The organism is Litchfieldella xinjiangensis (assembly GCF_000759345.1).
In the GTDB taxonomy this organism is placed as follows: domain Bacteria; phylum Pseudomonadota; class Gammaproteobacteria; order Pseudomonadales; family Halomonadaceae; genus Litchfieldella_A; species Litchfieldella_A xinjiangensis.
Genome location: NZ_JPZL01000001.1, coordinates 1,145,879 through 1,202,265, shown reverse-complemented (window position 1 = coordinate 1,202,265; position 56,387 = coordinate 1,145,879). Strand labels below are relative to the sequence as shown.

The 56,387-nt window shown below is 62.1% G+C and carries 51 protein-coding genes (2 of these 51 running past the window's edge); 21 read left to right on the top strand and 30 right to left on the bottom strand.

The window, feature by feature from the left end; genetic code table 11:
* Both JH15_RS05590 and JH15_RS05585 read left to right on the top strand, forming a co-directional pair.
* Positions 1–321: the 3' portion of a DUF1622 domain-containing protein gene (locus JH15_RS05590; RefSeq protein WP_197053276.1), read on the top strand. It extends 30 nt beyond the left edge of the window; only the last 321 of its 351 coding nucleotides appear in the window; its start codon lies off the left edge, out of view; it ends in the stop codon at positions 319–321.
* A gap of 139 nt (positions 322–460) precedes the next feature.
* Positions 461–1,039 carry a hemerythrin domain-containing protein gene (locus tag JH15_RS05585; RefSeq protein ID WP_043527791.1) on the top strand — a complete coding sequence of 193 codons (579 nt, stop codon included), beginning with the start codon at positions 461–463 and terminating at the stop codon, positions 1,037–1,039.
* Positions 1,040–1,045: 6 nt separating this feature from the next.
* Here the strand turns inward: JH15_RS05585 and JH15_RS05580 are convergent, their stop codons facing one another.
* The 13 genes from JH15_RS05580 to JH15_RS05520 all read right to left on the bottom strand — a co-directional run bounded on the left by JH15_RS05580 (position 1,046) and on the right by JH15_RS05520 (position 14,027).
* Positions 1,046–1,780 carry a hypothetical protein gene (locus tag JH15_RS05580; RefSeq protein ID WP_043527788.1) on the bottom strand — a complete coding sequence of 245 codons (735 nt, stop codon included), beginning with the start codon at positions 1,778–1,780 and terminating at the stop codon, positions 1,046–1,048.
* On the bottom strand, positions 1,777–2,256 hold the full coding sequence (locus JH15_RS05575; protein ID WP_043527786.1) for a hypothetical protein: 480 nt from the start codon (positions 2,254–2,256) through the stop codon (positions 1,777–1,779). Before JH15_RS05575 ends, JH15_RS05580 begins: the two co-directional genes overlap by 4 nt.
* Positions 2,253–3,542: a hypothetical protein gene (locus JH15_RS05570; protein ID WP_043527784.1), complete on the bottom strand. Its 1,290-nt coding sequence runs from the start codon at positions 3,540–3,542 to the stop codon at positions 2,253–2,255. The genes JH15_RS05575 and JH15_RS05570 overlap by 4 nt, the downstream gene beginning before the upstream one ends.
* A complete protein-coding gene (gspK, locus tag JH15_RS05565; protein ID WP_231566372.1) occupies positions 3,539–4,564 on the bottom strand; it encodes a type II secretion system minor pseudopilin GspK in 1,026 nt (341 codons plus the stop codon). The genes JH15_RS05570 and gspK overlap by 4 nt, the downstream gene beginning before the upstream one ends.
* Positions 4,561–5,166, bottom strand: coding sequence for a prepilin-type N-terminal cleavage/methylation domain-containing protein (locus JH15_RS05560; protein WP_052383912.1), 606 nt, complete (start codon positions 5,164–5,166; stop codon positions 4,561–4,563). Before JH15_RS05560 ends, gspK begins: the two co-directional genes overlap by 4 nt.
* Before the next feature lie 16 nt (positions 5,167–5,182).
* Positions 5,183–5,563: a type II secretion system protein gene (locus tag JH15_RS05555; protein ID WP_043527781.1), complete on the bottom strand. Its 381-nt coding sequence runs from the start codon at positions 5,561–5,563 to the stop codon at positions 5,183–5,185.
* The gene (locus JH15_RS05550; RefSeq protein WP_043527778.1) at positions 5,560–6,063 is read right to left on the bottom strand and encodes a GspH/FimT family pseudopilin; all 504 of its coding nucleotides are present in this window, start codon (positions 6,061–6,063) and stop codon (positions 5,560–5,562) included. Before JH15_RS05550 ends, JH15_RS05555 begins: the two co-directional genes overlap by 4 nt.
* A complete protein-coding gene (gene gspG, locus JH15_RS05545; RefSeq protein ID WP_043527776.1) occupies positions 6,060–6,509 on the bottom strand; it encodes a type II secretion system major pseudopilin GspG in 450 nt (149 codons plus the stop codon). The genes JH15_RS05550 and gspG overlap by 4 nt, the downstream gene beginning before the upstream one ends.
* A gap of 17 nt (positions 6,510–6,526) precedes the next feature.
* Positions 6,527–7,732: a type II secretion system inner membrane protein GspF gene (gene gspF, locus JH15_RS05540; protein ID WP_043527773.1), complete on the bottom strand. Its 1,206-nt coding sequence runs from the start codon at positions 7,730–7,732 to the stop codon at positions 6,527–6,529.
* A 70-nt stretch (positions 7,733–7,802) separates the two neighbouring features.
* Entirely contained in the window at positions 7,803–9,326 is a 1,524-nt protein-coding gene (gspE, locus tag JH15_RS05535; protein WP_197053275.1) for a type II secretion system ATPase GspE, read from the bottom strand.
* Positions 9,323–11,401 (bottom strand): type II secretion system secretin GspD, encoded by a 2,079-nt coding sequence (gene gspD / locus JH15_RS05530; RefSeq protein WP_043527768.1) that lies wholly within the window; start codon positions 11,399–11,401, stop codon positions 9,323–9,325. Before gspD ends, gspE begins: the two co-directional genes overlap by 4 nt.
* Positions 11,398–12,294, bottom strand: coding sequence for a hypothetical protein (locus JH15_RS05525; RefSeq protein ID WP_043527766.1), 897 nt, complete (start codon positions 12,292–12,294; stop codon positions 11,398–11,400). Before JH15_RS05525 ends, gspD begins: the two co-directional genes overlap by 4 nt.
* Complete coding sequence (locus tag JH15_RS05520; RefSeq protein WP_197053274.1) at positions 12,291–14,027, bottom strand: bifunctional UDP-sugar hydrolase/5'-nucleotidase; 1,737 nt, start codon at positions 14,025–14,027, stop codon at positions 12,291–12,293. The genes JH15_RS05525 and JH15_RS05520 overlap by 4 nt, the downstream gene beginning before the upstream one ends.
* A 266-nt stretch (positions 14,028–14,293) precedes the next feature.
* Here JH15_RS05520 and JH15_RS05515 point away from each other — a divergent pair, with 266 nt between their 5' ends.
* A complete protein-coding gene (locus JH15_RS05515) occupies positions 14,294–16,474 on the top strand; it encodes a PhoX family protein (protein ID WP_043527764.1) in 2,181 nt (726 codons plus the stop codon).
* Between the two features lie 156 nt (positions 16,475–16,630).
* Here JH15_RS05515 and JH15_RS05510 read toward each other — a convergent pair whose 3' ends face one another.
* The 3 genes from JH15_RS05510 to bioB all read right to left on the bottom strand — a co-directional run bounded on the left by JH15_RS05510 (position 16,631) and on the right by bioB (position 19,636).
* Complete coding sequence (locus JH15_RS05510; RefSeq protein WP_043527762.1) at positions 16,631–17,122, bottom strand: YciE/YciF ferroxidase family protein; 492 nt, start codon at positions 17,120–17,122, stop codon at positions 16,631–16,633.
* 135 nt (positions 17,123–17,257) lie between these two features.
* The gene (locus JH15_RS05505; RefSeq protein WP_081948905.1) at positions 17,258–18,439 is read right to left on the bottom strand and encodes a PQQ-dependent sugar dehydrogenase; all 1,182 of its coding nucleotides are present in this window, start codon (positions 18,437–18,439) and stop codon (positions 17,258–17,260) included.
* Between the two features lie 81 nt (positions 18,440–18,520).
* Positions 18,521–19,636, bottom strand: coding sequence for a biotin synthase BioB (bioB, locus tag JH15_RS05500; protein WP_081948903.1), 1,116 nt, complete (start codon positions 19,634–19,636; stop codon positions 18,521–18,523).
* 205 nt (positions 19,637–19,841) lie between these two features.
* Between bioB and JH15_RS05495 the strand changes: the two genes are divergently transcribed.
* Positions 19,842–21,332, top strand: a complete 1,491-nt coding sequence (locus JH15_RS05495; RefSeq protein ID WP_052383911.1) for an FAD-dependent oxidoreductase — start codon at positions 19,842–19,844, stop codon at positions 21,330–21,332.
* 24 nt (positions 21,333–21,356) lie between these two features.
* Here the strand turns inward: JH15_RS05495 and JH15_RS05490 are convergent, their stop codons facing one another.
* Both JH15_RS05490 and JH15_RS05485 read right to left on the bottom strand, forming a co-directional pair.
* The gene (locus JH15_RS05490; protein ID WP_043527759.1) at positions 21,357–22,199 is read right to left on the bottom strand and encodes a dienelactone hydrolase family protein; all 843 of its coding nucleotides are present in this window, start codon (positions 22,197–22,199) and stop codon (positions 21,357–21,359) included.
* A 177-nt stretch (positions 22,200–22,376) separates the two neighbouring features.
* Positions 22,377–23,105: a murein L,D-transpeptidase catalytic domain family protein gene (locus JH15_RS05485; RefSeq protein WP_081948901.1), complete on the bottom strand. Its 729-nt coding sequence runs from the start codon at positions 23,103–23,105 to the stop codon at positions 22,377–22,379.
* A gap of 193 nt (positions 23,106–23,298) precedes the next feature.
* On the opposite strand from JH15_RS05485, the gene JH15_RS05480 reads away from it, so the two are divergent.
* From JH15_RS05480 to JH15_RS05445, 8 genes are all read left to right on the top strand, one after another.
* Complete coding sequence (locus JH15_RS05480; RefSeq protein ID WP_043527757.1) at positions 23,299–25,014, top strand: L,D-transpeptidase family protein; 1,716 nt, start codon at positions 23,299–23,301, stop codon at positions 25,012–25,014.
* 207 nt (positions 25,015–25,221) lie between these two features.
* Positions 25,222–25,428 (top strand): cold-shock protein, encoded by a 207-nt coding sequence (locus tag JH15_RS05475; RefSeq protein ID WP_043527755.1) that lies wholly within the window; start codon positions 25,222–25,224, stop codon positions 25,426–25,428.
* A 194-nt stretch (positions 25,429–25,622) separates the two neighbouring features.
* Positions 25,623–27,392, top strand: a complete 1,770-nt coding sequence (locus JH15_RS05470; protein ID WP_043527752.1) for an SLC13 family permease — start codon at positions 25,623–25,625, stop codon at positions 27,390–27,392.
* 96 nt (positions 27,393–27,488) lie between these two features.
* Complete coding sequence (locus tag JH15_RS05465) at positions 27,489–28,160, top strand: alpha/beta hydrolase (protein WP_043527750.1); 672 nt, start codon at positions 27,489–27,491, stop codon at positions 28,158–28,160.
* Positions 28,161–28,177: 17 nt separating this feature from the next.
* Positions 28,178–28,804 (top strand): DUF938 domain-containing protein, encoded by a 627-nt coding sequence (locus JH15_RS05460; RefSeq protein WP_043527748.1) that lies wholly within the window; start codon positions 28,178–28,180, stop codon positions 28,802–28,804.
* 99 nt (positions 28,805–28,903) lie between these two features.
* A complete protein-coding gene (locus JH15_RS05455) occupies positions 28,904–30,154 on the top strand; it encodes a complex I subunit 5 family protein (protein ID WP_052383910.1) in 1,251 nt (416 codons plus the stop codon).
* Positions 30,148–31,656 carry a complex I subunit 5 family protein gene (locus JH15_RS05450; protein ID WP_156105250.1) on the top strand — a complete coding sequence of 503 codons (1,509 nt, stop codon included), beginning with the start codon at positions 30,148–30,150 and terminating at the stop codon, positions 31,654–31,656. The genes JH15_RS05455 and JH15_RS05450 overlap by 7 nt, the downstream gene beginning before the upstream one ends.
* Entirely contained in the window at positions 31,653–33,464 is a 1,812-nt protein-coding gene (locus JH15_RS05445; protein ID WP_052383909.1) for a complex I subunit 5 family protein, read from the top strand. Before JH15_RS05450 ends, JH15_RS05445 begins: the two co-directional genes overlap by 4 nt.
* Before the next feature lie 90 nt (positions 33,465–33,554).
* Here the strand turns inward: JH15_RS05445 and JH15_RS05440 are convergent, their stop codons facing one another.
* Entirely contained in the window at positions 33,555–34,964 is a 1,410-nt protein-coding gene (locus tag JH15_RS05440) for a PhoH family protein (RefSeq protein ID WP_043527745.1), read from the bottom strand.
* Positions 34,965–35,551: 587 nt separating this feature from the next.
* Here JH15_RS05440 and JH15_RS05435 point away from each other — a divergent pair.
* The 3 genes from JH15_RS05435 (at position 35,552) to JH15_RS17720 (ending at position 38,829) form a co-directional block, all read left to right on the top strand.
* Positions 35,552–36,322: a nuclease-related domain-containing protein gene (locus JH15_RS05435; RefSeq protein WP_043527743.1), complete on the top strand. Its 771-nt coding sequence runs from the start codon at positions 35,552–35,554 to the stop codon at positions 36,320–36,322.
* 86 nt (positions 36,323–36,408) lie between these two features.
* On the top strand, positions 36,409–38,025 hold the full coding sequence (locus JH15_RS05430; protein WP_043527740.1) for an ATP-dependent nuclease: 1,617 nt from the start codon (positions 36,409–36,411) through the stop codon (positions 38,023–38,025).
* Positions 38,026–38,115: 90 nt separating this feature from the next.
* A complete protein-coding gene (locus JH15_RS17720) occupies positions 38,116–38,829 on the top strand; it encodes a RipA family octameric membrane protein (RefSeq protein ID WP_081948897.1) in 714 nt (237 codons plus the stop codon).
* 111 nt (positions 38,830–38,940) lie between these two features.
* On the opposite strand, the gene nirD (JH15_RS05425) is transcribed toward JH15_RS17720, so the two are convergent.
* Positions 38,941–39,273, bottom strand: coding sequence for a nitrite reductase small subunit NirD (nirD, locus tag JH15_RS05425; protein ID WP_052383908.1), 333 nt, complete (start codon positions 39,271–39,273; stop codon positions 38,941–38,943).
* 156 nt (positions 39,274–39,429) lie between these two features.
* On the opposite strand from nirD (JH15_RS05425), the gene JH15_RS05420 reads away from it, so the two are divergent.
* Both JH15_RS05420 and JH15_RS05415 read left to right on the top strand, forming a co-directional pair.
* Positions 39,430–39,672 (top strand): type II toxin-antitoxin system Phd/YefM family antitoxin, encoded by a 243-nt coding sequence (locus JH15_RS05420; RefSeq protein WP_043527739.1) that lies wholly within the window; start codon positions 39,430–39,432, stop codon positions 39,670–39,672.
* Positions 39,669–39,932 (top strand): Txe/YoeB family addiction module toxin, encoded by a 264-nt coding sequence (locus JH15_RS05415; protein ID WP_043527737.1) that lies wholly within the window; start codon positions 39,669–39,671, stop codon positions 39,930–39,932. Before JH15_RS05420 ends, JH15_RS05415 begins: the two co-directional genes overlap by 4 nt.
* A gap of 82 nt (positions 39,933–40,014) precedes the next feature.
* Here the strand turns inward: JH15_RS05415 and nirD (JH15_RS05410) are convergent, their stop codons facing one another.
* The 3 genes from nirD (JH15_RS05410) to JH15_RS05400 form a co-directional block, all read right to left on the bottom strand.
* Positions 40,015–40,395 carry a nitrite reductase small subunit NirD gene (nirD, locus tag JH15_RS05410; protein WP_043527735.1) on the bottom strand — a complete coding sequence of 127 codons (381 nt, stop codon included), beginning with the start codon at positions 40,393–40,395 and terminating at the stop codon, positions 40,015–40,017.
* A gap of 147 nt (positions 40,396–40,542) precedes the next feature.
* On the bottom strand, positions 40,543–43,071 hold the full coding sequence (nirB, locus tag JH15_RS05405) for a nitrite reductase large subunit NirB (protein ID WP_043527732.1): 2,529 nt from the start codon (positions 43,069–43,071) through the stop codon (positions 40,543–40,545).
* Positions 43,068–44,348 (bottom strand): NAD(P)/FAD-dependent oxidoreductase, encoded by a 1,281-nt coding sequence (locus tag JH15_RS05400; protein ID WP_043527722.1) that lies wholly within the window; start codon positions 44,346–44,348, stop codon positions 43,068–43,070. Before JH15_RS05400 ends, nirB begins: the two co-directional genes overlap by 4 nt.
* A gap of 593 nt (positions 44,349–44,941) precedes the next feature.
* On the opposite strand from JH15_RS05400, the gene JH15_RS05395 reads away from it, so the two are divergent.
* The 3 genes from JH15_RS05395 to JH15_RS05385 all read left to right on the top strand — a co-directional run bounded on the left by JH15_RS05395 (position 44,942) and on the right by JH15_RS05385 (position 50,449).
* Positions 44,942–47,686 (top strand): nitrate reductase, encoded by a 2,745-nt coding sequence (locus tag JH15_RS05395; protein ID WP_043527720.1) that lies wholly within the window; start codon positions 44,942–44,944, stop codon positions 47,684–47,686.
* Complete coding sequence (gene cobA, locus JH15_RS05390) at positions 47,643–48,566, top strand: uroporphyrinogen-III C-methyltransferase (RefSeq protein WP_043527719.1); 924 nt, start codon at positions 47,643–47,645, stop codon at positions 48,564–48,566. Before JH15_RS05395 ends, cobA begins: the two co-directional genes overlap by 44 nt.
* Positions 48,567–48,787: 221 nt before the next feature.
* Positions 48,788–50,449, top strand: a complete 1,662-nt coding sequence (locus JH15_RS05385; protein WP_052383907.1) for a methyl-accepting chemotaxis protein — start codon at positions 48,788–48,790, stop codon at positions 50,447–50,449.
* 8 nt (positions 50,450–50,457) lie between these two features.
* Here JH15_RS05385 and JH15_RS05380 read toward each other — a convergent pair whose 3' ends face one another.
* The 5 genes from JH15_RS05380 to JH15_RS05360 all read right to left on the bottom strand — a co-directional run bounded on the left by JH15_RS05380 (position 50,458) and on the right by JH15_RS05360 (position 55,079).
* Entirely contained in the window at positions 50,458–51,864 is a 1,407-nt protein-coding gene (locus JH15_RS05380; protein ID WP_043528879.1) for an NAD(P)/FAD-dependent oxidoreductase, read from the bottom strand.
* 59 nt (positions 51,865–51,923) lie between these two features.
* A complete protein-coding gene (locus JH15_RS05375) occupies positions 51,924–53,225 on the bottom strand; it encodes an MFS transporter (protein ID WP_043528876.1) in 1,302 nt (433 codons plus the stop codon).
* 65 nt (positions 53,226–53,290) lie between these two features.
* Positions 53,291–53,779: a GNAT family N-acetyltransferase gene (locus tag JH15_RS05370; protein WP_043527718.1), complete on the bottom strand. Its 489-nt coding sequence runs from the start codon at positions 53,777–53,779 to the stop codon at positions 53,291–53,293.
* A 2-nt stretch (positions 53,780–53,781) separates the two neighbouring features.
* Positions 53,782–54,570 carry a cytochrome c oxidase assembly protein gene (locus JH15_RS05365; protein ID WP_052383906.1) on the bottom strand — a complete coding sequence of 263 codons (789 nt, stop codon included), beginning with the start codon at positions 54,568–54,570 and terminating at the stop codon, positions 53,782–53,784.
* Complete coding sequence (locus tag JH15_RS05360; protein ID WP_052383905.1) at positions 54,570–55,079, bottom strand: DUF2243 domain-containing protein; 510 nt, start codon at positions 55,077–55,079, stop codon at positions 54,570–54,572. The genes JH15_RS05365 and JH15_RS05360 overlap by 1 nt, the downstream gene beginning before the upstream one ends.
* 79 nt (positions 55,080–55,158) lie before the next feature.
* Here JH15_RS05360 and JH15_RS05355 point away from each other — a divergent pair, with 79 nt between their 5' ends.
* A complete protein-coding gene (locus tag JH15_RS05355; RefSeq protein ID WP_043527716.1) occupies positions 55,159–55,440 on the top strand; it encodes a DUF5666 domain-containing protein in 282 nt (93 codons plus the stop codon).
* 28 nt (positions 55,441–55,468) lie between these two features.
* On the opposite strand, the gene JH15_RS05350 is transcribed toward JH15_RS05355, so the two are convergent.
* Positions 55,469–55,945: a peroxiredoxin gene (locus JH15_RS05350; RefSeq protein WP_043527714.1), complete on the bottom strand. Its 477-nt coding sequence runs from the start codon at positions 55,943–55,945 to the stop codon at positions 55,469–55,471.
* Positions 55,946–56,036: 91 nt separating this feature from the next.
* Positions 56,037–56,387, bottom strand: partial view of a GFA family protein gene (locus JH15_RS05345; protein WP_043527713.1) — the 3' portion only. Its footprint extends 87 nt past the window's final position; 351 of the gene's 438 nt are visible here — the last part of the coding sequence; the start codon falls outside the window, past its right edge — the gene reads right to left on this strand; its stop codon occupies positions 56,037–56,039.

The following is a 56,387-nucleotide window of genomic DNA, read 5'->3' as shown; positions in this document are numbered from 1 at the left end:
TGGGGTGTGGCTATCATGGAGATACTTGGTATCTTCATTATCGCCGGGTTCGCGCTCTATGCGCTTGCTTGTGTGCCGGTTTACGTGCTGAAGCGGGACAGAGCAGAAAATATATTCCTTCAGCTTCGTCAACGTCTTGGACGAGGCATTCTGCTTGGCTTGGAGTTCCTCGTGGCTGCCGATATTATCCATACAGTGGCTGTCGAGCTCACCTTCGAGACGGTTGGGGTATTGTTGATCATTGTGTTGATACGTACTTTCCTCAGTTTCACATTGGAAGTCGAACTCGATGGGCGCTGGCCATGGCAAAATAAGGATTAGAGTTAATTACTTTGTCTGGCTTCTTGCCTCTTGGCATCCCGCGAGCCTGCTTGCTGGATGCCCACTGCTAAACCATCCTGTGTAGATAACGAGCCTTAACCTAGCGGTTCACTCATTGCAGCCAATAGGAGGGATTCTCATGGCTGAGATCATCGACCATCGGGCCTCAGGCACGGATGTCACCGACATCCTCACGGCCGATCACAAGGAGATGCTTGATCTCGTTAACCAGATCAAGCGTACCTCGGAGCCCAGCCAGCGCAGAGAGCTGACCGACACGCTGATTGCCGAGGTGATGCGCCACTCCGTCGCTGAGGAAATGCACGTTTATCCCGCGATCAAGACCCATGTGCCGAGCGGTGTCGATGAGGTCGAGCATGACAAGCAGGAGCACGATCAGATTGTCCAGGTCATGCGGGAAATGGAGAGCGTCGATGTGTCCGAGGCGGACTTCACGGCCCAGATCGACAAGCTGGAGGATCTGCTGAGACATCACGCCAATGACGAGGAGTCCGAACAGTTTCCCAAGCTCAGGGCCAATGTCGTAGGTGAGAAGCTCGTCGAGCTGGGTGAAAAGGTGCAGGATGCCAAGCGACTGGCACCGACTCGCCCACACCCCAGTGCACCGCACTCGGAACTGTTCCACAAGAGTGTAGGGCCAGGCGTTGGCATGGTCGATCGTCTCCGGGACAAGCTCCAAGGGCGGACGACGCGATAAGTTGACCTACCAGCCGAACCCATGATTAAGCGAATCGTCGGTGGCGTTCGGTTCCAAAAGACGCCGCCAGGTCGTTAGAGGATGATCTTGGGCGAGGCGACCATTGAGTATACCTTGGCCGCTTCCGTCAGCGGCCATTTCTAGCGTGCTGGTAAGCTCAAGGCCTGACGAGTCATGCATGGTGAGTTGCCAGCGGTAGCCGCCATCGCTACCGCAGCTCAGGGTCAGGCGTGCCTGGCCCAGCGGTATGGGCTCCGGGGTCAACAGTGTCAGGTCATCGCTGGTCAGGGCGCCTTCTGCACTGGTACAGCGTTGGCCCTGGGTGGTCATCGTGATGTTGCCCAGCCAGTCGCCGGCCGGGCTAAGTGGCAACTGTGCGGTATCGACCACATTCAGCGAACCGCCGGCAAGTTGCCAATCGACGTTCAAGCCGTCGAGCCGCGCCGTCACTATCCAGGGCTGGGAAGTCTCGCCTAGTGTGAGATCGAGCTGTCCCGGCCACGTCATTCGCCACGTCACCGGGCCTACCGCGAGGGGAAAGGCGCCTTGCTGGGCGAGTGACAGCTTGCCGATTCGACCATCCAGCAGGCGCCCTTCGACCTCTTGCCAGCCGATCCCGGTGCCTAGGCTGCCTTTCATCCAGTTTGCCAATACGGGCAGTGGCCAGTAGAGCATCAGCGTGACGAGAAAGGTCAACGTGACGGACCCTACGGCGAGACTATGTAATAGCCAACGGATCATGGGGTCGGCTCCTCAAGGGGCGTCGCCGGTTCGCGTTCGAGCAGGGCAACGAAGCGAGCCTCGACGTTCATACCGGATTCACTATCTCGAGATAGCGACCAGTCGAGCGCCCACCAACCCTGCTGGGCTGCCCATGCGCTGAACCGTTCGAAAGCGGCAGGGCTGTCGGTACGCCCTGACAGTTGCCACCCGCCATCATCTGACTCGATCGTGTCGAGAACCAACGAGTGTCGAAGCCCAACCTGACGCCAGTCATCGGCATCCATCGCCGTTATCGGCGGCAGGGCATCGAGCAAGTACGTGTCCAAACGGGGCGTCTCGACGCCCTGCCATGTCGGAAGGTCAATGCGTTGAAGCAGCAGATAGCTGGCCAGCGCCAGACTGATGCCACCGCCGATACCCAGACGAAGCCGCTCTGCGGCGGGGCGGCGTTGCCAGGCTTGGCGAAGGGTGGCGAGTGAGTGGCCGAGGGTCATGGGGTCGTCTCCGCTTCCATTGTCATGTGCAGCGACAAACGCTGCGTCTCGGGTTGCCATGCGGGCTTGCCCAGGCTGGCGAAAAGCTCGGTGAGTTCGGAGCCGTCGCGGGTTGCGTCTTCATCGACTCGCCACTGCATGGTCAATTGCGTGCCGGTAACGCGCATCAGGGTCAGCGTCAGCGCCAGGGGACGGACCTGCTGATCGACACGCTCGAGCGTCGCCGCCAGCCATTGATTGCGTTGCTGCAGAGACTGCAAGGCGGCGAGGCGATCCTGTACCCGCTGCAGGGAGGGGGTACCGGTGTCCCCGGGAGCCAGCCCTTCGAGGCGGGCCTGGGCGCTATCGGCCAGGGCACGCTGGTTTAGATAACCCTGCCAGCCGACCGCCCCGAGATGCAGCAGCGCCAACCCCACGATCGCTGCGGCCAGGCGGCGCGTCGTACGGGACAGGGACAACGGCGCGCGCCGCATGGAGCGGGCTGCCGGTTTTATGCCTGGCACCAAGGGCAGCGAGGCCGGTAGATACTGGGCGTAGCGCGGTAGAAGCTCACCGGAGCCTGTGCCAGGTGTATTGTCGGCGATGTCCTGCCACGGCCAATGCCAGGGTTTCTCACGTATTGCCGCGGGCAGGTGTTCCTGCCACTCGCGGGGCCAGGCCAGCCAGCGCTCTGCGGGGGGCGCATGCGGTACCGGCGGTGCCGCCAAGGTCTTGATCATCAGGTGGTGCGTATCGGCGACCACGCTGACCTCGCCGGCGGATGTCGGGAGCGGCTGGGCCATGAAGACCGAGGCCCAGTGTGTCGTACGAATGCCACGCGCCCCCAGCCAGCCTTGCCATGCCAGAAGTCGCTCGCGGCTGGCCACGAGCACGTCGAGGTGGTTGCGCCCCTGTTGTAGCGCTGCCAATTCCAGTGTCTCGCCATCCGTGCATAACTGGTCTTCGATCAGCGTGGGCCACTCGCGCTGACGCAGCCCTTTCGGGGCCGCCATGTGGAAATGGTTGGCGCCCGTGGGGCCCAGCAACAGCACGCTATCGTACTGCTGGCTGAGCTGTGCCAGGCGGGCGAGCGTGGCGGTATCGCTGTCGGCGATCCGCCCAGTCTCGTCGTGGCCAGGCAGGCCTGTCATCATCCAATGACCAGCGAGATGCTCGGCCTCCGCTGACGGAGGCTCGGGCGATTCGCAGAGCAACAGGAGTCTAGGGTGCGACGAGCCGGCGGTACCGCGTCGGCTGGCAGGCCACCGTAACCGGCCGAAGGGCAAGGGACGAAGCAAGGTATTCATGGGCCAGAACCTTGGGGTGAAGAGGTAGACGACATCATCCAGGCGCTCAGATCGTCGCTACGGGAAAGGATGCGCACGCGTGAGGCTGGCGTGTAAGGCGACCAGCTACTGATGCCCTCTGCCTTGAGCAGGCGTCGGGCATGGAAGCGATAGTCGCCGACCTCGACGCTCACGCGTAGCTCGAGGTAATCTGGTGTCAGCGTCAGACGGTCGCCGTAGCGCTCGAGCCACGCGTTGTCGCTGCCCAGTTGCGCACGCACGGCATCGATTCCCGAGTAGCCGATGGCAGGGCGGGCATTGATCAAACGGATCAGGTCGCCGCGTGCCACTTGGCCTTGGAACAGGGCCTCGAGCAGAGGCAACTGCGCCAGTTGGAGGCTATTGAGATTGAGACGCCAGGCACCGCTGTCGGGTAATACGCACAGATCGTCCAAAGCCTGATAGCGGGTGCTGTCGAGGGGTTCCAGCCAGTTGAGTTCGCTGATGTCCGTCAGCAGTGTGTCGGCACTGACCCGCGGCGGTGAGCCGCGGGCGTAATCGACGCCATCCAGACTGTTCTCGCGCGGCTGGGTGTCGGCATCGATCCAGTCCGCGAGCCGGGCGACGAACGTCGTCGGCGTTAGCCCGCCCAGCGCGGAGGCAGGTCGCCCCGCGAGCAGTCGCGTCAGTTGCTCGGCGGCCAGCGTCGCGTCGCTACCGGCCAGGGCGTTGAGGTTGAAACAGCTGCGCAGGTCGCGCACGACCAGGCGGATGCGGCCTTCGTCGGTAGGATATTCCAGCGGCTTGCCGGCCAGGCTCTGCCACCACAGGCTGGCTTGGCGCACGGCGGCATCGGTGAGGGCGCGCTGGGCGATTATCTCGGCCCCCTGAATGTGAAAACGAGCCTGGGTCTCGGCCTGCAGCAAGCCCAGGCGATGAATGTCGTTGCGTCCGTCCTCGGCCAGCGAGGCCAGAACCATGCCCACCAGCGCCAGGCATAGCAGCACCATGAGCAGGGCGACGCCACGCTGCCGCGACTTCACGACGCCTTCCAGTGCGGCAACAGCGCGCTCACCTGAAAGCGGGCCCCGTTTCGCCACCAATGCAGGCGAATGCCTATCGGCAGACCTTTATCGGGGGGCGACGCCACCCAGCGGGCCCCGTCGTAGAATTCTAACTGCACCCGCTCGACCTCGTCGAGGCTGGCCGAAACTTGCCACTGCGGTGTTCCAGCGTCATCGAGCAGCCCCGTCGATCCCAGCCACAGGTGATGGGCGTCGCTATTCCATACCAGCCGCTGGCGGCGCAAGCGTGTGTAGTGATCGCCCATCGGCAACGGCCAGTCTCCCTGCGCCACCCATTCCAGCGTCTGGATGTCGGGCAGGTGATCGAGCGGGGCGTTGAGCAGCGGCTGGCCTTGGGCATGCAGGGGCCGCACGATCAGCGCCTCCAGGCGCCGCTCCAGAAGCTGGGCGAGGCGTGCATCCTGACGGAGGGCAGGTGGCTCCCTGAGTCGTTCGCGGGTCGTCACCATGGCATTGACCAGGGCGGCAACGGTGACGCCGATCAGTGCGGTCAGGGCGATGGCAACGATCACCTCGAGTAAGGTGAAGCCCCGCTGCGAAGGGGGACGGTGACGGGTCATGGCAAAACGAGTCGAGTCATGGCGAAAAGAACAACGTGAAGCGAAGGTCAGCGTGTTCGCGGGCCGCCTCGTCGAACAGACTCAGCGTGCCGCGCCGCATGTTGCGCACCTGGGTAGATTCGACCTCCAGGCGCCAGAAACAGGCCTGGCCGGCCTGATCGAACTCGCCTTCATGAAGGCCGGGGCTGGGCCAATAGCGGGTCAGGGTGAATTCGGCACCCAGCGCACGGGCACACAGGATCAGCGGCACGCGCTGCGTTTCGGCAAGACTGGCGCGGGTGCGCTGATGCACGCCCTGGCTGACCGTCACGGCGACGATGGCCAGGATGAACAGTGCGACCATGACCTCCAGCAACGTAAAGCCATTGTCGTGGCGCTTGCCTAGGATGCGTGTCATGGTTGGCTCGCCGCCGTGATCCGATTGACCCCCAGTGCGTCGACCTCCAGAACGCGCTGCGTACCACCATGACCAAGGACCAGTCGCCCGCCGATCACTTCGCCATTGGGCCACCATACCAAGCGGGGCATGTCGGTACCGGGTGCTGACGGCGCGCTGGCGGAGAGGCTTTCTATCGCAAGTGGTACCGGCCAGGTCTGCGGGGCCAGACGCTGGCTGTCGAGCGGCACCCAGTCCCACCCATCGCCATCCTGCCTGGGGCGCCAGGTGACGAAGCGATAGCCCCGATCGTCTGCCAGCCAGCCGATGATCCGCTGGTCGAGGAAGGCCACATCCCGCGCCAGGGACAGGTCGCTATGCAGTCGCTCGGTGGCGGCATCCAGGCGCTGATGATCGTCGCCGCCCAGCCAGGCGACGCTGAGTGTGGTGGCCAGCGAGACGATCACGACGACGACCAGCAGCTCGAGCAGCGTGAAGCCGCGGGCGGACCCAGGGCTCATAGCATCCAGTTGCCGATATCGGCATCGAGGCCTTCACCACCGGGGGCCCCATCGGCCCCCAAACTATAGACATCCACCCTGCCGTTCTCGCCCGGGCTGCGATACTGGTACTCGTTGCCCCACGGGTCCTTGGGCAGGCGGCGGATATAGCCCTCTTCGCGGTAGTTCCTGGGTAAAGGCTCCTGGCTGGGGGCCTCGACCAGTGCCTGGAGGCCCTGGCGAGAGGAGGGGTAGCGATAGTTGTCCATGCGATACATGTCCAGCGCCTGCTCCAGCGTCGACAGGTCGGCGCGGGCCTTTTGCTGCATGGCGTCGTCCTGGTTGCTGAGTACATTGGGCGCAACGATGGCGACCAGCAGCCCGATGATGAAGATCACCACCATGATCTCCAGTAGCGTGAAACCGCGTTGGCGGCGGGAGGATCGGGTAGGGCGAGCGTGGGTCATGAACATTCCTCGGCAGTTCAGTATTGCATGGCGCCGTTGAGGCGCATGATCGGGAGCAGGATGGCCAGGACGATGGTCAGCACGACGCCGCCCATGGTCAGGATCATCACGGGTTCGAACAGCGCCAACGCCATGTCGACGCGGCGGTTGAAGGTGGTTTCCTGGGTGTCGGCGACGCGCTCCAGCATGCGATCGAGCGTGCCGCTGGACTCGCCGCTGGCGATCATGTGCAGCATGGTCGGTGGAAAGCGTCCGCTTTCGGTCATGGCGCGGTTGAGGCTGACCCCGGCGGCGATACGTTCGGTCAGCAGGTCGACGGCGTCTCGCATCAGCAGGTTGCCGAGCGTGTCGCGGCTGGCCTTGAGGGCGTCGAGCAACGGAATGCCACTGCGGGTCAGGATGGCCAGCGTTCGGGTCAGGCGGGCGGTATCGAGTAGCACGATCAATTCGCCCAGGTGCGGCAGACGCAGTAGCCAGGCATGCCAGCGATGGCGCATGGCATGTCGCCGCACTAGCCGTTGCATGACCAGGACGCCGAGCACGCCGGCGACGAGCATCCCGGGGCCGGCGAACTGAAGGAATTCGGAGAAGGCGATCAGTGTCCGCGTCAGCCAGGGGAGTGCCATGTCGGAGCGCTCGAACTGCTCGGCCAGGCGAGGCACGACGTAAATCATCAGGCCCATGACCACGGCGATCGACACGGCCACCAGCACCAGCGGATAGACCAGCGCGGTACGCGCCTTCTGGCGTTGCCGCTGGACCCGTTCCAGATGATCGGCTAGCTGCTCAAGGACCTGGGCGAGACGGCCGGCCCGCTCGCCGGCGGCGACCAGCGAGCGATAGAGCGTATCGAAGGTGGCCGGGTGCGTGCCCAGGCTGTCCGCCAGGTTATAGCCCTCGCGCACCCGGGCCACGATATCCAGCAGCATGGCGCGGGGCCGCTCTTTCTGGGCCTGGCGCGACAACGCATCGAGGGCGTCACCGATCGGGATGCCGGCATCGACCAGTGTCGCCAGCTGGCGGGTCAGCAGGGCCAGCGTTTCGTTGTCCACCCGGCCGCGTCGAGAGACGCGGCTGGTCTTGTCGCGCACCGGTATCAGATCCCGGGGGAACAATCCCTGGTCGCGCAGCAACTGGCGCGCCTGGCGCTCGCTATCGGCCTGCAAGACATCGCGTCGACGAGCGCCCTCGGCGGTCAGAGCGAGATAACGATAGGTCGGCATGTGATTTCTCGCGCTCGGTTCCCATTCCACACATCAGCGTGCCAGGGGTGTGTTGCAGTTTTTCGCTCGTTTACTGATGAATCGCCCGCAGTACCTCATCGACACTGGTCTCCCCCGCCTGCAGGCGATCCACGGCGCACTGAACCAGGGTCATGTGCGTGGTGAAGGCGTGCCTGGCCATCTCCGATTCGGCGGCGCCATCGTGGATCATGGTCGCCAGGGTGTCGTCGATGGCGATGAACTCGTAGAGCCCCAGGCGGCCACGAAACCCGGTGTGGTCGCACGCCTCGCAGCCGACCGGCTCAGCGAGGCGCTCGAGTGTCTCCAGGCCACTGAGCCGCCCCAGGTCGGTCCCGGTGGTTTCTCGCCAATGGCGACAGGCGGGGCAGAGCCGTCGGACCAGCCGCTGGGCCATCACGCCCTTGAGGCTGGTGGCAAGCAGGAACGGTTCGATACCCATGTCACGCAGGCGGGTCACGGCCCCCAGCGCGCTGTTGGTGTGCAAGGTGGAGAGCACCAGGTGGCCGGTGAGACTGGCCTGGACGGCGATCGCTGCGGTTTCCACGTCGCGGATTTCGCCAATCATGATCACGTCGGGGTCCTGGCGCAGGATGGCGCGTAGCCCCCGGGCGAAGGTCAGTCCGGCGTGCGGGTTGACCGGTGTCTGGCCGATGCCGGGGATGGCATATTCCACGGGATCCTCGATGGTGAGGATGTTGCGCTGGCTGTCGTTGAGATGCGCCAGGCTGGCGTAGAGCGTGGTGGTCTTGCCCGAGCCGGTGGGGCCGGTATTGAGCAGGATGCCGTTGGGCCGGGCCAGTGTCGCCCGGTAAGCCTCAAGCATGCTGTCGGGCATGCCGATGGCGTTCAGGTCGAGCATCGAGGCTTGCTTGTCGAGCAGGCGCATGACGACGCGCTCACCGTGGATGCCGGGCAGCGTCGAGACGCGGATATCGACATGACGCCCGGCGGTGCGCACGGTGATCCGTCCATCCTGAGGCTGGCGCTTTTCGGCGATGTCGAGCTTGGCCATGACCTTGATGCGCGAAATCAGCATCGGTGCCAGCACCCGCGGCGGACGAAGGGCGACGCGCAGCGCCCCATCCACACGTAGCCGCACCGCCAGTTCGTGTTCGAAGGGTTCGACGTGAATATCCGAGGCTTCCAGGCGCAGGGCCTCGGAGAAGATGCCATTGATCAGGCGAATGACCGGGGCTTCATTCTCGGCGTCGAGCAGGTCCTCGGTGCGCGGCAGTTCCTGCAGCAGATGATCGAGATCGACGTGCTCGGCGAGCCCTTCCATCAGGGCTTCAGTACTGGCGCGGCTGGCATCGTAGAGCCGACCCAGGCGGTCGTCGAAGACACGCTCGCTGAGCCATTCGCAGCTCAACGGGTCGCCGTGGACACGCTGGATCTCCTGCAGGGTAACGATGTCAACGTCTTCGCGGCACAGCAGATGGTAGCCCGCATTACGCCAGTCGATAGCCGCCCCGGCGCGTCGCGCCAGGCGATAGGGCAATGACCTCTCGCTGGCGGGGCCTCTCCGTTCCGGGGAGGATGCAGCCGCCTGGAGCGTATCCAACGGTGCGTTCATGGCGCCAGCGCTCCCAGCCGATCTCGCGCCGAGGGATAGAGCGTGTTCAGTGACAGATTCGTGGCCTGAGTTTCCAGTTCCGGCAGGGTCTGGTCGGCATCGAAATCGTTGAGTAACTGCTGGGCGCGCATGAAGCGGTACTTCTCGGCCGTGGCAGCATTGAGGGTCTGGGCATCGCGCAGCACGCGGGCGCGGATAAAGACCATCAGGTTCTGCTTCTCGTTGGAGCGGCTCGAATACCGAAACAGGTTACCGAGCAGCGGGATGTCGCCCAGTAGCGGCACGTGCTGTTGGGTATTGTTGCTCTGATTGCTGATCAGGCCGCCGAGCACGATGATGCCGCCATCCTGGGTGAGCACGGTGGTCTCGATTTCGCGCTTGTTGGTGACCACGTCGCTGGCATTCACGTTGTCGGCAATCGACGAGACCTCCTGGGTGATCTCCATGCGTATGGTGTTGTCGGCGCTGATCGAGGGACGGATATGCAGGCTGATGCCGACATCTTCGCGCTGGATGGTCTGGTACGGGTTGGTATTGTCGACGGTGGTCGAGCCGGTCACGAAGGGCACTTCCTGGCCGACCAGGATGTAGGCCTCGGCATTGTCGAGCGTGGTCAGCGAAGGCGTGGAGAGCAGGTTGGTATCGGTGTCGCTGCGCAGGGCATTGAGCAGGGCGGCGAAGCTGATACCGCTGTCGCTGAGACGACCGACGCCCAGTGTGACGCCGTTGAGACTGCCGAGCAACGAACCCAGCGCGCTGGTGTCGTCGCTGGCCGCCGCCGCAGCGAGCTGATTGATGCCAGGCGACGACGAGGTGGAATAATTGACACCGCCGACGGGAAATGTGCCGCTGCCGCTAGTATCGGCGAACAGCCACTGCACGCCGAGCTCGCGCGCCCGCGACTCGGTGATTTCGGCGATGATCGCTTCGACGGCGACCTGGGCACGTCGTATGTCGAGCCGTTCGATGATGCTCTGATAGGCGTCCAGTTGTGAAGACGGGCCGGTGAGCACCAGCGCGTTGGTCGAGGGATGCACCGCAAAGGCGACGTCGTCGCTTGAGGCGACGCGCCGGGTGCGGGCGGCGATGCTCCCATCGCCCAGTGTCGAGGCTCTCTCGCCCGGCGAGGCGTTCTCGTTGCCGACGGGCGTGCCCAATACCTGGCGGACCTCGGCGCCGGTGGCTTCGATAGTGGAAACATGGCCGCCCCCGTCGCGCAGGCTACGCAGCACCTCGACCACGGTGTCGGCCCCGGCGTGATTGAGATAGATGACCCGGGTATTGGTGTTTTGATGTTCGCTGGGTTTATCGAGGGCGGCAACCAGGCGCTGGGCGCGCTGACGGTCGCGCTGGCTGCCGAACACCACCAGTGCATTGGCGCGTGGCGAGGCGATCACTCGCGTGTCGCCACCCGATCCCTGGAGTGCGCTATCGATAGTCTCGGCCAGCTCCTGGGCGTCCGCGAAATCGAGCGACACCACCTCGGCACCGGTGTCGCGATTGCTGTCGAGCAGCGTCGCCAGTCGGGTCAGGCGCTGCAGATTGTCGCGCCAGTCGGTGACCACCACCATGTTGCTGTCCGGGTAGGGAGTGATCGTACCGACACGGGCATCGACCAGTGGCTGGAGAATGTTCGCCAGGGTCGAGGCATCGAGATGCTGGGACTCGATGACCTGGGTGGCCATGACATTGCCGCTGTCGGTTTCATTGCCCAGCGGCAGGGGCTGGGTGCGGGCCACCTGGTCGGGAACGATACGTACCTGGTCATCGCCGAGTTCGACCGTGGCGTAGCCATTGATCTGCAATTGGTTCTGAAACACGCGATAGAGTTCGTCGGCGCTCAGGCTGCGCTGGCTTTGCAGGCTAATATTGCCGCGCACCCGGGGATCGACGATGAAGTGCTTGCCGGTGATGCGCCCGACGCTATCGATGAATTCTTCCAGGCTGACATCGGTGTAGTCGATCTCGTAGCGCGGTGCGTCGCCCTCATTGGCAATAGCGCCGTCCGTCTGGGCGAGCGCCGGCGAAACGACCGCCGTGAGCAGGAAGGCGACGAGCGTGTGCCGGAACTTCATGAAGAAAACTCCACTTTCAACGTGATCGGGCGTCCGTCGCGTTGCAACTGGACGTGTAGAGCGCGGGCCTGGCTGAGGCGCTCTTGCAGCAGGGCGAGGGCGTCGCTTTCGCGAATGGCATGGCCCTCGATCGCCGTGAGTACATCGCCGCTTTCCAGCGGCAGTGCCTCGAACAGCGAGGCATCGCTGCCGGGACGCAAGCGGTAGCCCTTGAGCTGCTGGTTCTCGAGTACCGGGGCTGCCTGGAAATAGCGAAGCAGGGGTGTGGGGTCGTTGAACAACGCCTGGGAATACCCCTCGCCGAAGCGGGCAATGAACGCCTCGTCAGGCCAGGCGACTGGCTGCGGGGTGGCATCCGCTGGGTCGACGGGGGGCGAAGACGCCGGGGTGCTTGCAGGCGGTGACTCCACGGCGAGGGTAGGCGCGCTTTGGGGGGACCGGGCCTGTGGCCATGGCAGGCCTTCCTGACGACCCCGGTTATCGAGGGTCAGGCCCGCCAATGTGATATCGACGAGACGTACCTGATCGTCGATGCGCTCGCCCAGCGTTACGACCTGCTGACCCTGGGGGGTATCGAGGATGAGCACCGAGCGGCTCAATGGCATGCCGCGCGCCACGCCGATAATGGTCAGCGGCAGGCGGGTCAGCGGCAGTGCCGATCCCTGAGCGGGACGATCGCTATGCCATAACGTGTTGCCCGTGACCGGTAACGCTGCCGCGGGCGGCGTATAAGCCGTCGTTGTCGCTGACGGAGGATGGGCGAGACGCCAGGCCAGGTGTGCGCCGTCGGCGATCACCCGGGCACACAACCAGGCCAGCAGGCACCAGGCCAGCCAGTGCGCTATTGACTTCAACCGCGTGGGGGGCGTGGCCAGAGAGCGTAGTGTATTCATGAGCCGAGGCGGGCTTCGGGGTGCCAGCCGGGGTGCCCTTCGACATAGGTGAACGTGCCGGTGGGCCGAGGCGACAGTGCCCAGTCCGCGGGTTGGGCGGTCAAAAAGCGCTCCACGACCTGCCACAGGGGTTCCCCTTCGGGTGCGTCGGGTCGAATGCTCCAGGTCACCAGCTGGGGGATGGCGTCATTCGCCAAGGTGATCCGCCGGCCGGTCTCGGCACCGTAACGGCACTGCCAGTCGATAGTGTCGAGGCGGGGCAGATCCTCGGCATTATCGAGCAACAACGGATAACCGAAGCTCTGGTCACAGGCGCGTTCGAAGAGCGCATGCACCGAGGCGTGATCGGCATCGACCGTGAACACCGGTGCATCGTGACCGCCACTGAGCGCGATCAGATGCTCACGGGTGATCGGATCGCCGGGAGCGACGACCACGTCGTAGCGCAAGCCGGGCGACAACGTATGGCGGTCCGCCACTTCCTGGCGCAGTGCGGCGCTGATCAGGGCGTCCCAGCTGCCGCTGACCACGTCGCGCCGCCAAAGCCATTGCGGGGCATACGCAAGAGGGCGGTCGAGCCACGCTGCATAGGGGGCGCGTTGAGCCTCCAACTGTGCCTGTAAGGTGCTCGCTTCGCGGGCCTCCTCGGCACTCAGCGTTGCCTCGGAGACCGCATGGAACGCTGCAGCGATCTGCCAGCGGCCTTCATGGAAGCGACAGTCGAGATGGTATGCACCGATGCCGCGGGTGCCGGCCAGGCACACCGGAATGCGACTGCCGTCGCGGCGGGTCACCTCGATCGTCTCCGGCCAGAAATCCTGCCCACGCGCGCACAGCAGCAGATCGGCCTCATCCAGCCGCTCGGCCAGCCACAACCCCGGGCCGGTGCCGACATCGGCAAGCACCACGACCAGGTCGGCCTGATCGCGGGCCTGCTGGACCTGACGGCGACCGTCGTCGTACCAGGCATCCAAGGGGCGGGTCTCGTCGTGAGCGTAAGGGTCGCTAATGCCCACCACCGCGACGCGCACGCCGCCACGTTCGAAGACGGTAAACGGCGTGACCCGCCCGTCGGGGTTCTGCTCCGGCGTGAGTGTGCCGAGCACCGGGGCGCCGAACTCACGGTAGCGGGCGGCAATGCTATCCGCCCATATCAGGCGCTCGTTACTACTGACCCGTGCATCGGCGCCGAGCAGCTGGCTCCCGGCAATGCCGGAGCGACCCTGGGTGAAGTGGCTCAGGCCGCTGCCGTTCCAGCATTGGCCGTTTTCCAGCGTCAATGTCTGCGGCCCCAGGCGACGGCGCAATTGCGCCAGCTTGGCAGCCAGCCCGGCGTAGCCGCCGAAGCGCTGTTGTGTCGCCAGCGTCGGATCGGTGAGCTGGCGCATGGTCGTATCCAGCGGGCTGGTCAGTGCTGCCACGCTGGCGGCGGTGGCCCAGGGGGCCTGCCCCAGGCGTTCGCTGGGTCCCAGCCGCGTTGCGGGCACGATGGGATACTCGGGTTGGCGGGTATCCAGCGTGTCGGCGTAATAGAGCAGATTCACCTGGCCCGAGCCATCCGGCGTACTCAGTGTTCGCCGGGCGCTGCCGTTTGTGGCGCAACCGGCGAGCCAAGGCATCAGCAGAGCGGCCCCGGTGCCTTGCAGGACGCGACGACGCGATAGCAGAGAGGCTTTGCGCTCATGAAGCGAGATGGAATTGAGCGTCGTACTTGGATCGTGAGGCAAAACCATACTGGACGGATCCTTGGCCCGAAGTGCGAGTCGTTGAGCGTTTGGGTGAGGAGGCCAGGGCGTAAAAAGGCGCTCTCTTGGGGCGATATTAATGACTTATCCATGACATTTTTGTGACGGCCAAAAGGCTGATATCTGGATAATTAACCCTTCGAGACCATTTTCGTTAACCTACCTGTCACATCCCATCACTATTGTCTTATCCCGCGCCAGGCTGATGTTACGAGAAGAAATCACATCGACCGTACCTACTGAGTGAGGGAATCATGAGCAAGGAAATCGAAGATCATCGCGTTCTGAACCGCAGCACCAATGAGCCGTTTTCTTCCATATTGGAAAAGCACGTCTCGCGGCGCGGTGTCATGCAGGGTGGCTTGGGTATGGCGGCGATGTCGGTACTGGGTGGCTTCGGCCTGGCAGGCTGCAGCGATAGCGATGCCGGCAACGGCGGCGGCTCGAATGGCGGCGGGGAGCTGCCGGAGAAAACGGCGTTAGCGCTGGCCTTTGAGGCCATTGACGGCTCGCGGACCGATGCCGTCGTCGTGCCCGAAGGCTACACCGCTCAGGTTCTGATTCCTTGGGGTACGCCGCTGTCCAATTCGGTAATGGATTGGAGCAATGACCGGATGATGACGCCGGACGCTCAGGCCAACAGCGTCGGTATGCAGCACGATGGCATGTATTATTTCCCGCTGGATGAGCAGAATGCCTCCAGCGACTTCCTGCTTGCCCTCAACAATGAATACATCGATCCGGGCGCACTCTGGTCAACCAATACCCCGCCGGGGCCGACCTTTAATAGTGGTAATCGCCCGGCCGACGAAGTGCGCACCGAAATCAATGCTCACGGTGTGACCATCGTGCGTGTACAAAAGCAGTCGAACGGGAGATGGGTGCACGTTCCCAACTCGCCCTATAACCGCCGTTATACCAGTGCCACCCCCATGGAACTGAGTGGCCCGGTACGAGGCACTGACTACGTCATTACCGCCTATTCCCCCGACGGGACCTTGACCCGCGGCACGAATAATAACTGCGCGAGTGGCTATACCCCGTGGGGGACCTACCTGACGTGTGAAGAAAACTGGCCGAACGTTTTCGTCAAGACAAGCGGCCGTGAAAACGATGACAATCGACTGGGTATCCCGAGCAATAACGGACGTTACGCTTGGGAGACAGCGGCCAATGATCCTAGCGAGGTCAATGGCGAATTTGCCCGCTTCAATGCGACTCCCAGTGGGGCGACCGCGGCGGACGATTACCGCAACGAGCCGCGGACATTCGGGTATATCGTTGAGATCGACCCCTACACCAACACGCGTGCCGTCAAGCGCACCGCGTTGGGCCGTTTCCGTCACGAAGGTTGCTGGCCGGGCAAGTTGGTCGAGGGTGAGCCAGTAGTCTTTTACTCTGGCCACGACTCGCGCAACGAGTATATCTACAAGTTCGTTTCCGATGCTGTCTGGAACCCTGCCGATGCCAACCGGGCCGGTGGCAACTATGATCGCCTGGCCATCGGCGCCAAGTACATGGACAAGGGCACGCTCTACGTCGCCAAGTTCAACGCCAACGGCACGGGCGAGTGGATGGCATTGACGCCAGGCGCCACGACCCAGGACGGCCAACGCCTTTCTACTGCATTGGGCCTGGCTGACAACGACCTGGCCGGCATCATCATCCATACCTGTGATGCAGCCGACTTGATGGGCGCCACGCCCATGGACCGTCCGGAGTGGGGGGCCGTCGATCCGGTCTCCGGTGAGGTCTACATGACGCTGACCAACAACAGCAAGCGCACCGAGGACGGCACCGCAGCTACCTATACCAACAATGGAAGCGATGTCGATGCGCTGGGCGTGGGCTACGCTACCGCGCCGGTCAACGGCCCGAACCCGCGTCCCGACAACGAAAGTGGTCAGGTCATCCGCTGGCGCGAGCCGTCGCCGGAAGAGACCACCTTCGATTGGGAAGTGTTCGTCTTCGGTGCCGCTGAGAAAGATACAAACAACCTGTCTGGCTTGACGGAACTCAACCAGTTCGCCAGTCCCGATGGCCTGTGGTACGACGAGCGGGGTGATGGCGAAGGCATCCTGTGGATCCAGACCGACAATGGCTACGATGGGGTCGCTGACTACACCAACGATCAGTTGCTGGCGGTCGTGCCTAATTCGGTCAGCCTGGGCGAGGGCGACGCCGCGGTGATCGATGCCAGCGACCAGCAGCAGCTCAAGCGCTTCGCGGTAGGCCCGAACGGCTGTGAAGTGACGGGCATTTTCGCGACGCCCGACAAGACCGCGCTGTTCATCAACATCCAGCACCCGGGCAACTGGCCGGCCGATCCCAACGCGCTCGTGCAGGATGCCACCCAGAAGACCAGCGGCACGGTGCGTCCGCGTGCCTCTACGGTCGTGATTCAGAAGGCCGATGGTGGGAAGATCGCCGTTTGACAAGTATTTCTAGCCGTCGCAAAGCCCCCACGCGTTGGGGGCTTTTTCGTTGCAACCGCCCGAAGACGCGGTCCGATTCGTGGCATGCGGGTACGTAAAAAAAGCAGGCCAGACGCGCTGACCTGCCCAAAAAAGGGAGAGGGAACCTGGCTTCGTTTAGCCCGCCTTGCGGTTTACATCCATCTTGGCGAGCTTGGTGAGCTTCTCGTCGGCTGACTTTTCTTCCTTCAGCGTTTCGGCGAGCAGTTCCTTGGCCTTCTTGTAGCCGAGTTGGTCGGCCAGGGCCGCCAAGGTGCCGTAGGCGGCAATCTCGAAGTGTTCGACCTTCTGCGCAGAGCCGATGAGGGCGGCATCGCGCACGGGGCCTTTCTCGGAGCCGTCGATCAGTTCCTGGGCTTCCTCGATCAGGCTTTCCATGCCATAGCTCTTGATGCGCTTGGTACGGATGCTGTCATCCGACTCGACAATCTGCTCGATGCGCTCGACCTGGGCGCGGGTCTCTTCCAGGTGTTCCTTGAACGCTTCGACGAGTTGCTCGTCATCCGCGGCGCGGGCCATCTTGGGCAGGGCGCGGGTCATTTGCTTCTCGCCGCTGTTGGCTTCGGACAGTAGACGAATGAACAGATCGTTGGGTGATTCCACTTTCATGGCGTTCTCCTTTCGCGGTGTGCGTCATTCCGTGATCGACACTCTAAAAGTTAGCAACAAATGACGGCCTTGGCGGTATCCATCGGTATCCGTTGTGTGTCGATGTGATGCCGCCGCCGGGCTCCGTAAGCGTGTTCAGTTCCCGTCGTCATCGAGCGGACGCAGGCGAATGATGCTGCCGTTCTCTTCATCGGTCGTGACGTAGACCAGCCCATCCGGACCCTGTTCCACGTCGCGAATGCGCGCTCCCAGGGGAATGCTCATCTCATGGGTGACCTCGTCACCGTCGAGCTCGACACGCACCAGGCCTTGTTCCGAGAGACCGCCAATGAGCATGCTGCCTTGCCATTCGCTGAGGGTATCCCCGGTGTAGAAGATCATGCCCGAAGGCGAGATGACCGGTGTCCAGTGCTTGATCGATCCGGCGAATTCGCCGTCCTCGGTGGGGTCGGGGATGTCTTCGCCACTGTAATGCTTACCCCAGCTCACCTCGGGCCAGCCATAGTTCTTGCCGGCCTCGGGGCGATTGAGCTCGTCGCCACCCAGCGGGCCCATCTCGGCGACCCATAGTTCGTTCGTGTCTGGGTGAAGGGCGGCGCTTTCGATGTTGCGATGGCCGTAGGACCAGATCCCGTCGCGGCCGTCGTCCTGGCCGACGAAGGGGTTATCGTCGGCTGCGGTGCCGTCGTGGTTGAGGTGCACGATGGTGCCGAGATGGTTGGTGGGGTCCTGGGCCGGGGCGAACTGGAAGCGCTCGGCAAGGGTGAGGTAGAGCGTATCGTCATCGGTGAAGACGATGCGGCCGCCGAAGTGGTTCTCGTGCTCCACGCGGGGCTCCATGCGGAACAGCACTTCGAAATCCTCGAGCCGGTCGTCGACCAGCCGTCCCCGGCCGAGGGCCGTGGTGGCGCCATCCTTGCCGGGATCGGCGAACGAGAGATAAACCTGCTGGTTGGTGTCGAAATCGGGGTGGAGCGCAACATCGAACAGGCCCCCCTGGCCCTGGTTATACACCTCGGGCACCCCCTCGACGGGGTCGGAGAGTGAGTCGTTCTTGTCCAGAATGCGGAGCCGACCGGCGCGTTCGGTCACCAGCAGGCGACCATCGGGCAGAAAGGCCATGCCCCAGGGGTGAACTAAGCCATCGACGACCGGTTCGATGCTGAGCGCGCCGGCGTCGGTCTGTACGGATTCCTTGGGTTGGGCCAAGGCGCCGGAAATAGCCAGTGGGGAGATGAGCAGGGCGGTGCCGACAAGGCCAAGCGTGGTCCGGCCTAGCACGGCGCGGCCTAGCGTGGCCCGAGAGAAACAATCCATGAGTGCGTCCTCCATTACGGGTGGGCTCACTTCAAGGTAATCGCTCGACACCGCCCCGCAAGCGAAGCGGTAGATGATTGGTCAGTTCAGGGTGGCATCGTAATACGTCGTGCTCACGTTGCGCTCCGCGGCCTGGCTCTGCATGGCGGCTGCCAGGCCGGCCTGTTGTTGGCTGTCGTCGGCGCAGGTCTCGCGACGCTCGGGATGCAGGCCGAGCTTGGCAAATAGCGCACGGTCCTGTTCGACCTGCGGGTTACCGGTGGTGAGCAACTGGTCGCCATAGAATATCGAATTGGCCCCGGCCAGGAACGCCAGTGCCTGGGTCGATTCGTCCATCTGTTCGCGGCCGGCCGAGAGCCGCACGTGACTTGCCGGCATGACGATCCGTGCCACGGCGATGGCGCGGATGAAATCGATCGCGTCGAGATCGGGGACATCTTCCAGCGGCGTGCCTGCCACCTTTACCAGCATGTTGATCGGCACGGATTCGGGATGCGGGTCGAGCCGGGCCAGTTGCTGGAGCAGGGCGGCGCGATCGCGGGGAGCCTCGCCCATGCCGAGGATGCCGCCCGAACAGATCTTCATGCCGGCTTCGCGCACGTGGCCCAGGGTATCGAGGCGGTCGGCGTAGGTGCGGGTGGTGATGATTTCACCGTAGTACGCCGGCGAGGTATCGAGATTGTGGTTGTAGTAATCGAGCCCCGCTTCGGAAAGCTTGTGCGCCTGTTTTCCATCGAGCATGCCCAGCGTCATGCAGGTCTCCAACCCCAGCGCCTTGACCCGGCGCACCATTTCCAGAACGACGTCGAGATCGCGCTCGCGCGGGCTGCGCCAGGCGGCCCCCATGCAGAAACGGCTGGCGCCGGCGTCCCTGGCGGCACGCGCCTGTTCGACCACCTTTTCGATCTCCAGCAGCTTTTCCTTGCCCAAGCCAGTGGCGTAGTGGCCGGACTGCGGACAGTACTTGCAGTCCTCCGGGCAGGCGCCGGTCTTGATCGACAGCAGCGTCGAGACCTGCACGGCGTTGGCATCGAAATGGGCGCGATGCACTTGCTGGGCCCGAAACAGCAAGTCGTTGAAGGGGAGGGCGAACAACGCCTCGATCTCGTCGAGCGCCCAATCATGGCGGGGAGCCGCGTCCCGGTGGGCGGTGGCCCCCTGCGCGGTTATTGAGGAAATGGAAGGAATGGAGGACATAAGGCGCGCTCTTGTCAACGTTATCGATTATGAGAAGTTGACTGAGAGCTTACGGCTTGTTCGATTCCTGTCAACCTGGATATTCGTGGAGGTTAACTGGCTGCCGGCCCTGCGTTGTCTCGGCTCGCCGTTCGCGGTCGCACGCCCTGGCTTCTATAACTAAGGCACGTGTCGTTAACGATGTAGCGTAAAAGGAGTGTCTGACATGGATGCGATCTGGACCTTGGGAAGCGATGTGGCGGCGGGTGTGTTTCCAACGCTTCAGGAAGACCGTGAGGTGGATGTGGCGGTGATCGGCGCCGGCATTACCGGTATGAGCACGGCGCTGCAACTGGCGGAAGCGGGCCGCAATGTCCTGGTGCTCGAGTCCCACTCGGTCGGCTATGGCGTCACCGGTGGCTCCACTGGCAACCTCTATAGCCCTCTGGCGTCGGGGCTGGCATCGATACGCAGCAAATGGGATAGCACCGCCGTGGCGGATGTGGTCACGTCGCGCGCCGAGGCGGTCGATCGGATCGAGGCTTGGGTTCAGCAGTACGGGATCGAGTGCGACTTCAGGCGCACGCCGCTCTATCGGGTGGTGCCCAGTGCCGACGAAGCCAACCACTCGCTCGATGACGAACGGGATGCGATGGCCGCGGCAGGTCTGACCGTCACAGACGCCGATGATCTTGAGCTGCCATTCGAGACCCGGGGGCTCAAAGTCGAGAACCAGGCCCAGTTCAATCCATTGCATTATCTGCAGGGGCTGGCCCAGGCGGCGAGCCGGGCGGGCGTCGCCATCCATGAGCACAGCCCGGTTCGGGAAGTCGACGACAAGCATGGCGTGATCGTGACCGATACGGCGCGAATCACCGCGCAACACATCGTCCATGCCACCCACACGCCCAAGGGCATCAGCATGCTGCAAGGTGGGATGCTGACATCGCGTGAATACGCCGTCAGTGCCCGGCTGTCACAAGGTCATTACCCCGAGGGCATTCTCTGGGTGCTGGATCCCTTCCACTCCCTGCGCAGCTACCGTCACGGCGGTGAGCAGTACCTGATGGCGATCGGCGAGAAGCACAAGACCGGGGAGCATCAGGGCGATCATTATCAGAAGATGCGCGAGTATCTCGAACGGCACTTCGATGTCGCGTCGTTCACCCATGAGTGGTCGGCCCAGCAGTACACTTCACCCGATGGCCTGCCTTATATCGGCCGCATGCATGGCCGTGACAATGTCTATCTGGCCACCGGCTTTGCCGCCGACGGGCTGGTCTGGGGCACACTGGCCGGCAGCATCCTCTCCGATCTGATCCAGGAGCGCGACAATCCCTGGCATGCACGGTACGACGCCCGACGCATCACCCCGGGCAAGTCAGCATCGCAATACGCCAAGGAGAACGCGACGGTCGCCAAGCATATGTTCAAGGACTATCTGGGCACCGATAAACTCAAGACCTTCGACGACGTTGCCCCCGGCGAGGCGCGCGTGGCGACGGTCGATGGCGAGAAGCTGGCGGTGCGTCGTGACGAGGCGGGTGAATTGAAGGTGCTCTCGGCGGTCTGTCCGCACATGAAGTGCATCGTGCACTGGAACGCCGCCGAAACGACCTGGGATTGCCCCTGCCATGGCAGCCGCTTCGATGCGAACGGCGAAGTGATCGAAGGGCCGGCCTACGAGATGCTGGCTCGCCGCACCCCGGGGACCTGAACCCCGGGGTAATCCAAGCCAGGCTCAATCGTTGAGCGTACGGTCCAGCAGCAGTAATGCCGCTTGCCAGGACGCCGCATCCGCTGCGGCGTCGTAACCCAGCGGGAGCCCAAACTCTTCCCCGACCGCTGTGGCATCGGGATTGGAAAAGGCGTGCGTGGCGCCGTGGTAGTTGATGATCTCGACGTCGGCGCTCTGGGCCTGGAGCGCCTCGCCCATGGCGGTCAGGTCCTCTTCGGAAACCAGCGGATCGGCGGCACCGTTGTGGATCTGCACGACGCCCGCGAACTCCTGCCGGTTCCGGGCCGCCAGGGTCGGGCTTCCGTGAAAGCTGATCGCCGCCTCGAGCGGCATGCCCGATAGTGCCATGTTCATGACCACTCCTCCACCGAAGCAGTAACCGATGGCGGCCATGCCGACATCTGCCACGGCCGGGTGGGTGCTCAGCTCATTAATGGCCGCTTCGAGCCGTGCCCGCGCGGCCGGCCAATCCTGCATCACCCGTTGAGCGAATTCACCGGCTTCGTCCGGATGCTCGGCGATCTGGCCGTTACCGTACATGTCCACCGCCAGGGCGACGAAGCCCAGGGCGGCCAACTGGTCGGCACGCCGCTTGACGTATTCGTTCAGCCCCCACCATTCATGCACGATCAGCACGGCCGGCCTCGGGGTTTCATCATGGGCGTTATGTGCCAGATAGCCTTGATAGGTATCGCCGCCCGTGGTGTAGGTGAACACCTCGCTCTCGATACGCGGACCCCAGGCGATGGGTACATTCACTTCGGCCGGCTGCGTTGCGGACTGGGCCTGTACCGTGCCAGCCAACAGGCCCGGTACCAGGCAGCACAGGAGGAGCAGGGTACGCATGGGGTTCTCCTTTTGAATTCTTCTGGATCTTTTTGCATGAACGGCGACGAGTAGGGCCGTCTCGATACGCTGGCCTTCTCTTACCATAGTCAGGCTGCGCATAAGCGTATACGCAAACGCGCGTCTCTTTCGATAACCCCTTTTTAAGCGAATGCCGATCAGGCGCTGACCCGCGGCTCAGGGGGTGGCGTTCATCGCCAGGGAATAGCCGCGCGCATCGATGCTGTTGGCCAGGCTGGGCAGTTGGCCACAGCTCAGGTATGCCGACTGCGATAGCCACTCCTGATCGGGATAGTAGGCAAACACGTACTGATCTTCCTTGAGGCTATCGATCAGCGGTTTGGCGACCTCTGTGCGTACTGCCGGGCAGCCATGGCTGCGCCCCAGGCGGCCGTAGCGCTCGATGAAGGATTCACTGACGTAGTCGGCCCCGTGAATGACGATGGCACGCTGATAGGCCAGGTCGTTGACGCCGGGCTCCAGTCCTTCCAGGCGCAGCGAATAACCGTTGCTGCCGTAGTAGCTGTTCATGGTACGAAACAGCCCCAGGCTCGACTGATGGCTATCGGGGGTGTTCGAGAACCACTGGGCCTCGGCCTCGCCGGTGCCTTGGCCGTGGGAAACGAGTTCCTCGAACAGCAGGCGCCCCTGGGTCAGGTCGAAGACCCACAGGCGCGGCTCGTTGGCGCTGCGCGAAAAATCGATCACGGCCAGGCGTTCGGCATCGGGCTGGGCGCAGTTCAAGGCGCTCGCGGCCAGGCGCAACACCTGGGCATCGGCATTCGGGGCCAGACGCTGTAGGGTGTCGGTCAGCGGGGAGGCGACGCCGGTAGATGCGAAAAAACACAGCCCGAGCAATGAACAGGCGCGTAGGCGTTTGAGGAAGGAAAACGGGCTGATGCGCATGCGGGGAAAGGTCCTCACGACTGGTCCAAGGTCGTATGAATTCAGTAAGGTGTAGGTATGGCGCGCTACGTATGGGGCCAAGACCAGTATGGACACCGCGGGGATGGACCAGACCCCGGGGTTTTTCACGCACTCTCGACGTAGGGCGATATAACGGATGGAAGTTTACGCAACGGGAAGGAGTCCCGGAAGCATGAAAAGCGCATCAGCCCCTTTGCTGTTCGTCACTTGGTTGCTGACGATGTGTATGTGGAACACGGCCTGGAGCCAGGCCGAGGCCCCAGGGAGCGAGGTGAAAAGTCAGCTCGAGAGCCGATTTTCCCAGGATCGTAGCGCTTCTCACCTCACCGACACGCCCTCGGACGATGACGCAGCGGATTCGTTGACGAATGACGTGGCTGCCTTTTATCGCGCCCGCGGGTTTCGCCCGGTCTGGCAGGATCAGACCCAGGTTTCGGCGCTGGTCGAGGCGTTGCGAGAGCTCGAGGATGACGGCCTCTCGCCGGAGGATTATCGGCCTCAGGCATTGGCCACCCAGTGGGCCCGCCTCACCCAGGATGCCTCGAGCAATGCTCGCGCCCTGGCCGACGCCGAGGTCGCAGCAACTAGCCGGCTATTGCTGGCGCTGCGTCACCTCAGCCGGGGCAAGGTCGACCCGGCCAGTGTCGATGAGGATTGGAAAATCGGTGTCGACGAGTTCGCCCCCGATTACGCCGCCCTGGGGCAGCAGGTGGAGCGCGGCGAGATTGCCGCTACCTTCGATGCGGCGCGCCCCGAGCACCCACCGTACCAGCGCCTGCGCGATGGTTTGGCACGCTACCGGGCCATTGCCGAGGCGGGCGGCTGGCCGCACTTGGCCGAGCGGGAGTCGCCGCTCAAGCCCGGCGGCCGGCACCCCGACGTGGCCTTGCTACGTGAGCGTCTGGGTGTGCTCGGCAAGCCCGAACTCCTCGCGGCGGACATCGACTACTATGCGCTCGAGCCGCTTCAGCTCGAGGCGCCGGAAGCCGAGCACTACGACGCCACGCTGGCCGAAGCCGTTCGCCAGTTCCAGCGCCGTCACCTGCTCGAGGACGATGGTGTCATCGGCCCCAAGACACGCGCCGCCCTCAATGTGCCGGCCGCAAGCCGGGTCGCGCAGATCCGCGTCAATCTCGAGCGCGCCCGCTGGCTGCTCCACGATCTCCCCGAGCAGTTCGTGCTGGTCGATATCGCCGGCTATCAGCTGAGCTACTACCGCGGCCCGGAAGACGTATGGCGTACGCGTATCGTGGTGGGCCAGCCCTATCGCTCCACGCCGACGCTGCGCTCGGAGATCACCCATCTCAACCTCAACCCGACCTGGACGATCCCGCCGACCATCTATCGCGATGACATGCTGCCCAAGATTCGCAACGACCTGGCCTATCTTGAGCAGGAAAACCTCAAGGTCATCGATTATCAGGGCAATGCGCTCGACCCGCGGGACATCGACTGGGAAAAGCCCGGCAACATCATGCTGCGCAAGCCCGCCGGCGGCGACAATCCGTTGGGCCGGGCGGTAATCCGTTTCCCCAACGATTACTCGGTCTATCTCCACGACACGCCGGCGCAGCATCTGTTCAACCGCCCCCAGCGAGCGGCCAGCTCCGGGTGCATCCGGGTCGAGAACGTGATGGAGTTCGTCCGGCTGCTGCTCGAGGACAATCCCCGCTGGGACGCGGCGGCACTGAGCGAGGCCGTGGGCTCCAACGAAAGCCGGACCGTTCGACTCGAGGAGCCAGTGCCGGTGATCATTCATTACTGGACGGTGGATACCACGCGGCAGGGCCAGCTGGCGTTTCGCCCAGACATCTACGAGCGTGACGACAAGCTGCAACGCGCCCTTGATGAGCCACTGGATGACGCGCTTCGCCTCGCTTTGGAATAAGCACTACCGAAAGCGCGAGAAACAGGCTAAATTTCGATTGACGTGGGGCAACGGTGCGCGCTCGCATGTGCGTAGTTGGTTAGCAAGTCGAATATCGTCAGTCCGAAAGTTGTCATAACGTTTCGGTAGCCTGGTGACTACTCCCTTGTTTTACCCACGTTCTCGGGTCCTTCCCGATAAACAACCAGCTATTAAGGAACAGAGATAATGGCAACTGGTACAGTGAAGTGGTTCAACGACTCCAAGGGCTACGGCTTCATTTCTCCGGACGATAACGGTGACGACCTGTTCGCTCACTTCTCCGAGATTCAAGCCGATGGCTTCAAGACCCTGCAGGACGGCCAGAAGGTCTCCTACGAAGTGACCCAGGGTAAGAAAGGCCTCCAGGCTTCCAACATCAAGGTCGTCAGCTAAACGCGACGCGCTTGATACGCTACCTCGGGTAGCCACAGCAAGGCCCGCTTCGGCGGGCCTTGTTCGTTTTTGACGCAAACAGCGCGCTTTTATATTCCATTTAAAGATAAACAAATTTCTAGAAATAACTTTCTAGTATATAAAGCGACGGTCACAATGCTCGACATGTGATTCCTGGTTCTGGACCCGTCTGCATGTCGCTCGATGCCTGGCTGACCCTTCTTGTCGTCTCCGTGGTTTTCCCCCTGATGGCCTTCACCCGTCTGGGTGCCGACATGATCCTGCTCGGGGCGGTGGTCGTGCTGTTGACGCTCGGGGTCATCGGTCCCCAGGAGGCATTGGCGGGGTTCTCCAACACGGGCCTGTTCACGGTCGCGTTCATGTATGTCCTGGTGGCCAGCATTCGCGAGACGGGGGGCATCGACCTGATCATCCGCTATGTGCTGGGCCGCCCACGCCATGAGGGGAGCGCCCAGATGCGCCTTCTGCTTCCCGTTGCCGCGCTGAGCGCTTTCCTCAACAACACCCCGGTCGTGGCCACCTATATCCCCGCGGTACTCAGTTGGAGCCGGCGCCTCTCGTTGCCGGCCCATCGATTCCTGATGCCGATGAGCTTTGCGTCCATCCTGGGGGGCACTGTCACGCTGTTCGGCACCAGCACCAACCTGGTGGTCAATGGCATGCTGATGGATCGTTACCCGTCGCTGGCCATGGGGCTGTTCGATATCGCCTGGGTCGGCGTGCCGGTGGCGGTGGTCGGGTTGACCTATCTGCTGCTCATCGGCCGGCGGCTGCTTCCCGAGCGGCGCGGGCTCGCTCAGGCCTTCGACAATCCTCGTGAATTCACCATCGAAATGGAGATCGACCCCCAGGGGCCGCTGGTCGACAAGACGGTTGAAGAGGCAGGCCTGCGCCATCTGCAAGAGCTCTTTCTGGTCGAGATCGAGCGTGGTGGCAACGTGGTCAGCGTGGTGGGGCCTGGCGAGAAGCTCAAGGCGTGCGACCGGCTGGTGTTTGCCGGTACCTCGGCGGGGGCGGTCGAGCTTCAGCAGGTACGCGGGCTGGTGCCGTCATTGCATGGTCAGTCCAGCCTCGAGAAGGATTATCGCGAGCGACGCCTGGTCGAGGCGGTGGTGTCCGATCAGTGCCAGTTCGTCGGCCAGCGAATAAGGGAAGGCCATTTCCGTACGCAGTACGGTGCGGCTGTGCTCGCTGTCTGTCGCAATGGCGAGCGGGTCGCGGGTAACCTCGGCCAGGTTCGCCTGCAGCCGGCGGACGTCCTGTTGCTCGAGGCGCGTCCACCCTTCATCGAGCGGCATCGACAGTCCCGGGATTTCCTGTTGATCAGCCAGGTCAATGGCCAGGCAAGGCCGGTTCACGAAAAGGCCTGGCTGGCCTGGAGCCTGCTGTTGGGTGTGGTGGCGCTGGCCACGTCGGGCGTGATGAGCATGCTCAACGCAGCCATGTTGGGTGCAGCGCTATCGGTGGCCAGTGGGTGCTGCAGCATCGGTGCCGCCAAGCGGGGGCTGGATACCCAGGTGTTGCTGACGATTGCCGCATCGTTCGGGCTGGGGGCCGCCCTGCAGAGCTCGGGGGCGGCGGCTGCCCTGGCCTCGGCGGCGCTGGGGCTGGCCGGTGGCGATCCCTTGTTGCTGTTGATTGGCACCTATGTGCTGGTGGCATTGCTGACCGAGATGGTCACCAACAATGCCGCTGCCGTGATCACCTTTCCCATCATCATGTCGAGTGCCGAGAGCCTGGGGGTGAGCCCGATGCCCTATGTCGTGGCCTTGATGTTTGCGGCCTCGGCGAGCTTCATCACCCCCATCGGTTACCAGACCAACCTGATGGTCTACGGCCCGGGGGGCTACCACTTCAGCGATTACCTGCGCGTGGGTGGGTTGCTCAACCTGATCGTGGGCGCTGTGGCCTTGATGGTGATTCCCTTCGTATGGCCGTTCTGACAAGGCCCTCTTTCATCGGCCTTGCGACAGGGCGGGCTCGCTGCCAGGCGTGCCTTGGGTTAGGGTATCGGGAAATGATTTCCGGAGCGTTAACCCATGAGTCGACCCAGCGAGTTGGTCATCGAACCCCGGCAGGGCCAGCCCGCCGATAGTTGCGTCATTCTGCTGCATGGCCTGGGCGCCGATGGCCATGACCTCGAACCCCTGGTGCCCGCCATCGCCCTGCCCAAGGGGCGTGCTGTGCGTTTCGTGCTGCCACATGCACCGCGCCTGCCCGTCACCATCAATGGTGGCATGGTCATGCCGGCCTGGTACGACATTCTCGAGATGAACCTGGGGCGGCGCGTCGACGAAGCGCAGCTCAAGGCCTCGGCCAAGCGCATTCAGGCCCTGATCGACGATCAGATCGACAAGGGCATCCCCAGCGAGCGGATCATCCTGGCGGGCTTTTCGCAGGGTGGGGCGGTCGCTTACGAAGCGGCATTGACTTACCCACAGCCACTGGCCGGTCTGCTGGCGCTTTCCACTTACTTCGCCACGGCCGACAGCATCACGACCCACGAGGCCAACCGGGACCTGGCGATCGAGGTGCACCATGGCACCTTCGACCCGGTCGTGCCGGAAAGCCTGGGGCGTGCCGGGGCCGAGCGGGCCCGCGAGATAGGCTATGCCGTAAACTACCGCACCTATCCCATGCAGCACGCGCTCTGCCCACAGCAGATCGCCGACATCGGCCCCTGGCTGGCCGAACGCCTGGGAAGTGAGTGAAGGGGAGGCGCCACGCCATGGATACGCTCGATTCTTTGTCTTCCCAGCCCGACCGGCGGTTGTCGAGTCCGGCGACGCAGCGTAACCGCGAGCCGATCTTCAATATTCTCGCCCAGCACCTGCCCGAAAGCGGCCGGGTGCTGGAAATCGCCAGCGGGAGTGGCGAGCATGCGCTCTATTTCGCACAGCGGTTGCCCCGGCTCACCTGGCAGCCCAGCGACCCCAGCCCGCGCGCCGTCGCGTCGGTTGCGGCCTGGCGCGAATCCGGGCCGGATAACCTGGAAGCCCCCTTGCGGCTCGACGTGACCCAACGCCCTTGGGCGGTATCGCCCTTCGATGCGCTAGTCTGTATCAATATGCTGCATATCGCGCCGTGGGAAGCGAGCGAGGCGTTATTGGCCGAAGCGGGGGAACGCCTGCCCCAAGGAGGCGTGCTGTTTCTTTACGGGCCTTACCGGCGTGGAGGGCAGCATACGGCGCCCAGTAACGCCGCGTTCGACGAGGACCTCAAGCAGCGCGATGCTCGATGGGGCATTCGTGACCTGGAAGCGGTCACGGCCCTGGCTGAAACGTACGGGCTTGAGCTGGACCGGGTATACGAGATGCCGGCCAACAATCTCAGCCTGATCCTGCGGCGTGCTTGACGGTAGGCGACCCTGCAGATGCTGAAACGCTAGGGTCATGAACGGAACCAGCCCCATCATGGAGGATCGGGTTATGTACAGGGACGTGGTGTCGCTTCGATGATTACCTTGCCCGAGAGTGGGCTTTCCTGGCTGCTGCTGGGCATGACGGCCATTGTCTGTCTGGCCAGCGGCGTCTATGGGGTGAAGTACCTGCAAGTGGAGCAGGTCGAAGCCTCCCGTGCTCGGTGGTGGCTACCGCTACTCACGGTACTGGCAATCGGCCTCGCGCTGGTGTGGCTGTTCGATCATCTCGTGCCGATCTACCTCGCGCTGGACACGGCCGGGCTGAGCGCGGTGCTATTGATGCGCCTGGCTGGCACGGATGCGGCCCGGGAGGCCAGTCGGCGCTACTTGATCTTTACCTTGTCGGCATCGTCCCTGCTCCTGGTCGGCATGCTATTGCTCTATCTCGAGCATGCCACCCTGGCGCTGAGCGAGTTGGACGGAAATGAGCTCACGACCCGGGGAGGCGTTGCCCTGGGGCTGATGCTCTCCGGCCTGTTGCTCAAGGCAGCCGCGTTTCCCCTGCACGGCTGGATGCCCCCGGCCCACGGGTCGGCCTGGACGCCGGTCAGCGCCATTCACTCCACGCTGGTGCTCAAGGCCTCTTTATATGTGGCGGTCCAGCTGTGGCTGGTATTGGGCGCCGGGGCTTGGCACGCGGCGCAGCTGATCGGCGCGCTGGGCATGCTGTCCATCGTCTGGGGGAGTGTCATGGCCTGGCAACAGGAGGACCTCAAGCGGGTCGTGGCGTTCTCCACCGTGGCGCAGATGGGTTATCTGTTGTTGTTCTTTCCGCTGTCCACCGGCACGGGCGAGACCGTGACCCGGCTGGCCTGGGAGAGTACCTGGCTGCTGGCACTCAACCATGCGCTGGCCAAGGCGGCCATGTTCATGGCAGCCGGTAACCTGGTGCTGGGCATGGGGCGGGACGATCTCAAGGGGCTGTCGGGGGTGAGCACGCGCTTGCCACTACCGCTTTTGACCCTGGGCCTGGCTGGGGTCAGCATCATGGGCATGCCGCCGAGCGGTGGTTTCGTCGCCAAGTGGCTGCTTTTGCATGCCGTATTCATCAGTGGCCAGTGGCAGTGGGGCGTGGCCCTGGTGCTCGGCACCTTGCTCAGCGCTGCCTACATGTTTCGTCTCTTCCGCCATTGCTTCGTCGATGATCAGGAATCGAAATCCCGTTATCAGTCGCCTCCGTTGACGCTCGACCTGATTGCCTTGGGGCTGGCCCTGTCGGCCCTGTTCCTGGGGCTATTGGCGGACTGGCCCCTATCGCTGTTGCGCATGGAGGGGCCATGGTGAATCTCGACACGCTAATCCTGCTCACGGCCCTGCTGGTCTCGTTCGTCGCAGCACCGCTCATCTTTCTGATTCCCGAGGAACAGCGCACCCTGCGCACCCTGGTAAATATGGTGGCAGCGGTCGTCAAGCTGTCGCTGGTCATGTTCATGGTGTGGGGCGTCGCGAATGGGCGCGATTTCGCGCTGTCGTTCACCGTGATGGAAACCGTCAGTTTCCGGCTGCGGGCCGATGCCCTGGGACTGATGTTCGCCGGCTTGTCCTCGCTGTTATGGTTTTGCACGACGATCTATGCCGTGGGTTACCTGGAGAAGTCACCCAACCGCAAGCGCTTCTTCGGCTTCTTCAGTCTCTGTGTCGGCAGTACGCTGGGGATCGCGCTGTCGGCCAATCTCTTCACCTTCCTGCTGTTCTATGAACTGCTGACGCTCTCGACATACCCGCTCATCGTGCATCGTGGCACGCCCCAGGCGCTCAAGGCAGGGGCCATCTACCTGCGCTATACCCTGGGCGGCGGCGTGGTGCTGCTGGTCGGCATGGTGTCGCTTCAGGTACTGGCGGGTGACGTGGTGTTCGGTGAGGGCCAGCTCGACCAGATGGATGCCGAGCACACCCCCGCCCTTATCGTGACCTTCGCGTTGCTCGTGGGGGGGCTGGGCGTCAAGGCGGCCCTGGTGCCGCTGCACGGCTGGCTTCCCCAGGCCATGGTGGCCCCCGCGCCGGTGAGCGCGTTGCTGCATGCGGTGGCCGTGGTCAAGGCGGGGGCCTTCGGGATCGTGCGCGTGATCTATGACGTCTATGGCCTGGGTTTCGCCCAGCAGATCGGGGTCCTGGCCGGGCTGGCCATCATCGCCTCCTTCACCATCATCTATGGTTCGCTGCGCGCCATGGCGCAGAGCGACATCAAGCGGCTGCTGGCCTACTCCACGGTTAGCCAGGTCTCCTATATCGTGCTGGGCATCGCGCTTTTCGGGCCCATGGGCACCATCGCGGCCATGTCCCACTTGCTGCATCAGGGGCTGATGAAGTCCACGCTGTTTTTCTGTGCCGGCAATTACGCTCAGGAACTGGATATCCACCGTATCGAAGAACTTGATGGGGTGGGTTGGCGCATGCCGGTCACCAGCCTGGCCTTCACGATCGGGGCGCTGGGCATGATTGGCATCCCCCCCGTCGCGGGTTTCATCAGCAAATGGTACCTGGGCATGGCGGCGCTGGAGTCGGGCATGACCTGGGTGATTGTTGTATTGATGCTCAGCACGATACTCAATGCGGCGTACTTCCTGCCCGTCATCTATCGGCTGTGGTTCAAGCCCGCGCCGCACGACGAGCTCGATCGCTGGCCCGAGGCCCGCCTGGCCGGGGGACTTGAAACGTCTTACTGGCTAATGGGTCCGGCCATCGCCACGGCCGTCTTCAGCTTGCTGGCGGGGATGCTCGCAGGTGTGCCGTTCAGTCCGCTGCAGTGGGCCACGCTGATCGTCAATCAGGAGTACGTGCCATGATGGGCTGGATACCGGCATCGGCTGGACTGGCGGTAGCGATCGCCTGGCCGTTGGCCATTGCCCTGGGGCAGATGGGCCTGGCCTGGCGTCAAGGCACGATCCGGCGGTTGTCGTTGTCGCCGCTATGGCTGAGCGCGCCCTTGCCCGCGCTTCTCATCGTCTTCCTGGCGTCGTCGGGCACACTGGAAATCGAGGGCTGGTTGCTGGGCGGCGAATGGGTGCTGGATGGCTGGCGACGGGCCCTGTTGGGATTCACGGCCCTGCTCTGGTTCCTCTCGGGGCTTTACGCGCGGGGGTATCTTGCCGAAGAGATCGACAACGCCAAGGGCGGAGACCTGGCCAGCGGCCGACGCCTGCTCGTGTTGCTGGTGTGCTGGCCCTTGACCCTGACCGGCAACCTGTTGCTGATCGTGGCCGAGGATATCGCCAGCTTCTATACCGGCTTCACCCTGATGAGTTTTGCCGCCTATGCCCTGGTCGTGCATGACGGCACGCGCGAGTCGCGTCATGCCGGGCGCGCTTACCTGCTCATGGCGGTGCTTGGCGAGGCGGTGTTCCTGGGCGGGATCCTGTGGGCGGCGGGCGAAGCCCAGACCCTGACCCTGACGGGCCTGCGCGAGGCGGTGGCCGCATCGCCCCGAGGCGCAACCATCGCCACGCTGTTGTGGCTGGGGCTCGGCGTCAAGGCGGGCGTGGTGCTGGTGCATGTATGGTTGCCGCTGGCGCACCCCGTGGCGCCCACCCCAGCCAGTGCCGTGCTCAGCGGGGCGATGATCAAGGCTGGCATGATCGGCTGGTGGCAGACCCTGCCGTTGGGCGACGTGACGTTCGAATCCCTGGGCAAGGCCGTGTTGATTGCGGGGCTCGCCGGTGCCTACCTGGCGGCCCTGTATGGGGTGACGCAACGCCACCCCAAGGCTGTACTGGCGTATTCCAGCATCAGCCAGATGGGCATGTTAACGACCCTGTTCGGCGTCGGTCTATACAAGCCCGAGGCGTGGCCGGCGCTGGCCCCGGCGGTGATTCTCTTCGCGGTCCATCATGGGCTCACCAAGGGGGCGCTGTTCCTGGGCGTGGGAATCACTGAGCATCCGCCGCGACTGCCCTCCTGGCTGGTGTGGGGATTGCTGGTGCTGCCCGCACTGTCGCTCAGCGGCGCCCTGGCCAGCGGCCTGGTCAGCAAGTATGCCTTCAAGTCGGCGCTCTCCGAGCATGATGCTTCGCTGATCGCCCATGCTCTGAGCGGCGCGGCGGTCGGTACCACGATCCTGGTCGCGCGTGCCCTGTGGCGACAGAACATTAGTTGGCGACAAGCCCGGCAGGATGACGTTGCCCCGGCACCCGGACCGATGACGCTGGCCTGGGTCGCGTGTGTCGTGCTGGCAGCGAGCGTGCCGTGGTGGCTGCCCCTGCCCGAAGGGCAGCCCAAGCTGCCTCCGGTGAAGGAACTGAAAAGCCTGCTGTGGCCGTTCGCTGTGGGCATGCTTCTGGCGCTGGTTGCCTGGGCACTGTCGCGTCAGCGCAAGGGGGCCGAGCTCATCGAGCGGCTGGAACGCCTGCCGGCGGGGGATCTATGGTGGCCCTACGCGATTATGGGAACGACTATTCAGCGGATCGTTCTATCAGCGGTGGATGCGTTGACCCGCGTCTACAAGACCGGCAGCACGGGGCTTTCTCGCGGAGTGAGCCACACCACGGACCGGGGGCTCGTCTTTCAATCATGGGGCGATGAGCGGCTCATGCGCTGGGCACCGCTGATCATGCTGGGTGTCGCAGTGGGGCTCGGTGTCGCGCTTTATCTTTGGTAGGTGCACTTCGAAATACAAACACCTCAACATAGAAAAGCGCCCCTGATGGGGCGCTGAGCGAGGTTGGTCGGGTTATTGAAAGCCGATGGGTCAGAGCAATTCTTCGGCGGCCAGCGCCAGGCGTGAACGCTCCACGCTGCGCAGGGTGATATGGCCGGCATGCGGCCAATCGCGGAAGCGTTCCACCACGGCAGCCATGCCGCAGGTATTGGCGGTCAAGTAGGGGGTGTCGATCTGCCCGACGTTCCCCAGGCACACGATCTTGGTATTACGCCCCGCACGCGAGATCAAGGCCTTGAGCTGCTTGGGCGTGAAGTTCTGCGCCTCGTCGATGATCAGGAAGGTGTCGTTCAGGGTGCGCCCGCGCATGAATGTCGGCGAGCGTATCTGTACCCGTGAACCGATCAACTGGCGCGTGGCGCCCTCGCTCCAGCTCGAGGTGCCATCCTTCTCGTCGCGCAGCAGGTTATCCATGTTGTCGTGGAAGGCCCCCATCCACGGCGACATCTTCTCCTCCTCGGTACCTGGCAGGAAGCCGATGTCCTCGCCCATGGGAATCGGGGCGCGGGTAAACACGATGCGTTCGAACTGCTTGCCGTCCAGGGTTTGCTGGAACGCTGCCGCAAGCGTCATGAAGGTCTTGCCGGTGCCGGCATTGCCGGCAATGGTCACGAAATCGATCTCGGGGTCCATCAGCAGGTTGAGGGTGAAGTTCTGGCGACTGTCGTGAGCATGCACGCCCCACACCCCGGCATGGTGGCGGTAGTTGGTGAGCAGTTGCAGGCGAGCGCCGCTAGGCGTCAGCTCGCGCACGATGGCTTCGAAGTCGGCACCGTTCTCACTGTCGGACACCAGCATCCCCACGTGCCAGTCCGCGGGCAGTTCGCCACGCAGCTGGTAGAAGGTGTGGTGATCGACCCGCTCGACCTCGACCTCCACGTCGAGTGTTTCCCACAGGTTGCTGGCCTCCGCGACGGGGGCGTAGATCTTGGCCCCTTCGATCATCGCATCGCTGTCGGAGAACACCCGATCGTTGAGGTAATCCTCCACCGGCACGTTGAGCGCGGCTGCCTTGACCCGCAGGTTGATGTCCTTGGTGACCAGGATGACCGAGGCGTCCGGGCGCTCATCGCGCAGGCGGCAGGTCTCGGCCAGGATTCGGTTGTCGGGGGAGTCCTCAAGATGTTCGAGCGGCTTCAGGTCGTTGTAGCAGAGGAAACGCAGGCGGCCGGTGGGGCCGATGGAATCAGGCAGCGGAATGCCGGCCTGGATCTCGTCGATGCCGACCCGGTTGGTGAGGTCGGACAGGGTACGGCTGACTTGCCGGGCGGTGCGAGCAATCTCGCGAATGCCGTTCTTGTGCTTGTCGAGCTCTTCGAGGACGGTCATGGGGATGACCACGTCATGTTCCTCGAACTGGTAGAGCGCGGCGGGGTCATGGATCAGGACGTTGGTATCCAACACGTAGAGGCGGGTCGCTTTCTTGTCGATGCGTACCATCGGCTTGAGCACTCCTTGGATTAACGGCTTGATCGATACTGGCACTGACATCCTTCGGTCATATGACAGGGTCATGCGCTCGGCCGGTATCGTTCCCGAATGTCTCTGGGTGGGGCAGGCCTCCTGTGGCTAAGAACTAGGGAGCAACATGATTTCAAGATGAACGCAGCGGGGCGTTTTTGCCAGTTGTCGCTTCCGCGCTAACGATAGGGGAGCGCCCCGAGCCCGACGGTAAACGTGGCTCAGCAATCGATAAACAAGAAGGGGAAGAGAAAAAAGACGAAGCAGGATAAATACTTGGCGCATCCTCGCAGCAGGAGGCTGCCACGCAGGGTACAAAAGAATAGCCCGGCCCTCCCGGGCAAGCCAAACCGCTTAGTCAACGCTGCTAGGCAGCACAGCGCAGGGAAACGAAAAGACTGCCTTGTAAGTTATTTCTTACACAGCGTAAGCCTGTTTAGGCAACTGCACGACCTAGGTCAAATCATGACCTCTTTACGTAGATTTATGCATAGGAAAGCATTAGTTTGTAAGTGAAACGGTTTAAATAAAAACGTAATACAGAACTCGGTCGCTGGGATATCGCCTTGGATTATTCATTCCTCTATGACGCGGCAAAGCCGCTGTGGTGGGTGCTTCCCACTCTCGTGCTCCTTCGCGTTCTCAAATCCAGATGGTTCAAGGGCCTGTTCGGTGAGGCCTTCGTCAAGCTGATCGCGAGGCTAAGGCTGCCCGCGGAGACTTATCGCGGCGTTCACGATGTCACGCTTTCCACACCCGACGGCACCACCCAGATCGATCATGTTCTGGTTTCCCGCTACGGCATCTTCGTCATCGAGACCAAACACATGGCGGGCTGGATCTTCGGCAGTGAATGCCAGCCGCAGTGGACACAGAAGCTCTATCGCAAGACCCACATGTTCCAGAACCCCCTGCGCCAGAACTACAAGCACGTGAAAGCGCTGGAAGCCCTGCTCGACGTGCCGGCGGATACGATTCATTCGATAGTGGTCTTCTCCGGCAGCGCCGTGTTCAAGACCAAGATGCCCAACAACGTCACCCTCGGCGGCGGCTATGTTCGGTACATCAAATCGTGCCGCGAGCCCGTGCTAACGGAGGCCCAGGTTCAGCAAGCGTTGGCGACAATCGAAACCGGGCGGCTCGCCCCCATTCGCGAAACGCACCGCCAGCACGTCAAACAGCTCAAGGCTCGCTTCGAGCCCAGCGCCGACCGAATGTGCTCGAAATGCGGAAGCACCATGGTACTGCGCACCTCAAAGCGAGGTGCAAACGCGGGTAATCAGTTCTGGGGCTGTTCGGCTTATCCTAAGTGCCGGGAGGTGCGGGATGTGGCGTAGGGGTAGGTGGTATCTGGACCTATTTCGACCCGAAGCGGTATGGATGCGTGTGTATCCCTAAAGTTTAGCTCAGAGGCCAAGGAACGATGAAGATATCTAAAGTAACAATAAGTAATTTTAGGTCTATAAGTCAGGCGAGCTTCGATTGCGACGACTTTAATATTTTTGTTGGTCAAAATAACGCAGGTAAAACTAATTTCTTTGAAGCCCTTGAATGGTTTTTTAATGGTACCCCTAAGGGTAAGTCTATAAAGGATTTACACCCTAAAGGCGACACCTCAAAAGTAATATCGGTAAAAGTAGAGTTTTCTGGAGCTTTGCATGGCGCAGAGAACATGCGTAATGAAGTCAATAAAACTAAAATGCTTGGGGTTTTAAGTGGTAGCGACGTTTTAACAGTTGAACGTTCTAGTGAAGATCACAGCAAAAGAAAGTTAACCATAAACGGTGAGGTGTTAGCTAAAAACCCAGCTGGTTTCGATAAGGCATTTAATGACTTTTTGCCGAAATTCGAATATATAAATACTAAACAGTATTTCGATGAGGTGGCGAAATACTCAGCAAAAACACCTGTTGGTATAATGTTGTCGTCGGTGCTTGAAGAAATACTCACAGATAATCCTCGGTATAAAGCATTTAGAGATAAATTTGATGAACTATTTGACGATGAAGGCTCGGCAGTAAAATTAGAGTTTGATCGTCTTGGCGGAAGCGTCAAAACACATTTAGAAAAGCAGTTTGCAGAGTGCACAAAAGTTAGTTTTGAAGTAACTAGTCCTGAGTTCAATGATTTGCTCAAAAATTTCCAGACCAGAGTAGATGATGGAGTTGAAACATATGCGTCTGAAAAGGGCGATGGAATGCAGAGGGCTTTGATGCTCGCCATAATTCAAGCATATGCTGACTATAGAAAAGGTAGGGAAGATGCCGGAAAGCCTTTTCTCTTCTTTATTGACGAAGCCGAACTGCATTTACATCCGACAGCCCAGCGGAAACTTAAAAATGTACTTTTAACATTGAGTGCAGAGTTGGATCAGGTTTTTATTAATACTCATTCATCGGTTTTTGTTGCGGATGACCATCCTGGTCAGAAAGTGTATAAAGTAGAAAAAGAAGATAGTGTTACTAGTTTTAAATATGTGGATTCCCTAGATAAACCTTATGTTGTCTTTGAGTTGCTGGGAGGTAGTCCGTCAGACCTACTACTTCCCCGAAATTTCCTAATTGTGGAAGGACCAAGTGAAGTTGAGTTATTGACTCGTGTGATAAAGCGATTTTACGAAGATAAGCCAAAAATACAAATAATTTCAGCTGAAGGCGATACTCATCAGGCCAAGCGTTCGATTAATGCAATACGAAAATCGTTTAAGCCACTCGAAAACTCAATTTTTGAGGAAAGGATGATTGTGTTATGCGATTCTCCAACGCCAAAAGCTCAAGGCGGCTTTGATGATTTCATGAAGGAGTTCAAAGACTTTAGTGATAGAGGGCAAATTAAAGTGCTAGCTCATGGCTCATTGGAAGAGTGCTATCCAGCACATTTAGATTGGAAACGAACGGAGCAACAGGTTTCTAACATGACTGGTAAGCAGAAAACGCAGCTTTCTAAGCGGGTTGGTGATGGTATTTCAAAGGATCAGTTTGAAAGTGAAATGAAATCTGTTTTTGAAACGCTTATATTGGCATGGGAGTTGGCCTATTGAAACTCAACAAGACGCTCCGCATATTAATCTTACACGCTTCGCTCGCAAGTTCCGTTGGGTGGGGCATTAGCTGGCAATCGGTTCGGATATATGAGCATTTTTAAAAAAGATATTACAACCACGAGGATTACCCCGGAGCAGTACTTAGAGTACTTTAAAGGTAAAGAAAGGAAAGCTCTTGAACGGGCGCAAGATATCCGAAAGTTCGAGATTGACCTCTACTGGAGGCGGGCTACCTATTTCTGGACGTTTATTGGCGCCACTTTCGCTGGGTTTCTGGCTATACAAGCATCAGGAGTACAGGGTAGGCAGGATCTATCTGTAATTCTTTCCTGTTTGGGTGTGGTTTTTTCCTTTGGATGGCTCTGTGTTAATCGGGGCAGCAAATTCTGGCAAGAAAATTGGGAAAAGCACGTAGACATCTTAGAGGACGAGGTTACTGGGCCACTTTATAAAGTGATTTTATCTAGAAATTTGGATGATTACTCGAGGTCAGAAAAGGTCCGTGACTTAATAACTGGTCCTAGTGCTTTATCTGTTTCTAAGATTAATCAGCTCATCAGCCTGTATGTGTTTGTTTTATGGTTGTTATTGCTCTGGTACTCCCTCCCTACCTTCACTTTTTCTGCCCAAGTCAACTGGTTTTATTGTGGTTTGATAGGCTTGACAGCAACTGTATGTGCATCATTTGTGCTTAATATTGGGAGAACCTATTGTGGGGGGTGTTGGCATAATGCAGAGCTGCGTGAGTCGCGGATAAAGCCAGCTAACAGTCAAAAGCACTCGACCCCAAAAAAGGCGTAGCTGATTTGTAACGTTATTTCAAAAGACATGAACGTTCGCTCTGGGCAGATAGCCAGCACCTGGGCCTATTAGAAGCCGCCGTGCTACACAAGCACTGGCGGCTTCTGGCCCTCACACCTCGACCCCTACCTCATCGCCCTTGAAGCTGACCTTCCAGGTACGCAGGGCGACGCTATCGTCCTCGACACAGCGACCGTCCGAGAGCCGGAAGTGCTGCTTGTAGATCGGTGACGCTACCGGTTCGCCCTTGATATCGCCGACGATGCCGCGGGCGATGACGTTGGCGTTGGAGAACGGGTCGTGATGATACACGGCGTAGAGTTCCTGATCGAGGCCGGGCACGTAGAAAATCGCGACCTGGGCAGGCCCCTCGGCGGTTTCGATCCAGGCGGCGATGCCGGCCATCGCGCAATAAATTGCGCTCCTACAAAGGTTGGCGGCCATGATCGCGGCTGAAGCCGCTCCTACAACGCCGGTGGTCGCGATAGGAGTGGTATCGTGAAATCTATTTTTCGACAACAAAGACACTATTGCGTTCGTATTGACGTACGTACACCAAGGCGTACACTGATCAGAAATTAAGCACATGAGAGGTGCGCCATGACTGGAATCACCGCAACGGAGGCGCGTAGCAATCTTTATCGGTTGATTGACGAAACCGCTGAGTCTCACCAACCCATCGTTATCATGGGCAAGCGGAATAAGGCTGTTCTGGTTTCCGAGGAGGATTGGTCTGCCATACAGGAAACGCTCTATCTGCTCTCTGTACCAGGTATGCGAGAGTCCATTCGGGAGGGGATGGAGTCGCCAGTAAGTGATTGCGATGAGGAGCTGGACTGGTGACCTGGAAGCTGGTTTACACCAGACAAGCCCAAAAAGATGCAAAGAAGCTAGCCTCCAGCGGCCTCAAGTCCAAAGCTCAGGAATTATTGGCATTTATTGCGGAAGACCCCTATCGAAAGCCGCCGCCGTTTGAAAAGCTGATCGGGGATCTTGCGGGGGCTTATTCGCGACGCATCAATATTCAACATCGCTTGGTGTACCAAGTCCTCGATGATGAGCGAGTGGTCAAAGTGCTTCGACTATGGAGCCACTATGAATAATAAATAACCGACTCCTGCTGCGAGAAAGGCCTTTGCCGCCACGCCTTATCAGCGATGGCGGCTTCCTGACGCGTAACGACTATTACACCTCGATCCCTACCTCATCGCCCTTGAAGCTGAGCTTCCAGGTGCGCAGGGCGACGCTATCGTCCTCGACGCAGCTACCGTCCTTGAGCCGGAAGTGTTGCTTGTAGATCGGCGACGCCACCACCGGCTCGCCCTTGATATCGCCAACGATGCCGCGGGCGACGACGTTGGCGTTGGAGAACGGGTCGTGATGATCGACGGCGTAGAGTTCCTGATCGTGGCCGGGCAGGTAGAAGATCGCGACCTGGGCCGGGCCTTCGGCGGTTTCGATCCAGGCGGCGATGCCGGAGAACTCAACTAGGTCGGCTTTGGTGCAAAGGGGCTGCCAGCTCATGTCAGTCTCGGCCTCGGGCTTCATGGCGGTTGCGGTGCTCATTATTTTTTCTCCTCTCACGGATTCTGAGAAATAGGCGAGCAAGATGAATCGCACGACGCGCGGCGCACAGGAAACGAGACATAACTAGCTGTTAGGCGAGTTTCCGAGCACCGCGCAACACAGCGATTCGCTTGCGCAGCCATTTCGTTAAGCAGGACGGAGCTGACCCCGCTCACTCATCATGATGATGTCCGGGTCAGGACGCGCATCGTTGACGAAGCTGCGGAAGCGCTTGAGCTTCTCCGGGTCCTTGATGGCGTTGGCCCACTCGCATTCGTAGTTGTCGATCACGGTCTGCATCTGGCTTTCCAACTCCTCACCCAGGCCGAGGCTGTCGTCCACCACCACATCGCGGATGTGGTCCAACCCGCCTTCCAGGTTCTCGCGCCATACCGAGGTGCGCTGCAGGCGATCCGCGGTGCGCACGTAGTACATCAGGAAGCGGTCGATGGTGCGGATCATGGTGTCTTCATCCATGTCGGTGGCCAGCAGCTCCGCGTGGCGCGGGCGCATGCCGCCGTTACCGCAGACGTACAGGTTCCAGCCGTTTTCGGTGGCGATGATGCCCACGTCCTTGCTCTGCGCTTCGGCGCACTCACGGGTGCAGCCGGAGACGCCGAACTTGATCTTGTGCGGCGAGCGCAGGCCCTTGTAGCGGTTCTCGAGCTTGATCGCCATGCCCACGCTGTCCTGCACGCCATAGCGACACCAGGTGCTGCCGACACACGACTTCACGGTACGCAGCGACTTGCCGTAGGCATGGCCGGTCTCGAAGCCGGCGGCGATCAGCTCGCCCCAGATATCCGGCAGGTCTTCGAGACGGGCGCCGAACAGGTCGATGCGCTGGCCGCCGGTGACCTTGGTGTACAGCTTGTATTTCTCGGCCACCTGGCCAAGCACGATCAGCTTGTCCGGCGAGATTTCACCGCCCGGCACGCGAGGAACGACCGAGTAGGTGCCGTTCTTCTGCATGTTGGCCATGAAGGTGTCGTTGGTGTCCTGCAGCGGAATGTGCGAAGCATCGGTGATCGGCTCGTTGAAGCACGAGGCCAGGATCGAGGCCACTGCAGGCTTGCAGATATCGCACCCGAGGCCACGCGACTGTGACGCGCCATGCTTGGCGATGAGCTCGCTGAAGGTCTTGATGCCTTCGACGCGGACGATGTCGTAGATTTCCTGGCGCGTCAGCGCGAAGTGCTCGCAGATCGACTTGTCAACTTCGACCCCGCGGGCTTCCAGCTCATGGTCGACCACGCTCTTGAGCAGGGCCGTGCAACCCCCACAGCCGGTGCTGGCCTTGGTGTCGCCCTTGACTGCGCCGAGGTCGGTGGCGCCGGCATCGATGGACGCACAGACATCGGCCTTGGTGACGTTGTGGCACGAGCAGATGGTCGCTGTCTCCGGCAACGCATCGGCGCCCAGGGTCGGTGCCCCTTCGCTGCTCGGCAGGATCAGCGAGGCCGGATCGTCAGGCAGTTCCAGGCCGTTGTCGTAATACTGCATCAACGTGTCGTAGTAGCTGTTGTCGCCGACCAGCATGGCGCCGACCAGCCGCTTGCCGTCGCTGGACACGACCATCTTGCGATACTGCTGCTTGATCTGATCGAGGTAGCGGAACATTTTGGCCCCGGGCGTGCGGTCGCCGTGGGCGTCGCCGATCGAGCCGACATCGACACCCATCAGCTTGAGCTTGGTGCTCATGTCGGCGCCACTAAAAGTGAGGGCGTCCTCGCCGGGCATCAGGGTCGCCACGGCGGCCTTGGCCATCTGGTAGCCGGGGCCGACCAGGCCGAAGATGCTGTTGTTCCAGACCGCGACTTCGCCAATGGCGAGGATCGACGGATCGCTGGTCAGGCAGCGGTCGTCGACCACCACGCCACCGCGCTCGCCCATTTCCAGGCTGCAGTCCCGGGCCAGTTCATCGCGTGGGCGAATCCCGGCGGAGAACACGATCAGGTCGGTTTCCAGCACCTTTTCGTCCTGGAAGACCATGCGATGGAAGCTCGCCTCGCCATCGACGATTTCCTGGGTGGCGCGCCCGGTGAGTACCTGTACGCCAAGGTCCTCGATCTTCTCGCGCAGCAGTTCGCCGCCTTCCGTGTCGACCTGCATCGGCATCAGGCGCGGGGCGAATTCGACCACCGCGGTGTCGAGGTTCAGCCCACGCAGGGCGTTGGCCGCTTCCAGTCCGAGCAGGCCGCCGCCGACCACGACGCCGGTGGTGGCGTCTTCGGCCGCTTCGCGGATGGCGTCGAGGTCGTCCAGGGTGCGGTAGACCAGGCACTTCGCACGGTCGTTGCCGGGGATCGGCGGCACGAACGGGTAGGAGCCGGTTGCCAGTACCAGGCGGTCATAGGCGTAGCGCCCCTGCTCGGTGACCACTTCGCCCGCGTCGCGGTCGATTTTCGTCACGCATTCCTGCTTGCGCAGCGTGACACCGTTCGTCTCGTAGTAGTCGGAAGCGCACAGGGCCAGGGACTCGGCATCGCGGCCGGAGAAATACTCCGAGAGATGGACCCGGTCATAGGCGATGTGGCGTTCCTCGCCGAACACGGTGATGTCGTAGGCTTCGGTGGCGCCACGTTCGATGAGCTGTTCGACCATGTGGTGGCCGACCATGCCGTTACCGATGATGATGAGCTTTTGCTTGGCATCCTGGGAATGAGAGAGAGTCATGCCGCTTCCTCCTGCAAGGGATCGGTCTCGTCGTGCACAGCGTCGAGAAGGGGGTTGGCGTCGCCGGCACCGAACAGCAGTGCCTGACGACAGGGCCGCACGTCGCGGCCAGCCAGGGATTGGTTGAAATACCAGGGGCCGCAGGCGGTATCGCCATACAGCACGGCCCCTTCGATGCGACCTTCCCGAAGCAACAGGCGGCGATAATCACCCTGCTCGGGGTCGTGATAGGTAAGAACGTCGTGGTCGTCATCGGCCTCGATGGGGCCGAAGGCATAGAGCGAGATGCCGCTGATCTTGAGCTTGGTCGCGGTGGGCGCCTCGACATAACCGTCGATGGCATCGCCACACAGGTGCGCGGCGAGCACCTCGACCTGCCGCCAGATGGGCTCCACCAGGCCGTAGGTCTGCCCCTCGAACTGGCAGCATTCGCCGACGGCGAAGATGGCCGGGTCCGAGGTGGTGAGGTAGTCGTCGACGATCACGGCGCGGTCGGTGTCGAGACCGGCCGCACGGCCAAGCTCGGCGTTAGGCGTGATGCCCGCGGCCACGACCACGCAATCGGCCTCGATCGAGCGGCCGTCTTCCAGGCGAACGCCGCAGACATGGCCTTGGCCATCGTCTTCCATGGCCGCGATACGCACACCGGTCAGTACGTTCAGGCCGCGCCCGGCGAGCTCGCCCTCGAGCAGCTCGGCAGCAGTGGCATCGAGTTGGCGATTCATCAATCGCTCGCTGCGCTGGAGTACAGTGACCGCTATGCCGCGCTTGCCCTGCGCTTGCTTGCGCAGCCCTTCGGCCGCCTCCAGGCCCAATAGCCCGCCGCCGATCACGACGGCCTGGTGCCCCGCTTGGGCCGCCCGGGTCAGGGCATCGACGTCGTCAAGGTCGCGAAAGCCGTGCACGCCGGTGAGCTCGATGCCGGGAACGTCCGGCATGGCCGGGCGTGAGCCGGTCGCCAGCACCAGGCGGTCGTAGCTCAGCACCTTTCCGGTCGCGAGGGTCAGTTGACGGCGGTGGCGATCGATAGTGGCCACGCGCTCGCCGAGGATCAGCTCGACGCCGTCGTTGGTAACCCCGTCGGCATCGCCCAGGTTGAGCGCGTCGCGCTCCATTTCACCCGCCAGCCAGGGGGAGAGAAGGATACGGTTGTAGGCCGGTGAACGCTCGGCACCGATGACGGTAATGCGCGCCGGGCGCTCTGGCCGCTTGAGCAGGGCGTCGAGCAGGCGATGTCCCGCCATGCCGTTGCCGATGATCACCAGATGTTCGTTCATCTCTCCCTCCTGAAGCGACAGCCCCAAAACGACAAGGCGCCTGACGCCAGGGACCGTGGTCCTCTCGCGTCAGGCGCCTTTGCCTGAATAACGTGGTGTCTTGCGTCGCTGATGGTCGGCCGTAGCCGACGAGTCTGACCGTTACGGGAATCGCCTTTGATCCCGGTCATGTCTCTGGCCTATCCAAGCTAAAAGCATGCCGACTTTCTTTATCATCCTTTGGGGACAGTCGGTTAGGCGATAAAAGATGAGTTGTCTCGGCGATTGCACGGCGAGATGTGACCTCCTGTCGTGCACGGAAGGGCCGTTGTGCACCAGTGTGAGGCAGATAGATGAGCGTTAGCACACCCAGCAAGGACGGTTGTGCTTGTCGTTGCTGTCCAAGTCACTGAAAGCGCGGCTGTTAACTTCTGGTGGCCGATAGATTGCTTTATACAGGGCAGACGATATCAACGTGTTTTGCCCACATCGTTTTTGACGATGACGCCAACGGCGGCGTAGACGAGGTGAAGGCGTAACCGGTTTATTTTCCAAGGCAAGGGGGCCTGGCGCGATTCGCGCCAGGCCCCCTTTGCGTTCCAGGAGGGAAGGTCATGCAAGCATCGACGACATGTCCCTATTGTGGTGTCGGCTGTGGCGTGGTGGTCGACCACGACGGCGCGGTCATCCGCGATGTGGAAGGCGATCGCGACCACCCGGCCAACTTCGGTCGGTTGTGCGTCAAGGGGTCGGCCCTGCATGAGACGCTGGGTAGCCAAGGGCGGCTGACACGGCCACGGGTCGATGGCCAGGAAGTCGATTGGGGGTCGGCCTTGTCGAGTGTCGCCGAGCGCTTGGGCGCGGTCCGCTACCGGCACGGCGACCACGCCGTGGCCGGCTATCTCTCCGGCCAGTTGCTGACCGAGGATTATTACGTCGCCAACAAGCTGTTCAAGGGCTTTCTCGGTACGCCCCACCTGGATACCAATTCGCGGCTGTGCATGGCCTCGGCCGTGGCTGGCTACAAGCGGGCCTTCGGTGCGGATGCCGTGCCCTGCAACTACGAGGACCTGGAGGACGCGGAGCTGGTGGTGCTGGTCGGCTCCAACCTGGCCTGGAACCATCCGGTGCTGTTTCAGCGGCTGCGGGTCGCCAAACAGCGCAACCCGCTGCTGCGTGTCGTCGTCATCGACCCACGGGTCACCGATACCTGCGAGATCGCCGACCTGTACCTGGGCATTGCGCCGGGCAGTGACGCACGGCTATTCAACGGGCTGTTGGCGTGGATGGACGACAAGAACCGGCTCGATCGCGTCTATCTCGAGGCTCATACCCAAGGGCTGGACGCGGCCCTGGCAGCGGCCCGCCAGGGCGATGCCAGTATCGAGGCGATCGCTGCCGACTGCGATGTCGATGCCGAACGTCTGGAGACGTTCTACTACTGGTTTGCGACCCAGCTGCACGTGGTTACCCTCTACTCGCAGGGCGTGAACCAATCTTCCAGCGGCACCGACAAGAGCAATGCCATCATCAATTGTCATCTCGCCGGCGGCAAGATCGGCCTGCCCGGTGCCGGGCCGTTCTCGATCACCGGCCAGCCCAATGCCATGGGCGGGCGCGAGGTCGGGGGGCTGGCCAACCAGCTTGCCGCTCACATGGATTACCACACGCCGGGGGCGCTCGATCGTGTCACGCGTTTCTGGCGCACCGAGACGTTGACGCCCACTCTGCCCGAAGGCCCCGGCCACAAGGCCGTGGAGCTGTTCGAGGCCATCGAGCGGGGCGAGATCCAGGCGCTGTGGATCATGGCTACCAACCCGGCCGTGAGCCTGCCCGAGGCCAATCGCGTGCGTGCTGCCCTGGCCAAGTGTCCGCTGGTCATCGTCTCGGAGTGCATGGCCGACACCGACCTGATGGCCTATGCCGACATCGTGTTGCCGGCCTCGTCGTGGTCGGAAAAGGACGGCACCGTGACCAATTCCGAGCGCCGCATTTCGCGTCAGCGCGGGATTCTGCCGCCCCCGGGCGAGGCACGACACGACTGGTGGATCATGGTCGAGGTGGCACGACGCATGGGCTACGGCGAGGCGTTCGATTACCGGCATCCGTATCAGATCTTCGATGAGCATGCGCGCCTTTCGGGGTTCGAGAATCCACTCGTTGCACAAGACGCCAAGCCTGGCGAAGGCTTTCGCCTGTTCAACATTTCAGCATTGGCGGGGCTCGATCGCGCGGCCTACGATGGCCTGTCGCCGATCCAGTGGCCGGTCACCGAGAAGGCGCCCCACGGCACGGCGAGGCTGTTCGAGGACGGCCGGTTCGCCACGCCGGATGGCCTGGCCAGGCTGGTACCGGTCACCCCGCGTGCACCGCAGCAGTTGCTGAGCGAGTCCCGGCCGTTGCGGCTCAATACCGGGCGCGTGCGCGACCAGTGGCACACCATGACGCGTACCGCCCGTGCCCCGCGCCTGATGAATCACCGCGCCGAGCCCTTCATCGAGGTGCATCCGGACGATGCGCATGCCTACGGCGTTGCCGATCAGCAGCTCGCTCGTCTGGAAAGTCCATCGGGTGAGTTCCGGGCGCGCGTGCGTGTCTCGAAGAGCCAGCGGCAAGGCGAGGTGTTCGTGCCCATGCACTGGACCGACCGCTTCAGCGGTCAGGCGCGCATGGGCAGCCTGCTCGAAGCGCACTGCGATCCCGTATCCGGCCAGCCCGAATCCAAGCACGGCGCAGTGTCGTTGGCGCCGCTCGCTACGGGCTGGGAAGCCACGCTGCTCGTCGCGCACGATGTGGCCGCTGACGCGACGTGGTGCAATGAAGCCACCTATTGGACCCGGGTTCCCCTGGCGCATTGTCAACGCTGGCAATTGGCAGGAGGAGACGCTGGCGCCCCGGCTACCGATTGGCGCCAGTGGCTTCTCGATCATTTGCACGATACGCCCACGCTGTGGTGCGACGACCCGGCGACGGGACGTCTGCGCGCCGCAGGTATCGAACAGGGACGCGTACGCTGGTGGCTGATGGTGGCACCGCCGACCGAGCTGCCGGGGCTGGCCTGGCTGGACGAGCGCTTTGCCGAAGCGGTACTTGGAAAGAATTCCCGCCGTCGCCTGCTGGCCGGTTGCGAAGCGGGCGAGGCAGACACCGGCCCCACCGTCTGCAGCTGTCATCAAGTCGGGCAGAAGGCCATCGTGGCGGCGATCCAGGCCGGCGATACCAGCGTCGAGGCGCTGGGCGCTCGCCTGGCCTGCGGCACGCAATGCGGTTCGTGCATACCCGAACTCAAATCATTGATCGAAGAGGAGAGGGCCCATGCGCACTCTGAGCAAAAGCCTGAAGTCATTGACGTCGCCTGAGACGCTGGGCGAGGTCTTCACCGCCATGGCGCGCCTGGGCAGCATGGCCAGCCGCTACCTCAACGGCTTTCGCGGTGAAACTTCTTCTACGGGCCCCCGAGTGCCGCTGCAGGGGGGGTGCCGTCCGGGCACCGTCTACCTGGTGGGGGCCGGCAGTGGCGACGTCGAGTTGCTGACCCTGAAGGCGGCACGTCTACTTCAGCAGGCCGATGCCGTGGTCTACGACCGCCTGGTGGGCGACGAGGTGTTGGCGCTGATTCCGCCGGGGCGCGAACGCTATTACGTGGGCAAGGCGAGCGGGCACCACAGCGTATCCCAGGCCGATATCGGCGCGCTGCTGGTCGAGCTGGCCCAAGCCGGCAAGTCCGTGGTGCGCCTCAAGGGAGGCGACCCGGGGGTCTTCGGGCGCATGGGCGAAGAGCTGGCCAGCCTGGCCCAGGCCGGGCTGCCGGCGGAAATCGTGCCAGGCATTACCGCGGCCTCGGCGGCCTGCGCCAGCATGGGGATACCGCTCACCGACCGCGCCCATGCCCAGCAGGTACGCTTCGTTACGGCACAGCTCTGCCGTGAAGACGGCGAGCCCGACTGGGCCTCGCTCGCCCGCCGTGACGAGACGCTGGTTTTCTACATGGGCCTTTCCAAGGTCGAGGCAATCTGCGGCGGCCTGCGCCGGGCCGGGTTGCCCGACGAATGGCCCATCATGCTGGTTGCCAACGCCAGCTTGCCGGAACAGCAGGCCCTGACCGGGACCCTGGCCGATATGCCAGAGAAGCTCGTCGAGCGACCGCTGCCATCGCCGTGCCTGATCGTGGTGGGAAGTGTGGTGAAAATGATCGAGACATCGCCAGCGAGTGCCATAGCGGAACAACGCGGTCAATAAGCGATATAGGACAAGGCGATTGTATTTTTATTGTAATTAATGTGTAGGAATTGAAATTATTAGTTACTTTTTAACTTAAGTTGAGGCGCAGAAACCCGATAAAGCCTGCAAGCGTTATCAATAAATAGCCCTCCATCCCGGACGCGCTTGTTGCTCTCGATATTATTGTCGTGAGAAGCAGGTGCGTCTTCGGTTGGGCAGTGCCCCAGAGGTCTCGCCACATGCGACTCAACAGCCCCGTGACTCAGCAGGAACACGTCCTTTCTGCGGACGATCTCCTGATATCCCGTACCGACTTACAAGGCCGCATCACCTACGCCAATCCCGCCTTCATCAAGGTCAGCGGCTTCGAACTGGATGAACTGATCGGTGCCGATCACAATCTGGTGCGCCACCCTGACATGCCGCGTGAGGCCTTCAAGAATTTCTGGGAGACCCTTCAGGCGGGCAATGTCTGGAGCGGCCTGGTCAAGAATCGTCGCAAGAACGGGGACCATTACTGGGTTCGCGCCAACGTGGTACCCGTTACCGAGATGGGGCGTGTGGTGGGGTATGCGTCATTGCGTGTATGCCCGGGTCGGGAGGAAGTCGAGGCGGCCGAAAACGCCTACCGGCTCATCCGCGAAGGCAAGGGCAAGCGCTACCGCCTCGTACGCGGAGAACTGAGCAGGCGTGGCCTGCTGGCACGGGTGCGTGCCTTTCAATGGCGCTCTGCCGGGGTGCGTACGGCGCTGCTGACTCTGGTCAGCAGCATGGCCCTGATCGGTTCCATCGCCCAGGTCGTCATGCTGGAAGGCCTGGCGGCCAGCGTGCCTGCGCTGGCGCTGGATGGCGTGCTGTTGGCTGTCGTCATTGGTCTGGGCATCGGCATTTACCGCAGTATCGCTGCCGGTATCGACCGTTCGCGTCGTTTCGCCCTGCAGATGGCAGCCGGGAACCTCACGGTTCAGGAGCCCAGCCATGGCCGTGACGATATCGGCCGCCTGGTCGAAGCCCTGGCGACCATGAAAAAAGGATTGAGCGGCATCGTGGGTGACGTGAACCAGGGCATCGACTGCGTCAAACCCGCTGTCGATGCAATCCGCCACAGCAACGAGGCCATCTCGCGGCGCACCGACGGCCAGGCGGCCTCGGTCCAGCAGACCGCTGCCAGCATGGACGAGCTCACCACCACGGTGCAGCAGAATGCCGACAACGCCCATCAGGCCAGCGATCTGTCGTTGTCCAACGTGCGCGAGGTCGAGGCGGCCGGTGAAGGCATGACCCAGGTAGTCAGCCGCATGCAGGCGATCATCGAGAGCTCGCGCAGGATGGCCGAGATCGTTTCCGTGATCGATGGCATCGCCTTCCAGACCAACATCCTGGCTCTGAACGCCTCGGTTGAAGCGGCGCGTGCCGGCGACCAGGGCAAGGGGTTCGCAGTGGTGGCCGGTGAGGTGCGTAACCTGGCGGGACGCTCGGCGACGGCGGCCAAGGAGATCCATCAGCTGATTCGCAACTCCAACACCGAGATCGATGCCGGGGCCCGGGTGGTCAAGGACACTGAAGCGGCCATCCAGCGCGTGTTGACGGCCAGCCACCGGGTCAACGACATCATGCGTGAGATCAGCACCGCCTCGCGTGAGCAGCGCCATGGTATCGAGCAGATGGGCGATGCCGTCACGCAAATGGAGCAGGGGGTCCAGCAGAGTGCCGTGGAACTCCAGGCGACCTATGCTGCGACCCAGGCGTTGCAGGCCGAGACTCAGTCCTTGATCAATGCCATACGGGCGTTCCGTACCCGCCCCAGCGGTCAGGAGTTGACGGCTGAGCTCGGCACTCTGCCACGTATCGCCGGGCCAGCCCATGCGCCGCGTCAGCGCGAAGCGCTAATGGCAGGGTAGGCTGCACACTACTCGATGATCGAGGCGAAGACATCGTTCAGCCGGGTCAGTGCTGGCTTGATGAGCGGCAGCGGGCGTTGGTGTTTCATCAGGGCCTCTTCGCCGGCGTAGCTCAGCGTGATGGCCTGGGCCGCTGCCCAGCGCAGTGGCTCCGGCTCCCAGCGCTTGAGCAATTGCGCCGGACTCGTGTCGTCATGAGCCCAAGGCATGGCGGTGAAGGGGGTCTCTCGCTCGAGCAGAAGATCGGCGATCGTCCTGCCGAAAAGATGCGAGGCTGCCACCCCTTCGCCGGCATAGCCACCGGCGGTGGCGAGCCCGCTGTGACGATCGTAGATCGCATGCGGGCGAAAACGTCGCGATAGCCCCAGCGAGCCTCCCCAACCATGAGTGATGCGAACGTCCTTGAGTGACGGAAAGAGCGAGCAGAGCAGGGCATGGCGCTGGCGAATCGCTTTTGCGCCAATCGCGTAGTGGTTCTGGGGCCTGGCACCCATGCGGTAGGTACCCCGAGCCCCGAAGACGATCCGGCCGTCGGCAGTGCGCTGGCCATAGGTGATGATACGACTGGCATCGGCGAAGGCGGGGCGTTCCGCCAGGCCGATCTGGCGCCAGTGGCTTTCATCCAGCGGTTCGGTGGCGATGATGGCGCTCTGTACGGGAATGATGAACTTGCGCCAGTCATGGAATTGAGCGGCATAGCCTTCGGTCGCGCAAACGACCCTGGCTGCCGTTATCCTGCCCCCGTAAGCGCTCACTTCGCCCTCAGCGACATGTGTGGCCCGTGTCTGCTCGTATATGGTCACGCCGAGTCGCTCGACGACGCCGCCAAGCCCGGTGACCAGGCGAGCCGGGTTTACGGTCGCGACCTGACGGTGGAATATTCCCCCATAGCCATTCTCGATGCGCAACCGCTCGGACAGCGCAGTGGCATCGAGCCATTGGCAATCCGTCTCGCGGTGCCCCAGCGCCAGCAAGTGCTCGAGATAGTCGCGTTGAATGGCCTCCTGGTCGGGATAACGCGCCGCGGCGTAGATGGCCCCGCCCTTGTGGTAGTCGGCCTGGATGGCTTCTTGGTCGAGCACGTGACCTAGCTCGTCGACGTTGTCCGACACGAGGCCGCAGCACTCACGGCGCTGTGCAAGCGGCAGCCCTTCGAGCAGGCGCGACAGGCCCGCCAGGTTGCCGATCACCCAGCCGCCGTTACGCCCCGAGGCGCCATGCCCAACGCGCTCGGCCTCGATTATCGCGATATCCAGTGCCGGGTCGTGGCGCTTGAGATAATAGGCACACCAGAGACCAGTGAACCCAGCCCCCACGATCGCCACGTCAGCCTTGATATCGCCTTCCAGGCGGGGCCGACGCGGGTGGGGCGCGACCTGGGAAAGCCAGTAATTGTGCTGCGTATCGTCGTTCATGATCATCGGGCCCCGTCTCTGGTTAGCGTGCCATGCGCTCAGCATGCCGCATGCGGCACTCATCGGGAACCGTTGACGGCTTCGACCAGCCGTTGCCGCTCGTGCTCCTCGTAAAAGCTCGGGTCGTCGAACAGGTCGGGCTGGGTGTCATCGAAGATCATTTCAAGGGCCTCGGCACTGGTCTGCACCATGGGCTCGAAGTGGGCGGTACGGGTCCTTATATCGCTCACGCGGCGACGGCGGTAGATCGCGAACAGCCCCAGCAGCGTCAGCACGCCGGCGATATAGAAGGGCAAGGCATGGCCGCCGAGCGCAGTCATCAACGACCCGGCGGCCAGTGGCGCGACGGCACACCCGGCGCCGTGCATCACCAGCATGTCCGATGAACCGGAAACGATTTCGTCGGGATGCAACTGATCGATGAGTTGCGCCACGGAAAGAGGGTAGAGCGAGAACGCCAGCCCTCCCCAGAGGAAATACAGCCCGATCAATACCGGCTGGCTGGGGGCGAAGGGCAGGCTGGCGGCCAGGATCGCGGCAAGCAGGACCACTGCGATCATCACCCGGGGGCGATCGTGCTTGTCGGAAAAGCGCCCGATGGGGAGCTGCAGCAGGGCGCCGCCGACGATGGCCGCACTCATCACCCAGCCGACACCCTCCCTGTCGAAGCCCAATTGGGTCACGTAGACCGGGGTCATCGACCAGAATGCCCCCATGGCCAGACCGGACAGCGCTGCCGAGGCGACCGGCAGCGGGGCAAAGCCGAGCAGGCTTTTCAGACTGCTCTTGGGCCGATCGGAAATCGTGGGCTGCGCCCGCCGGGTCATGGTGATGGGCAGCAGTGCCCAGCAGATCAGGATCGAGATCAGGGCAAACAGCAGGAAGCCATCCTGGGTATCGAATCGGAGGATCTGTTGGGCGAGCGCGATGGCACCGAGATTGACCACCATGTAGCTGGCGAAGATACGCCCGCGCTCGTGCCCGGCTGCCTGGCTATTGAGCCAGCTCTCGATCACCGTGATCAGGGTGATGAACGACAGTCCATAGACGAAACGCAATCCCAGCCACGCCCAGGGATTGACGAAAATGACATGGAGCAGGGCCACCGATGCGCAGATGGCGGCACAGAAGGCGAACGTGCGGATATGCCCCATACGGCGGATCAGGCGCCCGCTGACCCAGGTGCCACAGATAAACCCGACGAAGTAGCCCGACATGACCATCCCCAGCAGGGCGCTGGAGAAGCCTTCGCTGGTACCCCGCAGGGTCAGGAGGGTATTCATCAAGCCGTTGCCGAGCAGCAGCAACGCGACGCTGTACAGAATGGCCCGAATGGGCCTGAGCAATGAAAGGGATCGCATGACGACGTCCTTGTGTCTCTTACCGATGCCTTGCATAGGGCGTGCCTGAAGCACACCCAGGTCGATCACTCCTGAAGGCGTTTATACATGACATGGGTATCCACCAGCCCGAGCCGAGCATGGCGATAGGCCTGGGGCACGGTCCCGACGATAGTGAAGCCCAGCGACTGCCAGAGTCCCACCGCCGCTTCGTTGGTGGCGACCACGGCATTGAACTGCATGGCGAGAAAGCCCGATTCGCGAGCGATCTTCTGTGAATGCTCGCACATGGCGCGGGCCACGCCCTTGCCGCGCGCTTCCGGTGCGACCATGTAGCCACAGTTGCAGACGTGATCGCCGGGGCCGGCGGCATTGGCTTTCAGGTAATAGGAGCCCAGCACCTCACCGTTCTCCTTGGCCACGAAGGTGGCTTGAGGAAGTTCGCACCAGAGTCGATATGCAGTGTCGTACGTCATGGCCGGATCCAGGGCATACGTCTCACGAGCCTCGACGATGGCGCGGAATACGGGCCAGAAGCGCTGGAACTCATGCTCGTTGATCGGGGTGATTTCCATGTTCAATGCCTTGCCGGATGATGAATCGGCATCTTCTCATGCACGCCGCGAGTCGCAAAGCCGGCACGGCGCCTGCCGGAACGGCGATACCATAGGCTGAACAGGGCGATGGCCAGCAGGGCTTCGGCCAGGTCGCCGCCGTAATACATGAGCTGCGCAGCGGCTTGGATGTCCTCGAGCGAGTGCGACGTGCCGCGCGGCCAGCCATAGCCGTACATCAACTTGCCCAGTACGCCGTGCGCAGCGATAGAGAGCGTCAGCACGCCCAGCCTGAGCCGCCGTGACACCCGATGGGGCGTGGCATCGGGGGCCGCGAGTATCGACCAGCAGAACAGGTAGCCCGCCACCAGGAAGTGAAAATGTAGCCAGTGATGCAGGATCGGCGAGTGCTGGGTGGCCACGAATAACGGGGTCAGGTATAGCAGATACATACCGCCGATGTTGAGCAGCAAGGTCACGCAGGGATGCGCAATCACCCGCACGGGGGCGCTTTGCAGCCACGCCACCACCCGGCGCGCGTACGGCGTAGGCAACTGGCGCAACAACAACGTCATCGGCGCAGCGAGAACCCAGGCCAGCGATACCAGCATGCCGATCGCCAGGTGCTGAACCATGTGACCGCGAAGGTCATGATGCGCCCAGTGCGCAACCGGTGGCGAGAGCGCGAGGATGAGTACCCCGCTACCGGCAAGAAAGGCCCAGGTGTGTAAGTGCGACCAACGACGGCGCTGGCCGTAGGCGGCCCACAGGTAAGCCACCGTCAGCACGCCTACGAGTACAAGCGCTACCATCAGCGATCCTGTGGCCCTGCGTGTTCGCCCTGGGCCGGCCCGTGTCGACTCGAGCTAGTTCGGTCGTACGTTCGGGCACGCTGGACGAGGGCCACGCCGAGCACCAGAAGGGCCACCGCAAACCCGTTCCAGGTCAGGTCATAGACGAGCAGATCGACGTCGTAGCGGATTTGGTGGATGCGCAACAGCTTATGGTTGACGAGGCCGTCGAACAGCTGGAATCCGCCCATGCCGAGGGCAATGCCGGCCCACACCCAAGGTCGGGCCAAGCGTTGACGTCGCGCCAGATCGGCGAGCAGAAAGCCACCGGCTATCAAGGCCAGCAATTCCACCGCATGCAATAGCCCATCGGAGACGATACCGATCCCTGGGGTCGCGCGGTCGAAGAAATGATGCCACTGCAAAAGCTGGTGAAAGACGATCTCGTCGATGGCCGCCATCAAGCCGATGCCTACCAGGACGGCATAGCGTAGCGAGCGTTTGGTATCTGGGGGCGGGGCGTCGCTCATGGTTTGAAGCTTCCTGGCTTGAAGACCCAGCGAAAGGCGTCAATGCTTGATACTCCATAACCTGAATTCTGGAGGCTCCATGCCACTATTTTTGAAGGCACGCCATTGGGTGGGTCTGGTTGCTCTCATTAGTGCGTCGGCCATTGCACAAGTCGACGACATCGAAGGTCAGGTCGACGAGGTGGACACCCTGGCGCAGACCCTGACGGTTCACGGCATCACGGTCTATGTGACCAATGACACCGAATTTACTGAAGAACTCAGTGGCCTTGAGGATATCCACGCAGGCGATAGCGTGGTGATCGACTACGAGTACGAAAACAGCCGCCACATAGCCAAGGAAATCGAGCGCGACGGCTGATCCGGGTCGGCGCCAATCACACCGAGCGTTAGAGCTGCTCGAGTACGGTATTGGCGCTGCTTTCGTGGACCCCCTTGGGATCGACGCCCAAGTACTCGATTACGCCATCGTTGGCGATCAGCGCAAAGCGCTTGCAGCGTGTACCCATACCGCCGCCGCTGGCATCCATGTCGAGTCCCAGTGCCTTGGCGAACTCGGCGTTGCCGTCGGCGACCATCACGATCTTCTGGGCCTTGTGCTCCTTCTGCCAGGCATCCAGAACAAAGGCGTCGTTGACCGCCATGCAGGCTATCGTATCCACACCCTTGGCGAGAATCTCATCGGCCTTTTCCACGAAGCCGGGCATATGGAAGTTCGAGCAGCCCGGGGTGAAGGCGCCGGGTACCGCGAAAAGCACCACTTTCTTGCCGGCAAACAGATCCCCGGTAGAGAGGTCTTCGGGCCCTTCGGAGCCATTGGTTTTCACGGTCACGTCGGGAATGCGGTCGCCTACTGAGATGGTCATGATTGCAGATCCTTTTGCGAAGAAATAATTGACGCCTTGTCACTGTAGCAAGGGGCCGGGACGAGTAAAGCGATGGCCACGCTCATCGAGGTCAGGGGGTGTTCCCGGGCGCGCCAGCGAACGCTTCGAAGACTTCCTGACCGGTCATGTTCGTCGTCTTGTTGGCGAAGGTATACAGGCCCGGCTTGTCGTCGATGAATATCTGGGTATCGAACTGCCAGGGTTCGCCTTGGTCGACCAGGCCGACGGGTACCGCGTAATGGCTGCCCTCACGCAAGCGATAGAAGAGGTGGGTGCCGCATTCACGGCAGAAGCCCCGTTCGGCCCATTCCGACGAGGCGAATACCGTGAGATGCTCCTCGCCTTGCAGATTGACCTGGGTGACCCCCTCGAGGGCCAGCATTGGCCCACCGGACCAGGTGCGGCACATGTGGCAATGGCA

What these genes read in the sequence shown, in the direction of transcription:
- JH15_RS05585 (WP_043527791.1), top strand. Translation starts at nt 461, where the DNA reads ATGGCTGAGATCATCGACCATCGGGCCTCAGGCACGGATGTCACCGAC.
- JH15_RS05580 (WP_043527788.1), bottom strand. Translation starts at nt 1,780, where the DNA reads ATGATCCGTTGGCTATTACATAGTCTCGCCGTAGGGTCCGTCACGTTG.
- JH15_RS05575 (WP_043527786.1), bottom strand. Translation starts at nt 2,256, where the DNA reads ATGACCCTCGGCCACTCACTCGCCACCCTTCGCCAAGCCTGGCAACGC.
- JH15_RS05570 (WP_043527784.1), bottom strand. Translation starts at nt 3,542, where the DNA reads ATGAATACCTTGCTTCGTCCCTTGCCCTTCGGCCGGTTACGGTGGCCT.
- JH15_RS05560 (WP_052383912.1), bottom strand. Translation starts at nt 5,166, where the DNA reads ATGACCCGTCACCGTCCCCCTTCGCAGCGGGGCTTCACCTTACTCGAG.
- JH15_RS05555 (WP_043527781.1), bottom strand. Translation starts at nt 5,563, where the DNA reads ATGACACGCATCCTAGGCAAGCGCCACGACAATGGCTTTACGTTGCTG.
- JH15_RS05550 (WP_043527778.1), bottom strand. Translation starts at nt 6,063, where the DNA reads ATGAGCCCTGGGTCCGCCCGCGGCTTCACGCTGCTCGAGCTGCTGGTC.
- gspG (WP_043527776.1), bottom strand. Translation starts at nt 6,509, where the DNA reads ATGACCCACGCTCGCCCTACCCGATCCTCCCGCCGCCAACGCGGTTTC.
- gspF (WP_043527773.1), bottom strand. Translation starts at nt 7,732, where the DNA reads ATGCCGACCTATCGTTATCTCGCTCTGACCGCCGAGGGCGCTCGTCGA.
- gspE (WP_197053275.1), bottom strand. Translation starts at nt 9,326, where the DNA reads ATGAACGCACCGTTGGATACGCTCCAGGCGGCTGCATCCTCCCCGGAA.
- gspD (WP_043527768.1), bottom strand. Translation starts at nt 11,401, where the DNA reads ATGAAGTTCCGGCACACGCTCGTCGCCTTCCTGCTCACGGCGGTCGTT.
- JH15_RS05525 (WP_043527766.1), bottom strand. Translation starts at nt 12,294, where the DNA reads ATGAATACACTACGCTCTCTGGCCACGCCCCCCACGCGGTTGAAGTCA.
- JH15_RS05520 (WP_197053274.1), bottom strand. Translation starts at nt 14,027, where the DNA reads ATGGTTTTGCCTCACGATCCAAGTACGACGCTCAATTCCATCTCGCTT.
- JH15_RS05515 (WP_043527764.1), top strand. Translation starts at nt 14,294, where the DNA reads ATGAGCAAGGAAATCGAAGATCATCGCGTTCTGAACCGCAGCACCAAT.
- JH15_RS05510 (WP_043527762.1), bottom strand. Translation starts at nt 17,122, where the DNA reads ATGAAAGTGGAATCACCCAACGATCTGTTCATTCGTCTACTGTCCGAA.
- JH15_RS05505 (WP_081948905.1), bottom strand. Translation starts at nt 18,439, where the DNA reads ATGGATTGTTTCTCTCGGGCCACGCTAGGCCGCGCCGTGCTAGGCCGG.
- bioB (WP_081948903.1), bottom strand. Translation starts at nt 19,636, where the DNA reads ATGTCCTCCATTCCTTCCATTTCCTCAATAACCGCGCAGGGGGCCACC.
- JH15_RS05495 (WP_052383911.1), top strand. Translation starts at nt 19,842, where the DNA reads ATGGATGCGATCTGGACCTTGGGAAGCGATGTGGCGGCGGGTGTGTTT.
- JH15_RS05490 (WP_043527759.1), bottom strand. Translation starts at nt 22,199, where the DNA reads ATGCGTACCCTGCTCCTCCTGTGCTGCCTGGTACCGGGCCTGTTGGCT.
- JH15_RS05485 (WP_081948901.1), bottom strand. Translation starts at nt 23,105, where the DNA reads ATGCGCATCAGCCCGTTTTCCTTCCTCAAACGCCTACGCGCCTGTTCA.
- JH15_RS05480 (WP_043527757.1), top strand. Translation starts at nt 23,299, where the DNA reads ATGAAAAGCGCATCAGCCCCTTTGCTGTTCGTCACTTGGTTGCTGACG.
- JH15_RS05475 (WP_043527755.1), top strand. Translation starts at nt 25,222, where the DNA reads ATGGCAACTGGTACAGTGAAGTGGTTCAACGACTCCAAGGGCTACGGC.
- JH15_RS05470 (WP_043527752.1), top strand. Translation starts at nt 25,623, where the DNA reads ATGTCGCTCGATGCCTGGCTGACCCTTCTTGTCGTCTCCGTGGTTTTC.
- JH15_RS05465 (WP_043527750.1), top strand. Translation starts at nt 27,489, where the DNA reads ATGAGTCGACCCAGCGAGTTGGTCATCGAACCCCGGCAGGGCCAGCCC.
- JH15_RS05460 (WP_043527748.1), top strand. Translation starts at nt 28,178, where the DNA reads ATGGATACGCTCGATTCTTTGTCTTCCCAGCCCGACCGGCGGTTGTCG.
- JH15_RS05455 (WP_052383910.1), top strand. Translation starts at nt 28,904, where the DNA reads ATGATTACCTTGCCCGAGAGTGGGCTTTCCTGGCTGCTGCTGGGCATG.
- JH15_RS05450 (WP_156105250.1), top strand. Translation starts at nt 30,148, where the DNA reads ATGGTGAATCTCGACACGCTAATCCTGCTCACGGCCCTGCTGGTCTCG.
- JH15_RS05445 (WP_052383909.1), top strand. Translation starts at nt 31,653, where the DNA reads ATGATGGGCTGGATACCGGCATCGGCTGGACTGGCGGTAGCGATCGCC.
- JH15_RS05440 (WP_043527745.1), bottom strand. Translation starts at nt 34,964, where the DNA reads ATGGTACGCATCGACAAGAAAGCGACCCGCCTCTACGTGTTGGATACC.
- JH15_RS05430 (WP_043527740.1), top strand. Translation starts at nt 36,409, where the DNA reads ATGAAGATATCTAAAGTAACAATAAGTAATTTTAGGTCTATAAGTCAG.
- JH15_RS17720 (WP_081948897.1), top strand. Translation starts at nt 38,116, where the DNA reads ATGAGCATTTTTAAAAAAGATATTACAACCACGAGGATTACCCCGGAG.
- nirD (WP_052383908.1), bottom strand. Translation starts at nt 39,273, where the DNA reads ATGGCCGCCAACCTTTGTAGGAGCGCAATTTATTGCGCGATGGCCGGC.
- JH15_RS05420 (WP_043527739.1), top strand. Translation starts at nt 39,430, where the DNA reads ATGACTGGAATCACCGCAACGGAGGCGCGTAGCAATCTTTATCGGTTG.
- nirD (WP_043527735.1), bottom strand. Translation starts at nt 40,395, where the DNA reads ATGAGCACCGCAACCGCCATGAAGCCCGAGGCCGAGACTGACATGAGC.
- nirB (WP_043527732.1), bottom strand. Translation starts at nt 43,071, where the DNA reads ATGACTCTCTCTCATTCCCAGGATGCCAAGCAAAAGCTCATCATCATC.
- JH15_RS05400 (WP_043527722.1), bottom strand. Translation starts at nt 44,348, where the DNA reads ATGAACGAACATCTGGTGATCATCGGCAACGGCATGGCGGGACATCGC.
- JH15_RS05395 (WP_043527720.1), top strand. Translation starts at nt 44,942, where the DNA reads ATGCAAGCATCGACGACATGTCCCTATTGTGGTGTCGGCTGTGGCGTG.
- cobA (WP_043527719.1), top strand. Translation starts at nt 47,643, where the DNA reads ATGCGCACTCTGAGCAAAAGCCTGAAGTCATTGACGTCGCCTGAGACG.
- JH15_RS05385 (WP_052383907.1), top strand. Translation starts at nt 48,788, where the DNA reads ATGCGACTCAACAGCCCCGTGACTCAGCAGGAACACGTCCTTTCTGCG.
- JH15_RS05380 (WP_043528879.1), bottom strand. Translation starts at nt 51,864, where the DNA reads ATGAACGACGATACGCAGCACAATTACTGGCTTTCCCAGGTCGCGCCC.
- JH15_RS05375 (WP_043528876.1), bottom strand. Translation starts at nt 53,225, where the DNA reads ATGCGATCCCTTTCATTGCTCAGGCCCATTCGGGCCATTCTGTACAGC.
- JH15_RS05370 (WP_043527718.1), bottom strand. Translation starts at nt 53,779, where the DNA reads ATGGAAATCACCCCGATCAACGAGCATGAGTTCCAGCGCTTCTGGCCC.
- JH15_RS05365 (WP_052383906.1), bottom strand. Translation starts at nt 54,570, where the DNA reads ATGGTAGCGCTTGTACTCGTAGGCGTGCTGACGGTGGCTTACCTGTGG.
- JH15_RS05360 (WP_052383905.1), bottom strand. Translation starts at nt 55,079, where the DNA reads ATGAGCGACGCCCCGCCCCCAGATACCAAACGCTCGCTACGCTATGCC.
- JH15_RS05355 (WP_043527716.1), top strand. Translation starts at nt 55,159, where the DNA reads ATGCCACTATTTTTGAAGGCACGCCATTGGGTGGGTCTGGTTGCTCTC.
- JH15_RS05350 (WP_043527714.1), bottom strand. Translation starts at nt 55,945, where the DNA reads ATGACCATCTCAGTAGGCGACCGCATTCCCGACGTGACCGTGAAAACC.